Below are 57,671 nucleotides of genomic sequence, written 5' to 3' on the forward strand. Positions count from 1 at the left end.
GAAAGTGATGTAGAAAAAACAGAAGACCCCACCCCCCATAAACGGGAGAAGGCACGCAAAGAAGGACAGATTCCCCGTTCGAAAGAATTAACATCCGTGATGATGTTATTGGTGGGATGGGCACTTATGTTTTCATCCGGAAGCTACCTGGTAAGAGGTCTCTCACAATTGCTGTCTGAGGGACTGCGGTTTGATATCAGCGCAGCAATTGAAACTAACCGTATGTTTTATCAGATGGATAACCTGTTTGGTATGGCAATGAAAGCGGTGCTGCCTTTTATGCTCGGGCTGTATATTACCGGTATTGCTTCCCCGCTGCTGCTTGGCGGACTGAACTTAAGTGCCAAATCTATCAAGGTTGATTTAAAGCGTATCTCTCCCGTTGCGGGATTTAAGCGTCTGCTGTCAAAGCAGGTGCTTTCTGAATTATTAAAAGGTGTCCTGAAAGTCGCATTAGTCGGGTGTGCCGGTGCATTATTTTTCTATCTTAATAAATCATATTTTATTCAATTAGTTAACCAATCTGTTGTCGGGGCATTAAGTGATGCAATGATGCTGATACTTTACGCCCTGCTGACCGTGATTTTGTTTTTAATTCCTGTCGCCGGTTACGACGTTTTTTACCAGATTATGAGCAATCTGAAGAAACTCCGGATGAGCCGCCAGGAAATCAGGGATGAATTTAAACAGCAGGAAGGTGATCCGCAGGTTAAAGGACGTATCCGCCAGTTACAGCGCGCGGCGGCCCGCGGCAGGATGATGGCGGATGTTCCTGATGCAGACGTTATCGTCAATAACCCGACGCATTATTCCGTCGCGTTGTCGTACAAAGAAAACGGAATGTCTGCTCCGGTGGTTCTGGCAAAAGGTGCCGGTGAAGTTGCGCTGCGGATCCGTGAACTGGGAAAAGAGCACGGTATCCCATCGCTTGAGGCACCTTCGCTGGCGAGGGCGCTTTATCGCCATTGTGAGCCGGGAGAACAGATCCCGGTAACATTGTACAGCGCCGTCGCAGAAGTCCTTGCCTGGGTTTACGGTATCAGACGCTGGCGTAACAGCGGGGGTATTAAACCGAAATCACCCGATAATTTACCCGTTCCGCGGGATATGGATTTTCAAACCAGAGAGTAACAAGAAATGGCTAATCTCGCCGGTAAATTACGTTTACCGAATTTTAAACAGACACAATGGCAGATTCTTGCAGGCCCTGTACTGATCATCATGATCCTTGCAATGATGGTTCTGCCGTTGCCGCCGTTTATTCTGGATGCATTATTTACGTTCAATATCGTCCTTTCTCTGATGATTTTGATGGTGGCAATGTTTAACCAGAATACCCTGGAGTTTTCGGCATTCCCGACTATTTTACTGTTCTCCACCTTGCTGCGGCTGGCTCTGAATATTGCATCAACCCGTGTTGTTCTGATGGACGGGAACAATGGCCCGGCGGCGGCAGGGCATGTTATTGAAGCATTCGGTCATTTTCTGGTCGGCGGTAACTTTGCCATCGGTATCGTGGTTTTTGCCATTCTGATTATTATTAACTTTATGGTTATCACCAAAGGTGCGGGGCGTATTGCGGAAGTGGGAGCCCGTTTTGCCCTGGATGGTATGCCGGGTAAACAGATGGCGATCGATGCGGATTTAAATGCCGGTCTGATCGGCGAAGCTGAAGCCCGCAAACGCCGTAAAGATGTCACTCAGGAAGCCGATTTTTACGGTTCGATGGACGGTGCCAGTAAATTTGTGCGCGGTGATGCGATTGCCGGCCTGCTGATCATGGCAATTAACCTTATCGGCGGATTATTGATAGGGATGACCCAGCATAATATGTCATTCGCCCAGGCGGGTGAAACATATACCCTGCTGACTATCGGTGACGGCCTTGTTGCCCAGATCCCTGCCTTAATTATTTCCACCGCTGCCGGTGTTATCGTTACCCGTGTATCCACCGAGCAGGATGTCGGTGAGCAGATGGTCGGTCAGCTGTTAAGCAGCCCGCGGGTCATGGTGCTTTCCGCAGCGGTTATCGGCCTGCTGGGATTAATTCCGGGCATGCCGAATTTCATCTTCCTGGTATTTACGATCGCGTTGTTATCTCTGGCATGGTGGTTACGCGGCCGTGATGAAAAAAAGGAATCATCTGCCGGCGAAAATACAGATGAAGCCGTGAAAAAGCTGCAGCAGGAAGAAACACAGGCTTCCGAAGTGTCCTGGAATGATGTGCAGATGGAAGATGTGCTCAGACTGGAAGTAGGCTACCGCCTTATCCCGATGGTTGACAGTAATCAGGACGGCCAGTTACTGACACGTATCCGCGGGATCCGTAAAAAATTCGCTCAGGATATGGGATTCTTACTTCCTTCCGTGCATATCAGGGATAATCTTGATCTGGCACCGACCGTTTACCGGATCCTGCTCAAAGGTGTTGAAATCGGCCGCGGTGAGGTTCAGCCTGAGCGCTGGATGGCGATTAACCCCGGCTGCGCTGACGGGGAACTGTCAGGAATCATGTGCGAAGACCCGGCATTCGGTTTACCGGCATACTGGATTGAGGAAGTGTTGCGTGAAGAGGCGCAGACACTCAATTATACTGTGGTTGACCCGAGCTCTGTTATTGCCACACACCTGAACCATCTTATTGTCTTACATACTGATGAACTGTTCAGCCGTCAGGAAACGCAGATGCTTCTGGATCGCCTGACCAAAGAATCACCAAAACTGGTTGAGGATGTCATTCCGGGACTGGTTTCGATCACGCTTTTCCACAAAGTACTGCAAAACCTGTTATCTGAACGTGTCTCTATCCGCGATATGCGCACGATTATTGATACCCTTGCCGACAATTGCGGCACGATAACGGATCCGGATGACCTGACCTCTCAGGTTCGTATCAGCCTTGGCCGGGCGATCACCCAGCAATGGTTCCCGGGAAGTGAGGAATGCCAGGTTATCGGCCTGGATACCACGATTGAACGTCTGCTCATTCAGTCAATACAGAACGGCACATCGATTGAACCGGGTATCGCCGCAAACTTACTGTCGCAGACTGAACGGGCAATTACTCAGCAAACCGCGCTGGGCGTGACACCGGTATTATTAACCACGCCGCTGCTTCGCGTTATGCTGTCGCGCTTCCTGCGCCGGGCTTATCCTCAGTTGGTGGTGCTCTCCAATATGGAAATCAGTAATAACCGGACAGTGCGCATTACGGCCGTTATCGGCGGGGATAATGCCTCATGACCGGTAAAAAGATCCTTCTGCTGATTGTGGCGTTGTTTTGTCCGGATCTTCAGGCAAACACAACCGGATCATGGCAAAAAGAATCCGCAGGCGGCCTCCTTAGTGTGGGCCGCCAGTCAATGAGAGGCAATGTACTGGAGGCGCCGGCGTCTGTTCCGCTGCAGGCTACGGCTACCCGGATTTACTGGCAGGTTGCGTTATTGTCCCCGCCGCCGGCAGGGCTGAAGATTCAGCTTTGTTACTCAGGAGGGTGTGAAAAACTGTATGGTTTAAGCGGGCAGTTCACACCGAAATCCCGGTGGCCTGCGGATGAGTCATACTATTTTGTGTATAGTGTGAATGCTATTGGCCAGCTCCGTCCTCCTCTGAGAGTACTCCGGAACTCGCTGACCATGAACTATAAAGTGAACTGATATTAACAGGCAGACTGTATCTGAGCGGTAAGCCGGATGCGTTTAACGGTAATTTTGTTTTACTGAGATAAACTGATTACTGTAGAGCTGGCTGCATTTGTTGCCGTGATGAAGTCTTGACATATTCTCTTTGAGAAAAGAAAGGCGTTGTTTTAATTTATCGGTCATTTCTTTCTCATTATCCTGAATATCCTGCATAATTTTCAGCAGAGAGCGCTTTCCTTCGGAATCAAGTTCATCAATTTCCATGCCGAAGACATCATGAATCATAATCACATAACGTTCTGCCTGTTCAGCGAATTCATCCCAGCGTTCTTCCCGTGCCATTTCAAGCAGAGACAGGTTTTCTTTGTAGACATCCTGAAAACAGGCGGAAGTGGTTTTATTCATTGTTAACCTCTTGTATTTGGCGAAATTTCTTTCCATGTATCGGCCAGATTCATCAATATCTCATCCACATGGGTAAGTAAAGCCGGGTCATTTTTTAAATTTGCGTTAAGCAGCGTTCGTGACATGTATTCGTAAAGGCTCTCTAAATCAGCCGAAATAGTGGTGCCGATTTTGTGATCCAGGGATGCCCGTAAACCATTATCAAGGATATTGATGGCTTTCGAGATCATTTCACCACGCTTCGCGATATTGCCATTAGCAAAATAGATTTTTGCCCGCAAAATAGCATTATGAGCGCCGTCAAACAGCATAGTGATTAACTGGTGCGGTGTTGCACCAATCAGCTTGCTTTGTAAGTCGACCTGCGCATAAGAATTAGAGCTGTGAGGTGTATACATCATGTATTCCGTAGCAGAAAAAAGGACAGGAGATGTCTCCTGTCCGGAAAAAATATTAGTTATTTAATGTTGAAATGAGAGCGCCGAGCTGATTACTGGTGCTGTTGAGGCTGGCCATCGTGGTATCCAGAGTCTGGAACTGGATACGATAACGCTCAACCTGCGCATCAATCAGTTTCTGCGTTCTCTCAATCTGTTCTTTGACCTGCTCGACTTGTTTATTCAGGCTGTCAGTCGTGGCTTTGATTGATCCGTCAATCTTTTGGTCAGGATCACCATTATATTTGGTGATAATCCCGCCTAAGGTGCTGGCTAATCCCTCATTACCGTTTTTATCCATAAAAATATTGGCAACGGCATCCGGGTCATTTGCAATCGCGGCATCAAGCTTGTCTTCGCTCAGTGTCATGAGACCGGTTTTAGGGTCGATAGAGATACCGATATCCGCTAATGACCTGTACTCTGCACCATTTTCGCCGTAGACACCGTTAACTGCGGTACGGGTTTCATTGACCAGGCCGCGGAGCATGGAATCACCCATTAAGGCGCCATTTTCTGAGCTGGGTTTCTGGACGTCATTATTGGTTAATCCGGAGGAGTCACTCGGGACATATTTACTGGATGCGGTAGTCTGATTAATCAGCGCATTGTATTCAGTCACGAAATTCTGAATACTGGTTTTATACTGAGTCATATCCGGTGTCAGAGACAGCGTTTCTGCCTTCAGAGTCTTACCAGTGGGATCAGAGGGATCCTTTTCGGAGACTTCTTTCAGTTCGAGCGTCACACCGGTCAGGATATCGTCGATAGTGTTGCTTGAACGGGTATAATCACTGCCGTCAACCGTCAGTTTGGCATCCTTTGCATCCGCAACGGTGACCATTCCCGGCTTACCGTCCTCCAAATGCAGGATACCATCCAGTTGCGCATCACCCTCAACCCGGACACTCATTTTACCGTCAGTACCGGTCGTTTTAGACGTCAGTACTAACTGCGGGCCGTTATCAGTATTCTGTACACTTGCGTGAACATCACCATCTTCCTTGTTAATGGCTTTGGCAATCTGGTTCAGTGATGTTTCGTCATTCTTCAGCTCCACGCGCATTTCGGAGCCGTTTTCCTGCTCGATGATGACAGTCCGTGTACCACTGTTCTGATCTCCCAGCAGGGTATCGGCAGTCTGGCCAGGTTGCAGAGGTTCAGTTTTGGCTTTATGTGACGTTGCCAGCTGTGACACTGTCACGCTATGGCTGTCCGCGATTGCACCGGATGTTGCGGTTGCGGTAAACGCTTTGTTGCTGCTGACATTTACCGCGTGAAAGGCATCACCCTGCAGCGGTTTGATACTTTTATTCAGTGCATCCAGTGAGCTTGAAATCTGCCCCCAGGCAGAAATTTTCGACTCATAGCTGTTCTGCATATTGGTATAAGGCAGCAAACGCTTTTGCTCGTTGTATTTGAGCTGCTCGAGCATGTTTGCTGTATCCAGACCTGAACCAATTCCTAACGATGTTATTGAAGCCATATTATTATCCTGCCTGCGAATGAATGTTAATACTTATAATATCGGTATGAAAAAGACAGTTCTAAAGACACAGCCAATATATATTTGAATAAAATTAAACCTGTTCGCCAAATACATCAAACAAAATCAGTGATTATCAACCTGATAAAAGCCATCAAAAATGAAAGCATTTAAGGCAATGGCGGTATTTTTCTTTTTTATATCGTATTGATAGCGCGGAGTTCTGTTATGAATACCAGGTTTTATCCGGCAAAAAAATGTATCCGGCGCTATTTAGTTATTTTCCTCTGACACCGATATTTTAAATGTATCGCAACAACACGTACTTATTCATAATATTAGAGGACCTAATATGCCACAGATTATTAATACCAACGCCATGAGCCTGGTGGCTCAGAATAACCTGAACAAATCACAGGCTGCTCTGGGTACTGCTATCGAACGTCTTTCTTCCGGTCTGCGTATCAACAGCGCAAAAGACGATGCTGCAGGTCAGGCGATCAGTAACCGTTTCACCGCTAACATTAATGGTCTGACTCAGGCATCCCGTAACGCAAACGACGGTATCTCCCTGGCGCAGACTACTGAAGGCGCACTGAACGAAATCAACGATAACCTGCAGAACATCCGTCGTCTGAGCGTTCAGGCAGCTAACGGTACTAACTCCGAATCTGACCGTCAGTCTATCCAGGATGAAATCAACCAGCGTCTGGCTGAAATCAACCGTGTTTCTCAGCAGACTGAATTCAACGGCATCAAAGTACTGAGCGCAGATCAGACTCTGAGCATCCAGGTTGGTGCGAACGATGGCCAGACTATCGATATCAACTTAGGCAAGATCGACACCACAACACTGAACCTGGATGGCTTCAGCATTATGGATATGGTTCCTGCGTCTGAAGTTGTTCAGGGTATGCAGGTTGTCGGTGGTACTGACGGTGATACTAAATACAATTTAAGCACAACGGATGTTGCTGATCTCCAGACTGCGTTGTTTGGTGCAGATGGATCAGGCAAAATGTTTGCCTTTACTGATGATGATGGCAATACCGCGTTTTTAGGCCTGGATACAGATGGTAAGTGGACTGTTTCTACTGCTACAGTTACTCCGGCCCAAGCTGACGGTACGCCGGCTAAAATCGAATTTGAAGATGGCGCTGACGTTACTGTCGGTCCGGGTACAGCAGCCGGCGTAGCGGCAAAAAGCCTGGAAACTCTGCAGACCATGGATAAGGCATTAGCGGACGTTGATGCTATGCGTTCAGGTCTGGGTGCTTCCCAGAACCGCTTTAACTCTGTTATCAGCAACCTGGATAACACCGTTATCAACCTGTCTGAATCCCGTGCCCGTATCCTGGATGCAGACTTCGCGGTAGAAGTATCTAACATGAGCCGTGCGAACATCCTGCAGTCAGCAGGTACCACTGTTCTGGCACAGGCAAACCAGGTTCCGCAGAACGTCCTGACTCTGCTGCGTTAATCTGTCCTGATATCAATAAGCCCGGCATCGTATTATGCCGGGTTTTTTTTATACGTGATATCAATGATGGATAGTGCGCCCGTTCAGCGGTTGTACCGGACGATTATTGTCCCGGCCGAGTACTGTTCTGAACTGACTGATTTGTTCCGCAGAAGCGCTGACCGGCTTCTTCAGAACCAGCCACTGAACACCTTCAGAGCATGGTGGTGTGGTCAGTGAACCACTGAAACGGTAAACATCCTGTTTTCCCGGCAGCAATTTTTTAATATTGACCGGTGTATTCAGGACAGCAGTCTCCCCGGCCGCCGATGGCATGTGTTGCCATGCACGGGCTAATTGCGGATTACTTTTCCCTTCTTCAAACATCAGCCCCAGAACAGCAAGGGCACCGTCTTTATCCTGATAAACAAAGTGAGCTTCTAACGGAAACTGTTTACCGTTAATGGTGTTTTCGGCCGGTGCATGAAAATGAAATTGTTGTAGTGTGTAAATATCACTACCCAGTTTCAATAGATTTCCGCTATCTGTATTAATCTGAATAGTATGGCCGTTATTCATAATTTCCTGTTTTCCGGGAATAAAGGAAAATTCAGGTTTACCGGAAACCCTTTCCAGGGGGCCCTCTATATTGACTGGCGATTGGGCTTTGCCGGTTTCGCACAATAAAAACTCAGGGGAAAGTTTACCCCAGTTATCAGGATTGTCATGACCCTGATAACTCCAGTGCACATGATTTTCTGCGGCAATACATGAGAAACTCATAATGAGAAGGGACGTAGAAAGTATTTTTCTTTTCATCTTTAATATATACACATTGATGTAATAAACGATATTGAATAATACCGGCTAAAAGCAGCTGTTTCTACTGATATAAATTAGTTGGTGTTATTTATAATAATGTTTTTTGTTTTTCTGTTTTATATTTTAATTGTTACTGTTCTGATTGTGTGGCATTTTATATCTGTAACTGAGTAAGTTGTATTTTAATATTATCTTACGTGTCAGAATGTTTCGCCGATAAATATAACTATACTTTACGGTCACGTTGTTAAACAGTCGATTAATAGCGCGATAAGGCTTCATCATTGCTAATTTATTAATTTTCGGGTAAAGGGTTTGGTTATTAATTGACTGATAAATATTGATTTTATTTTTTGTTTGTATCGGCGGGCACTGTCCGTCACAAATAAATAACAATTTATTTTTCTGTTAAATCGGGAAGGTGATTTATGTTTGTTCATTGCTGAAAAATAAATATTCCGGGGGCAAAATGCTGAGCCGCTTTAAAATATCAACAAGCATGATGATTATCATTTGTTTGTTCTTTGCACTGCAGGTAACAACGGGTGCCTATCTTTTTAACTATGCGCTGACAGATAAAAAATTCAATGTTGAAATTGATAACGAAACCAAAAAAGCAATAGATTTGGATGAAACGCGAGTTTACTTACTGAAAGCCCGATTATCTATCAATATCGCATCCAGAGTTTTTGATAATGAAGATAAAAGTGAAGTTAATTCAAGATTGAGTGCAGCCGCTGAAGAGCTGAAAAAAGCCAAGTCTTTCTGGGATGCATTTGCTGCCCGGGGATCAGTCATTGATGGTAAGTATGATTTTGAAAAATTACAGGCCAGCTTTTATGCGTTTTACGATTTCAACGTGAAATCGTATGATTTGCTTAAAAATAACCAGGCCGATGAGTTCCTCAGAATGCCGATAAACGGCGCCATGCGCGAGTTTGAAAAACTCCACGGGGAGTATCAGGGTTTATACAATGATTATTATGAAAGCAATATAAAGGCATCATCTGAGAAGTATGTCAAAACGATATGGTTACTTGTGGCGATATTTGCGGTTCTGTTAGTGTGCATCGCGATTATCTGGTCGGGTATCCGTAATATTATTATTACACCACTGAATCGTATTGTTTCAGGTATTCAGTCTGTTGCCAAAGGTGACCTGGTCACGCCGGTGAATGTGACCGGCAGAAATGAAATGGGGATGCTGGGTGATGCATTGCGTCATATGCAGCATGAACTGGCGGTCACCGTTGGTGATGTCCGTGATGGTGCCAATGCCATTTACAGCGGCGCCAGTGAGATCTCGGCCGGTAATAACGACCTCTCTTCACGGACCGAACAACAGGCCGCCTCTCTTGAAGAAACCGCCGCCAGCATGGAAGAGCTGACCGCGACCGTGCGCCAGAATGCTGATAATGCCCGTCAGGCCAGTCATCTGGCATTAACCGCCTCCGAGACCGCAGAACGCGGCGGGAAAGTGGTGGATGATGTTGTGGAGACCATGCGCGGTATCGGCGACAGCTCGAAGAAAATTGCTGATATCATCAGTGTGATTGACGGTATCGCCTTCCAGACCAATATTCTGGCGCTGAATGCCGCCGTGGAAGCTGCCCGTGCCGGTGAGCAGGGCCGCGGGTTTGCGGTTGTCGCCGGTGAGGTGCGTAATCTGGCCCAGCGCAGTGCGCAGGCGGCCCGGGAAATCAAAACCCTGATCGGGGATTCAGTCGGCAGAGTCGATACCGGTGCGGTACTGGTTGAGCGGGCCGGTGAGACGATGAATGAAATTGTCAGCGCCGTCACGCGGGTCACCGATATTATGAGTGAGATAGCTTCCGCCTCGGATGAGCAAAGCCGCGGGATTGACCAGATTGGTGTGGCGGTGACAGAAATGGACAAAGTCACCCAGCAGAATGCTGCGTTAGTCGAGCAATCGGCAGCGGCAGCCGCATCACTTGCAGAGCAGGCGAGCAGACTGACGCAGTCTGTGGCCGTGTTCCATATCCGCGCCGGTGAACTCAGCAGCGGTGTTAAAACGAATAAAGCAGCACCGGCACAACAGCCGGTATCCAAAACATCTCCGGTTGATAGCGGGGATGACTGGGAAACCTTTTAATAATCCCGGTGCCCTGTCAGCCGGGGCACCAGTAAAAATAATTTTGACATCATAATTTTACCCCCTGTTTGCCCATCTGCGATGGGCTTTTTTTTTGATTAATAAAAAAGTCTGTTTGTGAGTGTTTTATTAAAAGATGAATTAATTACATCTTTACAGTTATTCCGGGAAGCGTTCAGGCTGAAAATCAATCCACTCAAATACTGTCATTTTCGTTATCTTTTTGCCGGATGGTGATCGTGCGGAAATAAATAACAACAATAACCCCTGATAGTTGCATATTACGGCAATCCCGGATTATCCCGGTGTCAGCGGATAAAAATATGATTATTTCGCTATTTGTTTATCTCCCTCTTTAGTTTTTTTTTCCGTATACCGATATTTTAAATGTATCGCAACAACACGTATTTATTCATAATATTAGAGGACCTAATATGCCACAGATTATTAATACCAACGCCATGAGTCTGGTTGCTCAGAATAACCTGAACAAATCACAGGCTGCTCTGGGTACTGCTATCGAACGTCTTTCTTCCGGTCTGCGTATCAACAGCGCAAAAGACGATGCTGCAGGTCAGGCAATCAGTAACCGTTTCACCGCTAACATTAATGGTCTGACTCAGGCATCCCGTAACGCAAACGACGGTATCTCCCTGGCGCAGACGACTGAAGGCGCACTGAACGAAATCAACGATAACCTGCAGAACATCCGTCGTCTGAGCGTTCAGGCAGCCAACGGTACTAACTCCGAATCTGACCGTCAGTCTATCCAGGACGAAATCAACCAGCGTCTGGCTGAAATCAACCGTGTTTCTCAGCAGACTGAATTCAACGGCATCAAAGTACTGAGCGCAGATCAGACTCTGAGTATCCAGGTTGGTGCGAACGATGGCCAGACTATCGATATCAACTTAGGCAAGATCGACACCACAACACTGAACCTGGATGGCTTCAGCATTATGGATATGGTTCCTGCGTCTGAAGTTGTTCAGGGTATGCAGGTTACCAGTGCGACTCCGGGTGCTGAAAAATACAATTTAAGCACAACGGATATTGCTGATCTCAAGGCTGAGCTGTTTGCTGATGCCGACAAGGCTGGCAAAATGTTTGCCTATTCTGATAAAGATGGCAATACTGCATTCTTAGGCTTAGATAAAGATGGTAACTGGACTGCTGCTACCGCCACAGTGGCAGCGGCTGATCCTGGTGGTACTCCGGCGACAACAGAACCTTCAATCAAATTTGAGGCAGTAGATGCTGCTGATTTTAAAGCTGACGCGGTAGCTCAGGCAGCTGCAAAAAGCCTGGAAACCCTGCAGACCATGGATGATGCATTAGCACAGGTTGATGCTATGCGTTCAGGTCTGGGTGCTTCCCAGAACCGCTTTAACTCTGTTATCAGCAACCTGGATAACACCGTTATCAACCTGTCTGAATCCCGTGCCCGTATCCTGGATGCAGACTTCGCGGTAGAAGTGTCTAACATGAGCCGTGCGAACATCCTGCAGTCAGCGGGTACCACTGTTCTGGCACAGGCAAACCAGGTTCCGCAGAACGTCCTGACTCTGCTGCGTTAATCTGTCCTGATATAAAAAAGCCCGGCATCGTATTATGCCGGGCTTTTTTGATCCTGCGAACCGGCTATCACACCATGAAGGGATAATTACGTGATACCGAAAGGCCGGTATTTTCTGAAGATAAAAAAGACCCAAAGGCATTCAGGCGGGATGGTGTTCCGGAAATGCACTTTGAGCCAAAATAACGAGGCGTTATTGAAAACGACCGGTGATTAATCAGCCAGCCAAATCAATTGTTTTATCAACCAGTTCAATTTCTTCGCTGTTCAGCAGTTTTTCGATATCCACCAAAATCAGCATCCGCTCATCGAGAGCGCCCAGGCCCAGCAGATATTCACTTGATAATGTGACAGTGAAATCCGGCGCCGGTTTGATTTGTTCTGTTGTCAGCGACAGCACATCAGAAACACCATCAACCACAATACCGACAACACGGGTGCCGAGATTCAGCACAATAACAACGGTATTTTCATTAAACTCAGCAGAAGGCAGCTGAAACTTCACACGCAAATCAACAATCGGGACAATTGCACCGCGCAGGTTTGTCACACCGGAGATAAAAGCCGGGGTATTGGCGATCCGGGTGACACGGTCATAGCCGCGGATTTCCTGGACCTTTAAAATTTCAATACCATACTCTTCTGAGCCCAACCGGAAGACCAGATATTCCTGGCCATGGTTGTCGCTTGTAATATCTTGTTCTGAATTAGAAAAGTTCATTTTTCTCGTTCTCAGTAAAAGGGTTGAAAAAAGTGCAGATCATTATTTATTTTTTGACAATCCTGTCAGAACGGCGACATCCAGAATCAGCGCGACACTTCCGTCACCCAGAATTGTCGCAGCAGAGATCCCCGGGATTTTGCGGTAATTTTTTTCCATATTCTTAACAACCACCTGATGCTGACCAATAAGCTGATCAACCAGCAGTGCATAGCGGTTTCCGGCGCTCTGAACAATGACGGCAATACTTTCATTGATATCATTCGGCTGTCCGGAGATATCAAATACTTTGTGCAGTTCAATAAGCGGCAGATACTCTTCACGGACCTGTAATACCCGCTCACCACCGGCCATGTTGTAGATTGCGGCTTCGCTGAGCAGTAATGATTCCATTACAGTATTGAGCGGCAGAACATAGATTTCGTCACCGGCACGAATCGACATACCGTCGAGAATAGCCAGTGTCAGCGGAAGAATAATACGGATCTTCGAGCCCTTGCCCTGTTCCGAGTGAATTTCAACATGTCCGCCCATATCATGGATATTACGGCGGACCACATCCATTCCCACGCCGCGTCCTGATACATCGGTGACCTTTTCGGCCGTGGAAAAACCGGCGGCAAAAATCAGCATCCAGACATCTTCATCCGGCATATTGTCACTGGTCTGCAAACCCTGGGCATGAGCACGGGCGAGAATTTTTTCACGGTTAAGGCCGGCACCGTCATCAATCACTTCAATGATAATATTACCGCCGTGATGTTCCGCAGACAGTGTCAGTCTTCCCTGTTCAGGTTTACCGCACGCACGGCGGACTTCCATCGGTTCAATACCGTGATCGAGACTGTTTCGTACCAGATGCGTCAGCGGGTCGATAATGCGCTCAATCAGGCTCTTATCCAGTTCGGCGGATCCCCCGATAAGCGTGAGCTCAACCTGTTTGTTTAATTTACCGGCCAAATCATGAACCAGACGCGGGAAGCGGCTGAAGACGTACTCCATCGGCATCATCCGCGTAGACATGACCGATTCCTGTAAGTCACGGGCATTACGCTCCAGCTGAGCAATACTTGAGATCAGCTCATCATGGACGGCGGGATCTAAATTTGCAGAGAGCTGGCTGAGCATTGACTGGGTAATAATCAGCTCACCGACAAGGTTGATGATTTGATCGACCTTATCGACAGCAACACGGATACTGCCGGATTCGGATGCGGGGGCCGGTGTCCGGTTCGGCTTCGGCCTTTCTTTTCGCGGCGCTGCTGCGGCGGCAGGTGCTGACACGGGGCCGGCTTCCGGGACCTCTGTTTTTGTCTCTTCCGGCGCTTTTTCAACTGCGTCTTCAGCGGCTTTTTCGTTATTTTTTATCACGATCTGCTCACTGTCGAGCAGGAAACATAATACCGCTTCAATATCCTGTACTGACTCATGTGTGGTCAGTTCCAGTGTTAAAATACTGTCGTTGTGTTGCGGGTTTTCCACTTTCCCCATCAACATCAGTTCATCCAGTAACAACTGGTATTCTGTTTCTTTTATATTACGCAGTTCGACGGATAACACTTTTCCGTCATTCCCGGCCTGTTTATTTTCAGCAGCAGCCGTTGTCTTTTCGCTCTCCGGAATGTCGTCAGCCGGTTCCGGGGCGGTGCCGGATGCAGGAGTCCCGGTCTGTTGTTTTGCATCTTCAGCCATCTGACGCAAAGCGGCACAAATATATTTGAAGCTTTCCTGGTCAGGTTCCTGTGAAGACTTATAAGCATTCAGTTGATCCTGCATAATATCCTTGCTCTCCAGAAATAAATCTATAATTCCGCTGGTCAGTGCCAGTTCACCGCACCGGGCATCATCCAGCAGGTTTTCCAGAATATGGGTTGTTTCCTGTAAAACGGTAAATCCGAACGTACCGGCTCCGCCTTTGATTGAATGTGCAGCCCGGAAGATAGCATTCAGGCTTTCAGTATCCGGAGAGGCATAATCCAGTTCTAAAAGATGCTTCTCCATATCTGCCAGAAGCTCATCAGCTTCTTCAAAAAATGTCTGATAAAAATCGCTGAAATCCATCTTATTTCCTGACATTAATAGATTAGTTAGAATCCGGGGTCGTGTTCTGAGCCGGTGCCGTTTCCGGTGCGGTTACTTGTTCCGGGGCCGGCTCAGAAACAGGAACGGAAACAGGAGCCGAAGGCGGCGCAGAAACTGACGCGGAAGGCACCGGGACAGGAACAGAAACAGGCGCAGGGACCGGAGCAGGCGCCGGTTCCGGCACAATATTTAACGGCGGTTGTACACGGTTAGCATTCTCATCGATGGCAACATGCCTGATAATGGAATCATCCAGCAGGATTTGATTCTCTTTACTCTTTGAGACAACAAGTATTGTCATACGACGGTCTAACGCTGAGTCAGGCTGAGTTTCATCCGTTCCCATATTGCTTGCCATGCCGATTACCTGCAGCACTTTATCTCTGTGCAGTCCTGAGTTCACCAGAACCTGGCGGGATTCATTGGCCCTGTCTGATGATAATTCCCAGTTACTGTATCCGACTTCACCATTGGCAAACGGAATGGAATCGGTATGACCGGTGAGTGTCAGACGGTTCGGAATATCATTGAATACCGGCGTCAGAGCCTGAAGGATATGCACCATATATTCCTCCGGCTTTTTGCTGCCCAGCTTAAACATCGGGCGATCCTGGCTGTCGATAATCTGAATTAATAAACCACTGTCTGTGAGGCGTAATAACAGGTTCGATTTAAACGCATTCAGACGGGGATCAACTTCAATTAACTCTTCTATTTTTTCCTGGAGATCACTTAAATCATCTTTGTCACGATTAATATCATGCTGAAATTCTTCACCATCCTGTTTCATCATATCGTCGCCGCCGCCGCCCGGAATAACGTTGCTGCTGAGGCTGTCTTTGTCGCCATTGGCGACGGCAATATTGACAGGGGTTTTAAAGTAATCTGCTATTTGTTTGCGTTGCTGCGGTGATGAATTGGATAACAGCCACATGACCAGAAAGAATGCCATCATGGCTGTCATAAAATCGGCATAGGCAATTTTCCATGAACCACCATGGTGCCCGCCACCGCTGTGACCTTTTGATTTTTTAACAACAACAATCTTAGCCGACTTTTTACTCATGACGGATTTTCCGTTGTGGATGTGGTACCGGCGGAAGGTTGTTTGGCCTGACGGACATGCTCTTCGAGCTCATCGAAGCTCGGGCGTTCTGTTGAGAACAGGGTTTTACGGCCAAATTCAACGGCTATCTGAGGTGCATAACCATGCAGGCTGGATAACAGCGTGACTTTGATGCATTGCAGCAGCTTTGTGTGTTCCGCACTTTTCTGGCGCAGCAGCGATGCGAGTGGTAAAACAAAGCCGTAAGCTAATAAAATACCGAGGAATGTTCCCACCATTGCGTGTGCAATCAGCTCACCCATTTCAACCGCAGGGCGGTCAGCGGCGGCCAGTGCGTTTACCACACCCATAACGGCGGCAACGATACCAAAAGCAGGGAGGGCATCCCCCATCACATTCAGCGTACTGGCTGATGCTTCATCTTCATGTTCACGGGTTTCGATTTCCTCATCCATTAATGATTCCATTTCGAATGCATTCATATTTCCGCTGATCATCAGACGCAGATAATCGACGAGGAAATTCATTAATACAGAGTCTTCCATAAGGCGGGGATAGGCGTTGAAGATAGGGCTGTTTTGCGGATCTTCGATATCATTTTCCAGTGCGACTAATCCGTTCTGACGGCTTTTCGTTAACAGAAGGAAAATCATGGCCATTAAATCCATGTACAGATCTTTGCTGTACTTAGATCCGCGGAGTAAGCGCGGAAATGACTGCAGTGTACTCTTAATAACTTTGCTGTTATTACCGACAACGAATGCACCGACACCGGCTCCGCCGATAATAAGAAGTTCTGTCGGCTGATAAAGAACACTCAGATTACCGCCGGATAGAACAAATCCACCAAACACAGTGGCAATAATGATGATGTATCCTAGAATAACAAGCACAGCGACTCCTTAATTACCTGAAAATAAGAGTATCTTTGTTTATAAAATAAAAAGAGACTAACGCATCAGCTTTCGGTGATGCGTTAGTCGTTATATAGCGTAATTTTTTAAATGTTTTCATTTGATGCGGAAACCGGGGCAGAAGATATACCTTTTACGTGACTTCTTTTTATTGCTCTGGATGGTGTAGAGCAAAGGCTGCAGGTAAATAATCTGTCACTCTGTTCTGTTGTGACGATAAATGAACCGCCGCAACTGCAACATTTTGTGTGCGTGATCATATTACATCCGATAAAACGGATTAATGTCCATGCACGGGTTAAACCAAGAACAGGTTTTTCATTTGTATCATCTGAGCATTGTTCCAGATAAAGCTTGTATGCTTTCAGTGTATTTTCAATCGCACTGCCGGCCCGGGATTTTTGCAGATATAAATAAATATTGTAGAACATGGAAGAATGAACATTATGCTCCCATGCCATAAACCAATCCGGTGAAAAAGGAAGTAATCCCCGCGGAGGTGAACACCCTTTAAGCTCTTTATACAGGCGTAATAAACGTCTGCGGCTCAGGCTGGTTTCAGTTTCTAATACCTGCATACGTGCGCCGAGAGAAATTAATTCTATCGCAATATTAACTTCTCTCATTTCATGTAAAATACTTTTATCTGACATAAGGTATTCCTTCCGTTTTATTGTACAGAAATATCTTGTTCTGACAGAGAATCAAGAAGCTCTGTCGATAAAATAATTCCGGTATGAATGCGCTGAAGTGCATCAATACGGGAATCCTTTGTCAGACAATCAATAACAGCATCGTTGTCTACACGTAACCGGCAAATTAACTGACCAATAGAAGAAAGCTTAATGAGTTGAGGCAGTGACAAATCTTTTATTATCACAATAGTATCTTCATCAAGACCAAGCTGAAAGCCGGCAGCTAATTTATCATCTCTGATAAGTCGCTGAGCCAGTAGTAAATAAGATAAGTTCATATCATGGATGTTCTGCAAATGTTCGTTATAACTCATAATTATGTCCAACTCTAAAGGTAATTAAATGTAGTAGAATAAATTATTAAATATGCCTGTGTGTGAATACACGCAAATAATACTGACCAGATAAGGCCTGATTAAGATTATTAGCGGGCATATGGTTATGCAAGCATTTATACGAACTTATCTACAATAAGAGATAATTACCTGGTTTGGTGCAGTTATAAACAAAACTTACGTACACCTATATTTTTTCTGCCGAAAATAAAAGCAGTAAAAACACAAACCCCTTAAGAATCAACATGTTAAAATTGTGCCCTTTAGGGTTAAAACTTATCTATAAAAAAGTTATAATATAAAAAACTACTTTTTAATTTACTGATGATTAATTATATGAAATTTTTTCCCAATTCTAAGCTAAAAATAATAAAATTACGCATCTGATGACAAATAAGCACGTAATCTCTTTATTGCCTGGCTGTGTAACTGACTGACCCTGACCTCGCTTATACCTAAAATCAGTGCTATTTCTTTCATGTTTAACTCTTGTTGATAGTATAGCGAAAGTAACAGCTGATCCCGTTCAGGAAGATTTTTTATACTATCGCTAATCTGGTTAGTTAAACTCTGGGCCATTAAGCTTTGAGCCGGATCTGTAAACTCCTGCTGAGAAGATATCTCATCAATACTGTCCGGATATTCCTCCTGTAATTCATCAAGAGAAAAAATCTGACTTGTATTACTGTCAATCAGCATCTGATGGTATTCATCTAATGAAATTCCCATCTCCTCTGCGATTTCACTTTCAGTCGCAGTTCGTCCCTGTTTTTGTTCCAGACGGGAAATAACTGACGATATTTCACGGTTGTTTGCCCGGACTCGTCTGGGAACCCAATCATTTTCCCGTAACTCATCAATCAGTGCCCAGCGAATACGATTGGCCAGGTATGTACTAAGTGCAATGCCTTTATTTTTATCGTATTGATCCAATGCATGCATAAAAGCTATTGATGCAGCCTGAATCAAATCGTCGAGCTCAATACTACCGGGAAGTTTGGCCTGTAATTTTAATGCCTCATAGCGGATTAAATACTGATATTTAGCCCACAATGCATCTTTATTGACAGTCCCTTCCGGTGTATAAATCCCATTCACAATAATCGGCTCAATCTATATTCAATGGGTCGTATTATTAATGATTTACACGAAATCACATAGCCGGATAAGCGATAACATTCTGACCTATTTTGGACTATGACAGCCTTAATCGTGGCTTCAGGTAAGTGCTATCGGGAAAAAAGAGTGAAATTTTTTCTGTTTTAAACAACAGTTCGGTATAACGTTATATGATAACAAGGTAATTATACGTAGGGTGATATGCCATTTTCTGGCTTACGTGAAGGGAAGGATAATATATTCAGGAATATAAATCGTTACATCTCCTGGTATTTTATTTTAACCGGAAAAAAACACTTACAATAAAATGAGTAAATATGAATAAGAATGACGCTCAGGTTACTGAATGTAAAAAGAGAGCGCAGCCAGCCGGACAAATATAACGTCCGGCTGTCCTGCATGGGTCTTTAATTTTTATTAACACACATCATAATTGGTGAGAATGGTGTACTTAATAACCATGAATTATTAATTTTCTTAATTTTTATTTTCCTGTTAGGAAGTGACAAATCAAATACGTTTGAATTGAAAAAATCATCTGATATTTTATCCGAGGCAAGATGATAGACCTCTGTGTTGTAGATTGATATAAATCCGTTATCTTCAATCGAGTAGTCAAACTCGATTTCTCTCAGAATCGCACTGCTGGTTTTATTTTGGTCAGTATCACCTTGTTTTTTCTCCAGTACTCCTGATATATAAAGTGAACCTGTATTGTTTTTTCTTAAATCTATGGTGATATTGCTTCTTATACTGATATTACCGGGAAGCAAGGGCGCTGAGTAATGTGACATACATGAAATACTTACTGACCTTTTAAAAAAATGAGAGTAATCAATAAAAATAAAGAGTATGGAACTTATCAAAGGTATAATACTTATAATAATAAGAAATATTGTATTTTTTTTATTGGTATTCATTGAAATATATGTCCTGGCAGGATGAGAATGTCTTCCCTTCAGGTGTTGATGTAATACATCTGCTTATAAAAACTTTCCCTGTATCATTGTAAAGCTTATTATCATCAGCCTGAAATATGAATGACGAGTTTTTTATGCATGGAATATGTTTATTTATTACCTGACTGGCAATTTTCATATTTGCTTCATTATATTCAGTAGAGTGCTTTTTGATAGTATAAACGTAGCAGCTATCAATGTTTCCCATTAAATATAATTGTTCTTTTTCAAAATAAAAATCATTATCAGTTCCACTGCGCTGCAAAAAAAATAAGATCAGGAATGTTGATAGTATTATCAGAACAACAATGGAAACATCTCTTATTTTATTTTTATTGGCCGCTAACAGGGAGGCGGGTGCGGGTTTATCTTTAGCCGTATCTGGCTTTGATGATGAACCCTGTTCAATTTCAACGATAGCAGATTCATGTATACGTAGTCCTACTTTTGGAATGGTGACAATGATATCACTATCAGCCCCCATATCCTGCAAAATTTTACGCAGCATCGATATATTTTGAGAGAGCGAATTATTTGATGCCTGAAGTCCGTTCTTATTCCAGATGTCATCTAATAAATCATTTCTTTTTACAATGGTTTTGCTGTTTTCAAGAAGGTAACTCAGTATTTTTGCTGGTATTATGGACAATCTTACCGATTTATCCGGGCTCAGTGAACTCCATATTTTCCCGTCATCATCCCGGAAGTTTATTACTTTATTAATTTTATATTCCATCTCACTGCCTTAAAATGAAAATATCTATTTTCAGCCATTACAATTTTACACGTACACTATGGTAACCTAATTACATGTAATTTATAAGGTTTTTATTTCACAGTGTCATCCGGAATGACTTTTACATAATAATAAGCCAGGGTCTGAATTTTTTCTCTGATGCTGTTGTAAAATGTAATAATGGTATGGGTTTTTTAACAATCTATGATGTCATTTTTATTAAGTATAACTACATCATTTTCATAAATGATTCTGATCTAAAGTAATTGATAATCATTTCTGATATTTCATTGTTATTTTTAACATCATTATTCTGGTTGGTGATAAGTGATTCTGTGAAGAAGTCATTTATATTGCAATTGAAAAGAAAGCTTAATTTGTGTATTGCATCAATACTGATTTGAGCTTTACCGCTTTCATAGGAGTGAATGGTGTTTTTTGATACATACAGCATATCAGCCAATTTTTTCGCTGACATGTTTCTGTGTACCCTCATTTCTTTTATCCTTCTTCCGACTCTTGAAGTAATATTTACCGACACCTGATTTATTACATTATTTTTATTCATGATATACAAACCGAATGGTGGTGATTTTCAAGTGTAATAATTTTATTAGTGTACGATAAAATTATTATGTTATCTCATCAGGGAGAGAGGCGTTGGTGACTGCATTCTATTTTCTTATTTGATTTCGGCAATTTTCTTTTTCAATGTATGAATTAAATTGCAATATGTTCATGAATCGCCATATACTCATATCAAAAGCAGTAGAAATAACTTCTAACTGGTCAATTGTCAGTTTTGTCTTTCCATTCTCGTAACGTGATATCTGTTGCTGACTTATTCCGACAATCTGAGCGAGTTGTTCACCGCTCATTTTTCTGGATGCTCTCAGTTTTCGTATCAGAAATCCGACTTCTTCATTTAATGAAAAAGTTGATTCGGTACGTTGTTTTTTTTGCCGGGGTGACATAGTTGTAACATCCTTATATAATAGGATTATTCTTAATATTAAAAGTAAGATGATTATTTTCAGTAAACCGTCATCTGTCATTTGAGGTTCACAAGAATAATTTTCACACAAAAAAACGAAGAAAATGGTTTTTTACTCCAAAATCACGTTTATGAGGAGTATTTTAGGTAAAAATAACTAAAGATCAACAGGGTATTGTTTTAGTGTTTATTTGTAAAACTGTAATAACATACTGATTTATATGATAATTCTATTTTTTGACGAGTGATGTTGTGAAGCTTTTCACTAAAATGCAACCGGATTATAGGGTTATGTCAATTTGATTATCATAATAAGTTAAAAATACATGTTTTCTAAGAATTTTCCCCAAAATGTATGTCTAATTGTAACTATAACTTACAGCTTGTAAATTTTGGTGGTTTTATATGTATAAGCTACTATTATTTAAGGAGTTATTTTTATGCTCTTAATCAAGTGTTTCACTTTATACGTATAAAATGTAAAGTTTTTTTTCTGAAATCATTTTTACCGGGCTGTCTGTTAGAATTATTGTTACATTTTCAGTCTGTAAAGCGATCCTTAATCAGGTAGCTTATTCTGTCAGCCCGCATATAACGGAAGGGTCACAAGCTGATGTTACCTAATATTTCTAATTCTCAGCTGCCGCTTTCAGGTGAGGAGCCGCTGAATGTGGTGTCAGACAAACAGCCATTGTCAGGAGAGCAACGTGCGGTTCTTGAAAGACTGATAACGCAGCTGGCATCGCTGACAAAACTCCGGCAGGCTGACTTATGGTCACAGATAAAGCAGGAAGCAGGGATCCGGAATAATGCGCCTTTATTGTCCCGGCATTTTGCTGAGGTTGAAAAAAATATCATTCAGAGACTCGGGGTTGCCGGCCGGGATCGCACTTCTTCTCTGCAATTAATACAATTAACCGAGCTGATGGGACAGGGGAAAAACAGTTCAGTTGTCAGAGATTTTATCCGGGCACAATACGGTCATACGGCACTCAGCCAGCTCAGCCGTGAGCAGATAAAAGACGTCCTGATGCTGTTACGGCAGACACCTGACAGCAGTTCTCTGATTAAAGGTAGCGCCGTCATAAATACCAGCCTGTATATACAGAAGGCCGAGCATCATTTTCTTAGTCAGTTAGTTTCTGCACTGGCTGATATAACAAAAAAACCGGAAGAACAAATCTGGCAGTCTTTACTGAAAATGTCAGGCAGTAAAAGCGCGGCGTTGATTCCATCCGTTCTGTTCACTCATTTGGTTGCTCTGCTTCAGGCCCGCACTGTTATGGCCGGACGGAGTAATATGACACTGGATACGATGCAGTCGGCGCTGAAACAAATACTGAAACCGGAAGAATTAATCATACTTAAAGAGTATGCTCAGGATTCCTATAAGATCCAGGTTCAGACTCCCCTGACAGCTGTGCAGGTACAGGAGCTGATCAATTATATTTTCCGGCGTCGTATTGAAAATAACGGTTATTTGCCGGAACCACAGAATATTCAGCCGATTTATAATCCGGCGGTGCCGGTGGCTGAATCATCAGAAGCCCCGCAATCCCTTTCCAAAATTATATTAATCACACTGCTGATCACATCAGTCATACTTTTATTTATTTTTTAATTGCAGTCTGACCCGCCCGGTTTTGTGGTTACAGGCAGTGATCTCCGTCACGCTTTTGTCACCGTATTCTCCGTATCGTTATTTAATCGCGTTAGTAGTACCTGTAAGACGTTTTCGTACCTTCCCATGCTTTCATATTACCTTCAGCAAAAAAAACGCACCTGATTCGTTGTGCGCTGTCTGTTTTTTGAACATCATCATGTATTTTTCATTATTGCGCTTTACTGTCATTTTCCGCAATGGCAGATCGCCGGCAGATTTATTGCCGGTTGGCAGTATGTTGTGCACTGACTGTGCAGTTCATACTATATATAGATAAGTACAGTCGCATTGCTGTAACATAAGCCTGCTTATTATTGCGGTTTTCCGGTATAAACACCATAATACCGAATTCTGCGGATCCTTTTTACCGTCTCAGCAGAGAAGCAGAGACGTGTTCCGGCTGTCGTTTCAGCGATGAAATGATGTTTTGACACCGGACGCTGTAATACACGCAGTTTATAAAAACGATGTATTATGATAATCATTGTTAATATCATTTCTGTTACCGGTGAAAAGAGACTGACAGCAATTTCACCGATCTTTTTTACTGTCTCAGCCGGAAAGCAGGAACGTATTCCGGGTATTGTTTCAGATATTTAATTATTTCTGACACCGGCCATCGTCACAGACTGCACGATGCAGTGCTGACGAATTATGATAGTTATCGTTAATACTCTCTTTGTTACCGGCAAAAAGGTACTGATACCAAACTGCGCAGATCTTTTCCTGCCGGCCCGGCAGAAAAACAGAGGCATGTTCCCGCCGTTGTTTCAGAGGTGAAATGATATTTTGACACTGATCACCGTAATACACTGCTCGATGTCGTACTGATGAATGACGATAATTATCGTTAATACCATCTCTGTTACTGGCAAAAAGGTACTGTTATGACAGACAACTTCCCTGAGCTGCCGGAGACCGGCAGGATATCCCTTCGCCGCCAGAGTTCCGGCCTGCTGACAACCGGTCATCTGGAACGGGCCCGTCAGCTGCGTACGCTGGCGATTGCCGCTGAACTTGATTGTCCGCGCTATTTGCTGGCACCGGAAATCAACCGCCTGCTGCAGTATGTTCCGGATCTGCACCAGCGTACCCTTATTGATACGCTGTGGAATACCGGCGGTCGTATTCATGAAATAATGGCTCTGACTAAAGGCGATTTTTATTTTGATACGGAAACGCCATTTGTTGTACTGAAAACACTGAAACAGCGTCAACCGGTGGATATCACGGTAAAGCATAAGCCGCAGGCGGTAAAAAAACGCGCTGTACCGTTATTTGATGCAGAGTATGTGAGGCTGATGAAAAGTTACTTTGCGACTATGCGCTATAAAAATCAGAATAAGATCTGGCCGGTTCGCAGTGACAATACAGTGCGTAACTGGTTGCGTGAAGCAGTACGTCTTGCGGCAGAGGATGGTTTTTCTTTAGTAACCGAATCCGTCACCTGTCACACACTTCGCCATAGTTTTGCCATGCATCTTATTTTTCACGGCGTGCCGGTAAAAGTAATTCAATCGTATCTCGGACATAAAAAATCAGCGTCAACTGACATTTACACCCGGATTTTCACTCTTGACGCTATGCTTCACTTTGATATTTCCTTCCGCTGATTGGTTCCTCTTTTTTGTCCCCGGCATTCGCCGGGGTATCGATTCCCGGGTTTTTTCTGATACGTCCTGTGTGATTTTCTTCATTCGCCGTCAAAAATATTTTTTTATTTGTATACACGGTTAATTTTATGTTGTCCATAGACCCGGCTTGTCTATTTTTGCGTATTCGTATTTTTATCTTTTTTTTGCTTACTCACGTCACATAAGCAGAAATAACAATGATCATTCCTGTTGCGTTAGTGTTTTTTTTTATGGAATACTAAAACTAACATTACATGAGCGTTTATTACTAGATCTACTAACTGGGGCGATTTCAGAATGAAAGCTATGTGAAATAATTAACAAAATCATTAGTTATCAAAGCAATAGAGTTGCCCTTTGCAATGGTGAAAGAATGCGGGTATAAAGTGTTTACAATGCTGATGATATGTAGGATTATTATATTCAGTTCAGAATTCTGCATGCGGGGAGTTTGGTGTGATGAATGAAAATAATCAGTTTAATAAAATAGCCGGCCGTTCAGTCCGGCTTCTGCAGTCATTAACCACCCAGGTTCAGACGCAGAAGGAAGAGCTCAATGAGACATCCTATTATCAGGTTTATTCAAAAGCGGCGGTGGCGAAACTCCCCCGGCTGACCCGTGCCGGCGTGGATTACGCCGTCAGCGAAATGGAAAGTCAGGGTTATGAATTTGAAAAGCGTGAGGCCGGCACTGCACAGAAATATGCGATGAGTATCCGGAATATCATTGATATTTACCATCACCGCAATGTGCCGAAATACCGCGACCGTTATAAGGAGGCCTTCACACTCTTTATCGGTAACCTGAAAGGCGGCGTGTCGAAAACCGTCAGCACGGTCTCGCTGGCTCACGGATTGCGCACACATCCGCACCTGATTTGTGAGGATCTGCGAATTCTGGTCATTGACCTGGATCCGCAGTCTTCTGCCACCATGTTTCTTGATCACAAGCAATCGGTGGGCTCAGTCGAAACCACGGCTGCCCAGGCCATGCTGCAGAATGTGACCCGCGAGGAACTGCTCAGTGATTTTATCCTGCCGTCGGTGGTTCAGGGTGTTGATGTGATCCCGGCCTCGATCGAAGATGCGTTTATTGCCTCCCAATGGGAAGTTCTGTGCGACGAGTACCTGCCGGGGCATAACATCTACACGGTGCTGCGGGAAAATATTATTAATAAACTGCGGCAGGACTATGATTTTATCTTTATTGACAGTGGTCCTCACCTGGATGCGTTTTTATCCAATGCGATTGCGGCGGTTGATATTCTGATGACACCGGTACCGCCGGCTCAGGTTGATTTCCACTCTACGCTGAAGTATCTGACGCGGCTGCCTGAACTTATCGGCATGATCGAATCGACAGGAGCACAGGTGAATCTCATCAGTAATATTGGTTTTATGTCCAAACTGGTCAACAAGACAGACCATAAATTGTGTCACAGTCTGGCCAAAGAGATCTTCGGCGGTGACATGCTCGATGTGGCTCTTCCGCGGCTGGACGGATTTGAGCGCTGCGGCGAGTCATTTGATACGGTGATCTCTGCAAACCCGGCCACGTATATCGGCAGTGCGGAAGCGCTGAAAAATGCCAAAGCCGCAGTAGAGGATTTTTCCAAAGCAGTGTTCGATCGTATTGAGTTCCTACGTCAGAATCGGGGTTACTATGCAAACTAAACGTAAAACAATCGGCAGGACACTGAGTGCGGTATCCCCGGTTTTCCCGGCGGCAGAAGCCGCTGAGTCCCGGAGGTTCATTCTCAAATCCGGTAAATCTGCACTTTTTCATCTGGTTCATATTCCGGCTGAGGAACTTGAAGAGCGCACATTTGTCCGCTTTTCGGTCAACGGCCGGGATCAGAGTGCGCTGACCCCGGAGTCACTGACGGATATCACGCGGACATTAAGTTTACAGCAGTTCTTCCCGGCCATCGGTTACCGCACGCATGGCAAGACAGAAATTCTGGATGGCTCAAGACGACGCGCAGCCGCCCTGTTGTGTCAGGTGGGGTTAAACGTTCTGGTAACGGATACCGAAATCAGCACTGACGATGCCCGGCAGCTGGCCGCTGATATCCAGACTGCGAAGGAGCATAACCTGCGGGAGATCGGGTTGCGTCTTATGCAACTGCGTGAAAAAGGGATGTCACAGAAGGAAATTGCGGCGTCAGAGCAGTTGTCTGCAGCAAAAGTGACGCGGGCAATCCAGGCGGCTTCGGTACCCGGCGACCTTATCGCACTTTTCCCGGTTCAGTCCGAGCTGGGCCATAATGATTACCGGTTGTTGCTGCTCATCGATAGTCTGATCAAATCTGAGGCGCTTTCCCGTAAAACGCTTCTGAAGGAGATGAACGATAAAGTCAATACGCTCATCAATAACGGACAGACCATCCCGGATGAACTGAAAAAAATTATTCTGTCTGAACTGAAGGTACTGACGGATAACCTGATGCGCAGAAACAAACCGGATGCGGCCGTGGTTGTTCCGCTCCGGACGTTTAATGACAAAAATACGTATGCGCGTAAACGGGCCAAAGACAGGGGATTCAGTTATGAATTTAACCGTGTGCCGAAAGCATTACAGGATGAACTTGATAAAGAGATACAGAAGGTGCTGACTCGCTATTATGCCGGGGATGCGGACAGCCATGAGATGAGAGCAGATGAACAGATAGCTGACTGATAACAGCAGCAAAACTGTCCCCTGAGAATAAAAAACCCCGACATCTTCTCTGACTTGGCGGTGAGGCAAGATATCAGGGCCTTCAATCAATCAATACTGTCAGGAATAATGTTAACTTCCTGACAGGGAGTATAGAGTTATGCAGAGCAAAATTCAACTCCTTCAGCACAACATAAGCGCAGGAGCATGTGTCTGACTCCCTGATACTTCACAAACAACAGGGGCATGAGGGTAAAGTTCACCGTCATTGTTTTCCTGTCTTTAAAGGTAAATTACCTAAGCTCCCGGCCGTCAGGCGTTTTGTCTCCGCACTGGCCAAGCATGACTGGAACTGTAATCAGCATATTTATCAGCTGCGCTGTGACCGTAATCAGCGTGTCTCCGTGCGTTCCGAGCGTCGCGAAACCTGGTATGTTCTGGCACTCGCTGTGATCGCCAATACGGACTACAACCCGATGAGCGAGAATGTATTTGAGGTGATGTGCTCAGTGGAAGCACTGGCTGAACAATGCGGTCAGCTTTACCAGTATGAAAACGGCCGCAAAAGTTATGACCCGGTGCTGCACGCACTGCATGACTGGGAGGCGGCAAAGCTGATCGTTATTCATCGTGATTTTGACTGTGAAACAAAACAGTACAAAGCAATGCGTATCTGGCTGCGGCCTGAGTTTTTTGAAGGGCTGGGTTTTGATCTGAGGACACTGCGCAATATCATCAGGAGCTTCAGGCGCTGGATGGAACGTAACGGATTGCGGGAGGACTATAAAAAACGCTATGCCCGGCATGTGTTACGTATGAATCGTTCCAATGTGGCATCACTGGATAACCACCACGCCCTGAAAAAAATGCTGAAAAAACTGCGCCGCCTGGTCATCGGTGACGATGAGGAGCTGGAAAACGAAAAGAATCATCAGGAAAAAGCACTGAAAGAGAAAAAAGCGCAGCTTGCAGCTTCCCGTCCGAAGAAAGAGACGCCGGGGGAAGCATGGCGCCTCTATGAACGCTGGAAGCAGATGAATCCTGTCGCGACAGTGCATGCGCTGGAAAAGCGGATTAAATCACAGTTCCCTGCGCTTAAGGGGGAGCTGCTGTATCAGTGTTACCTGGATAATCTCCCGGACGGTTAATGCTGTCTGCCTCTGAAATAACCGCCTCCCCGGCGGTTTTTGTGCTGGATTTTTACCGGAAATCCCCTGTTTTTATGCTTTTACCTGATATCTTTTGCCCGGAAAGGCGGTACTTGTACCTGTACCGGCCCCTATTTGGCGTGAAAACGTCCTGTTAACTTCGAACGGTATTAAAAATGAACAATTACCTTCGAACAGATCCCCTGCAATCCGGATAAATTCGTTCTTAGTTTCTGAACAAAACGTCCTTTTAAAAAAAGGAGATAGGGGCGCGTCTTTAAGCGCACCCCATCAGTAAAACAATATAATGCCTTCGCTTGCAGGGAACTCCGTTCCCGCCGCTCAGAAAAGAGATGCTTTACTTCCTGCACACTATTCCTCCTAATGCTGCGTTTACGCAGCATAACGCGCAGTACATCCGGGCAAGCCCGGCTAACTGCGGCCTCCGGCAGGAATAAAAAAGTAAAAAACGGTTTCAATATCCGATTTTTCCGGCAGGGCGGGGGAGGGTATGTGCGATATAACACTCTGCAACCGGCTCTGCCGGGCTTCGGCGGCTATCTGACCTCAGAGAGATTACCGGCAATTTTTGCCGCCTGACATGCGCTGGCGCGCATAAAAATGCGTTATGGTCAGGTGCTGCCGGCGGCTCTGACCACTATGGATAGATTTGAGTGTATCCTCTAAGGATCGGCAAGATAAAAAGACTTGTTAACAGGTCTTTTTTAACTTACTATAAAGACCTGTTAATAAGTCTCAGTGGTGAATATGATGCCTAATATCATTTTAAGTGATACCAGTGCCAGTGTCAGCGAACTGAAAAAAAACCCGATGGCTACAGTCAGTGCCGGTGATGGATTTCCGGTCGCTATACTTAACCGTAATCAGCCTGCTTTTTATTGTGTTCCGGCGGAGCTTTACGAAAAAATGCTTGATGCGCTTGATGACCAGGAACTGATTAAGTTAGTTACTGAACGCAGTAACCAAAAACTGCTGGATGTTGATCTGGATAGTTATTTATGAGTTATACCGTTAAGTTCAGGGAAGATGCGCTGAAAGAATGGAAAAAACTGGATAAAACGATACAACAGCAATTTGCCAGGAAACTGAAAAAATGTTGTGAAAATCCCCATATTCCTTCTGCAAAATTACGGGGAATAAAGGCGTGTTATAAGATAAAACTGCGCTCATCCGGCTTCCGTCTGGTTTACCAGGTCATCGATGACACACTTGTTATTGCTGTTGTGGCCGTCGGTAAGCGGGAGCGCAGTGATGTCTATAATCTGGCAAGCGAACGTATGCGATAATCATCAGCCGGACAGCGCTGTTATTTTTATTTCTGTCATCGTGTTATGAATTGCGCGGCTCCATCCACCGTATGGCGAAATATCCGTTGTTGATGCCCTCTGACCGCTGGACATCATGCAAAAACCACGCATAAAGTTCCGGTGTATCAGGACACTGTGCGGTCGGCATCGGTTTTCCGTCGTATCCTGCGGTCCCGTACGCTATAAATTTCTTCGCACGTGTTCTTGCCGGTATGACGAGGTTATCCCAGAATAGCTGCGGCGGGAGATGATATTTCTGGGTTAACAAAACATCTGCGGATTTTGATACCTCTGACAGCCAGCCCCAGTGTTTTTTCAGCAAATATACAGCACCATTGATATCGGACAGTTCCTGTTTGGCCTCTCGTGTATAACCCAGCCCCTGAAGCGAACCTGCGGATGTCAGTATGTCTGATTCCTTTTTTTCAAGCCTGCGGAGTTCACTTTTGTATTCATAGAACTGTTTTCCCAGCCACTCAAAGTACCCGTCAAGGTGCCGGTTCATGGCGTTGTAGCTGAGTTTTTCCATGCCGACTTTCATCTGATAATTCTCAACCCATTCTTTGACCGGTTTATCGTTCACTCTGTCATTCATATCAAAGTATGATGCAACTGTTGCCGATTTCTTTCTTAATGCTGTTAAACGAAGAAAAGGAACGTCAGCCTGCCTTGCTGCTTCATACATTTTTTGCAGTGAGACACGGGAGAGTTCGGCACTGGGTTTCTGCTCTCCGGGTTTCAGGCCGCCGCCGATGTCCTCACTGCACCCGGGCATCAGGATTTCCTGATGTTTTTCGTTGTTCCGGCCGGTCCGGTAAACACACTTCCACAGCCGCCGTTCATGGGCGGCAACCAGATGCAGGGAGCTGCTGACAGCCTCCGGTAACGGGGACATATGCTTAAGATAGTGGCGTCCGAAGCCTGACCCCACCATGCCCACGACTTTTGCGAACGGCCCGGGCAGCCACTCGATGGCAGCCGCTGCATAATCCAGACCGTTATCACTGCTCAGCAGCGAATCCCGCGAGCAGTCAAATAACCCGGCAAACGCAATCTTAACCGGAATATTGCGGTAAGTCGGTTCGCTGTCATCATTATTTTCGCAGATATCCCCGAGCAGGATATCCAGAAACTCGCGGGCCAGTGCCCCCCCAAGGTCAAATCCGAAAACTGAAACAGAAATCGAGGTCACCGGAACGGAGCCATTTTTTAAAACGTTTTCAAATGACTGCACAAAGCGCATTTTTGCGCTGTTGAGACGGGTATCCGCGCCGGTTAATTCGGTGTAAGCAATAAATTCCGAATCACGCAGCAAGGGGGTGGCTTCGATACCCGCTTTTTTCAGGCTGCTCACGGCGGAACTTTTCAGCTCTCCGATCACGCCTTTCGGGGTCAGCAGCGTATTTTTCGTCTGTGCCAGGATGTCTTTTCCGCTGACCCCGTTCACTGAGGACTGAAAGGCATCTTTGCCGATATCCCCGGGTTTGCTTTTCATTTCATCGCCGAAGGCACCGAGGGCGTTATTCATCACGCCCATGATTTTTTCGGTGGTTGATTCGTCAAAGGGGGTGCCTATACCGGATATGTAGTGTGCCCGATAATTTTCAGTACGTGTGTCATCAGATGGTATAGGGTATGCCAGATACAACCGGGCGATATTACTCAGCCGTCCCTGGTGTTAATCCTGTGCGGCGTTGCGCCCCACACCGTCAAAAAAGAAGCCGATGTGTAATGTCCGCTTATTATCCTGTGGTGTGTTATTGATATACTGCGGGGGGATGTGTTCCTGCCATGATGCGACGCTCTGCATTGCGGCGGACATACCGGAGGTGACGGCGGAAATCCCCTGTGAGATAACGGAGCCGAACCCCTGGGATTCGGCCGGTGAGGTCGCCGCAATCACGGTATTGGTGCCGTAAGGGCAGCCGCACTGCACGATTGAACCGTCAACAGCCTGTGGTTTGCGGTTATTCATCATCCGGCTGTCTCCGGTCGCTATCGTACCGGTCTGTTTGCACTGCGGGCAGGTGGTGGTGAGGTTGCCGACAATCACCGCAGGGGTGCCTTTGTATTTTATCATGCTCGACGATGCGATACAGGTGGCGCCTGTTGTGGTTTTGTCACCATCAATCGCCATGGCTTTGCCGAATATATTCGGCCGGTATCCTGACATGGGAAATCTCTCATTAGGTTATTTTACCTAAGAATGTTACCCGTAAGCTAAATTAATGGCAAAAAAAAACAATATTTCAATATGTTACAAATGAAAGTACTGTAAATCGGTAATGTCAGCCGCCAAATATTTTATCATCGTGCGGCTTCCTCCGTGTCCGGCAGCGGACGGTAGTGAGGGCTGTGGGGGGAATAGGGTGAGAATGCGTTATCACTCCATCCGAGGACGACTTTGTCGCCCGGTAAAAAATGGACATGCAGATCGTTCTCGCCCCGCTTTCTTTCCGGCATCGGGATCACCACCCGCCGCTGCTCGGGGCGCATACCGGCATCATACTGATCACCTGTAACATCTAACGTCCAGATCACCTCGGCGGTCTTTCCGGTAATGCGGCCGCAGCAGGTTGATTTACCGTCGTCACCGGCGTATTTATTGTCCGGGTTATATGCCCAGGCATTACCGCCGGCTACGCCGTTGACACTGAATCCCAGAACAGGCCGGTCCAGTTTACTGTGAATGATCAGCGTCACCCCGCCGGCGGGCGGCCCGAACGCAGCCATGGCGATGCTGCCCCAGCCCGGGGAGAGTAAGATCAGCCATACCAGCCAGGCTTTACGGGCGTAAAAACGGTTAAAGGCGTTATCAAAGCGGCGGAATTGTGATGACCAGTCCATCGTAAACTCTTTAGCGGGTATTATTTGCGGTGATTATAAATGCCATATCAGAAATTAAAATAAAAAATACCTGCGATGCCAACAACATTTATCACTGCACGGCTTCCTCTGTGTCAGGCAGCGGGCGGTAGTGAGGGCTGCGGGGGGAATAGGGTGAAAATGCGTTATCACTCCATCCGAGGACGACGTTGTCGCCCGGTAAAAAATGGACATGCAGATCGTTCTCGCCCCGCTTTCTTTCCGGCATCGGGATCACCACCCGCCGCTGCTCGGGGCGCATACCGGCATCATACTGATCACCTGTAACATCTAACGTCCAGATCACCTCGGCGGTCTTTCCGGTAATGCGGCCGCAGCAGGTTGTTGCTCCGTTTTCACCGGCGTATTTATTGTCCGGGTCATGTGCCCAGGAATTACCGCCGGCCACGCCGTTGACACTGAATCCCAGAACAGGCCGATCCAGTTTACTGTGAATGATCAGCGTCACCCCGCCGGCTGGCGGCCCGAACGCTGCCATGGCGACGCTGCCCAGGCCGGGGGCGAGTAAAATCAGCCATACCAGCCAGGCTTTACGGGCGTAAAAACGGTTAAAGGCGTTATCAAAGCGGCGGAATTGTGATGACCAGTCCATAGTAAACTCTTTAGCGGGTATTATTTGCGGTGATTATAAAGGCTGCATCTTAAATTCAGACAGAAAATATCTTAAGCCAGAGATCGGTGTCTGAAGGGCAATCGTACGAAAACGTATGAAGAACAGGCCGCGGCATTTTGTGGTATAACGCACAATATAAGCGAATAACTGTCAGGTTATTATACGATGCAGATATGCATATTGACGTTATTATAAATCATAGTTGTATTTTTTAACAAAATTCACTTTCTTCGTGTTTTCTCGGGTTTGATTTCCTGTTTTTTTGATTCTTATGGTTGCATAATACGAGTGATGAAGGTGAATACAAACATTATTTGTAATGGTGACCTTCGGTTGTATGACCATTACGCGGTAAACATAATTACAAATTTCAATAATAATTAAACTCAGGTCTGACGGTTATTTTTTATAACGCAGAGTAAGAGGTTTATGATATTTAATTATGATCCAATGCATTTTTTGACTATTTTTCAGTAAGTGCATTATGACAGAATGATGCTATTCCATCACCCGGCATCATATCTGCCAATTATATGATTGATAAAAGCGCTGCGTACAGAGGTCAACACAGAAGAATCGTGGCGATATAACAATCAAAGTATTAACTAACTATGTGATAAATAATATGAATGATATATCAGCCATCGTCGGTAAGAGAATAAAGGAAATAAGGCAGTATAATGGCATGAATATTAGTGACATTGCCGAAAAAACAGGATTATCTCATCAGCAGTTATCCCGTTATGAACGTGGTGTTAATAAAATATGTGCAGATACCCTGTATAAAATCAGCCTGGTTTTTGAATGCAGTGTTAATGATTTATTCTCTGATTTGCCTTTTCGTGAAGGAATATTAGAAAATAATCATTTTTATAATGATACATCAGCTATGATTGATGACTATTTTCATGGTGTAAAATCGGGAAGCCCACTCTGAATAAATGAATATCAATCAGGCTGTAATATAATATCTTAATTAGCTAGTCATAAAGTGGTTAATTGTAAAAATAAACACATTGTTGTTTTGTTTTTACTCAATTGACAGCTGAGATAACAGATTACTGAATTATTTTCATCATCAAAGTAATGTGTTTGTTTATATAAAACACGGATAAACCAGCCGGATCAGTCTTCCTGACGGGTAAATGAGCCACTTCTCATTTACCCGTTTTTTTATGTCATTTCTGTTTGTAACCGGACGCTTTAATTTTCTTTGAGGTTTTTGGGTAATATTTTGTTCATTTCTCTGCGCTGTGCCGTCGTTAATCCGTATCCTTCCGGCAGTTCTGCCGCTCTGTGTGACAGGGCGACAAGCCAGTCCCCTAACCAGATCGTATTACCGGAAACAGTATTGTCTGAAGAAAAGAAAGCAGTGTCACTGGTGACTGCGGATGAAGGCGTAAAAAGCGGCGCTCCCGGATTCATTTTACTCTGAGGACGTTCATCCGGATGGACAAAACTGTAGCCAAGCCAGGCGACAAACTCATTAAGTACCCGGGCCGCACAGCAAACGCCGGCAACGGCATTATTTTCCAATCCTTCCAGTGTCTGTGCCAGGTGATCCTGTAAATTTGCCTGATAACCGGCCTGAATCAAAATCTGGCAGAGCATGCTGAGCTCTTTGTCTGTCAGCCCGCTGCGTTTTCTCAGCGTTTTGCTGAAGCCTTTTTTCCGGATATGATTAACCCATAACTGCCAGGCCTTGGCCGCAAACCCGCCGGACTTATTTTTACCGGCTGCCGGTGCTTCATCCGGGAAATAAATGGTACCCGGAAACACGGATGATTCATCCTGTGATGACGTATAGGTTAATGCCCCCAGTAACGTTTCATCAATCATCAGGCCATCCAGTAATTCACCATGGCGATCTGAACGGGTTTGTAATGTCCGGATAAGTGCATGAATGTCATTTTCACTGAACGGTGTATTACGGAACAGAAAAGCCAGGTGTGAGCAAAGCTGTGATGCGTCATTTTCCTGTTGCAGCAGGATATCAGTATCATCACGCTGCTGATAAAAATCACTGAACGTGAAGAAAGGATCATCCGGAATAATCACGGTATCCCGGCGTGAAGAGCGGGCAACGGTCAGTGTGATTTCCCGGCTTATCTCAAACAGGCTCTGGCGTGATAATGGCACGACAGATAACGGAACGCCGTCAGCCAGCGGGCACAGCGGAATATCATCAAAACAGGCCGGATATTCTGCGGTGGTTAACGGATCTGACATCAGACCGGATGAAATAACGGTTCTTGACGGCGCAATAACCTGACGGGCATTTTTCACCGTATTTTTAGCCTGCAGATACCGGAGCCACTCAGTCGTGGCCGACAGATCGCCGCCCCAGAAAAGTGACAGTAAGTCGGTCAGATCATGTTTGCTGAGAAACGGAACGAGTTCACTTATCCGGAGTATCAGGGCGGCAGAAATCGGCAGAGATGCGGGCTGGCATTTTTCCCGGATACTGATAACGGATAAAAATTCAGCAGGATCGAGAATCTCCTGATCTTTTTGTAATTTACGCTCTTCCAGCGCCGTTATTTTATACCGGAGAGCCTCTTCCTGTATCGCGGCGGGATAACGGGTGATCAGCTGGCAGGCCTTCTCTGCAGGGCTCATCAGCAGGAATGTCAGTGTATAAGGGCCGTAACACTGTGGCTGTGAATCTGTAAACCTCACAGCCAGAGAGGTATTTCTGAGATTAGGCAATATATCTGCCTGATAATCCAGCGTTATATTATCAAGCATAATATTAATGCACTGATGATCATCTGCCACATGCGCAATCAGCTCATCAGAGAAAGGTACCGGTGTGGTGCTGTGAAGGATGTTATCCTGAGTAACCGGTACCGTTTCTGAATGACTGAGGCTCAGTTTGTATCGCAGTAAACGATCGATAAGGATATCGGCTTCATTATTCAGCCAGATATTATCCGGACGGAGAGTCTGTATCCGGTTAATTAATGTATTGAATTTAGTCATCATTATTGAAATAAGTTTCCGCTGTCGATCCAGTATTCCCGGTTGGCTGTATTACTGTCTGTCAGTGTATGCAGCGATAAACGTAAACATTCCGGTGTGATTGATTTTCCGCTCTGAAGTGTTGCGTCTTTCAGTGTAAATACGTCATGACCGGCTTCCCGTAACAAACGGACATGCAGAATTTCGCCCCCGGCAAGCTCCCTTGCCAGATTCGGATCTGAGATGGTCAGCTGATATAACGGTGTCGCAGGCCATTCAGGGTTATCTGCCTGCCGGAACCCCAGCCGGATATTTCCGCGGATCGGAATATCGATGACTTGCGGAAAACTGCCGTCATCGTTTTGCTGATAACAGATATTTTCGTTACTGAGTAAATTATTTTCATCGAGCACCCCCATATAGCGGAGAGTCGAATCTGATGTGATATTCCCGGGTGTGATATTGAATCCCGGAAGGCGGAGATCTGTCGCAAGATGAAAAATCGTGGCGCCGAGCAGAGCGGTAATTTTACCGTTTTCGCCGCCTTTTTTCGGGCAGAACGGAAAATCACTGTGCAAAGGATAATTCTGCATCATGATGATGCGTACCGACGGTACCGGCTGGCGGCGGCGGAAATACGTTTGTATTCCGGGGAGGCTGCCGGGTTGTCCTGAAATTAAAAGGACATCACAGCGGTAATATTCAATGATTTCACATAACGATTTCAGCACGCCGGTGAGAGAAAGCTGACCGGTTAATGCGGCATGATTGAGTGATTCAGGATCGCTGTACAGAGGAATATTCAGAACATTTAATGTCCCTCCGGATAACCTTACGGTCTCTTCAATATATGCCAGTACGTGTGGTGACGGTAATGTCTCCAGCAATTCACCGAATGTTGTATTAACGGTGCGGCCGTGTTCCCACGCATTCAGCAATGCATGGCCGAGCGGTATGATCAGCTGTAATGAGACCTGCTGGCGTAATGTGCCCTGATCATCAAATCGTCCCTGAGCCTGAAACAGCTGTTGCATGACACTCCTGCTGTTACTGACCCCGGCCTGTGTGATGGCTTTTTCAAATGCAGGCAGAATTTCGCGGCGGATAATATCAAGCAGAAGATCATCCCCGGCACATTTAAATCCCTCGCGGAACAGCAGCTGCGGTGTGATTTTTATGTTACTGCTTAACCGGGTGTCGAGGTCATAACGGGTTATCGCCAGATCCGTTGTTCCGCCGCCGATATCAATTGCAGCGATACGTAATGATTTGCCTTTGATTTCCCCGTTGTCATACCGGCGATCCGGGCGGCCGAGCAGTCCGAATAATTTATCAATTTTCCCGCCATAGCGGCGGCTTTCGTTATATATCCAGACTAACTGACTGCAGGACGCTTCATCCCAGTTAAATGAGAATGAGGGAACAGGATATAAACTCTTCGCTTTGTCTTCCTGCAGGGTGAATCCGGCATCCTGCGGATGCCATGACAGGCTTTTCCAGACCAGAGAGATGGCATCACTCATATACTTATGGAAATGCTTTTGTTCTTCATACGGCATTGCGGACGGCAGTGTCAGAATGATATGACGTAACTGTCTCGGGGCATTCCGGTGCCCTTTTTTCTGACGTGCCGCCACATTATTCATTTGCACTAATGCCTGTGAGATCAGCTCACTGAGCATTAATGTCATCAGAGATGCCCGGCTGTAACGCGGGGTAAATACCGGTAACCGTACCTCCGGCGTCAGGGTATGCAGGGGGATCCCTTCATCATTCATCAGCAGCATGGACGGCGCGGCAATAGCCGGCGCTTCTTTCCGGCGACCGCTGAAACGCCATGGCTGACTGACCGGCGCTGAATCCCATAAATAGCGGCGCGGACTCGAGATACCGCTGTATCCCTCACTGCCGGCGCGCTGATGCATTAACTGTTTTGCCTCATCCCCCAGACGGACAATCGATGGCCACTGAAATGCATTCTCACGACCACTTTCGAGAGAAAAATGCGATTTGCCAAACTGCGCTTCATTAAACTCAAGTCTGCTGGAAAAAAGTGTGTCACTGATAAGATACGGCTGACTGAGCGAGCGTAAACGCAGCTCTTCACACTGACGGAAACCATCATTTTCCTGTTGGTGATCTTCTGCCAGCATGCCGCAGGTATGGGTACTGCCGACATCCAGAATCAGATCAACCGGAATGGCCGGGGTATACAGTGTGCCGCTGCTTAAAAGAACATCAGGCAAAGCAAGGTGATCTGCCATCATGTGAAGAATGTTCAGATAATGAGCCTGATATTCAAATAATTTCAGTGCGGATGCAACTTCCTGTTCAGTACGATCTTCATGCTGCTGAACATAGCTCAGAAAGACTTCACGCAGCCAGCCGTCAATCCACGTATTATCAAGGAATGCGGCGATATCATCATTTTCCCGTACGAATGAAAAACGGATTCCGTTATCGATGTCAGACTGAACCGGGGCGAGAAGCGGGTCGGCATCATTTTCATGGAGTGTGCGGGTATCAAATGCAATGCTTATCCGGATGTTATTTCCGGCGGCGTCCGGCTCTTTAAGCCGGTTTATCTGAATGCGTGACCAGTTATCAGGACCTGATGCGGATGTATTCCCGGTCTTGCCTCTGAGCCAGGGAACAGGCAGCCACTGACCTTCTGATACCGAGAGTGAATCAGCCAGCAGAATGGCACTTTCCGGTCTGACACGCTCTGCCGTTTCGCCCTGTGATGACGGGATAGTAAATGTTCCGTCATTTTCATCGTGATGAAGATGCAGGAGCGGGCCGTTGGCGGTCTGCCGGACAAAATAGCCTTTTTTATCTGAGTTTTCCGGTAAATACAGGCCAAAATCGAGAAACTGGATGCCACTGTCGCGGATCAGCGTTACATCGGGTTTATAATGAATAAGGTCGGTTAACATCGGTATTATTTATCCATAATTTTTTTGAATGTAAGCTGAGATGACTCGTTATCGGACCATTTCGCCTGACAAATTGCGATGGAATCGGTGCCCTGCTTGCAACTGATATCCGGAATAGTTTGCTGGGAACCATCATTACACCGTGCCCGCAGTGTGCGGCTTTTTACGGAAAGTGTTCCGGAAGGCAGCAGACCGGCAGAAACAGGGGCCTGGCATGACTTATTTCCGTCATTAAGGTGTATATGACCTTTACCATTCATTATCTGCAGACGCACAGAAGGGTAAGCCTCCGGTTTCGCGGTTTCACCAAAGAAAACAGCCTGCCAGTTACCGTTCAGAAATTTAACCGAGCCGGCTCTGACTGAGTTGGGGAAAAGGATCAGGGTATCTTTATCCTGTACCGGTTCTGCCGGGAGGATCTCAGGTGCAGCCGGTTCAGGCGGTAATGCTTCCGGTTCCGGCGTTGCCGGAGCGGTCACAACGACCGGTTTTGCAGACGAAATGGTTTTCATCACGGTTGATAATGTACTTTTTACCACTTCAGAAAGGAGAGGCTGAGGCGCTTTTTCCGGTTGTTCTGTCTGCTGTTCCGGCTCTGCTGGGCGGAGTTCTGTCCCGCTGTTTTTATTCTCTGACGGTGTATAAAACAGCGGCAGCGATAATACGGCGGCTCCCGCGATAAGCAGGACGGCCAGCCCGGCATATTTAACAGGGAACCTGCGTTTTTTACGGGTTTCTGATTCTGCCGGTTTTACGGGCTCTTCATCCGGTACGTTACAGGTCTGCGACAAGCTGACAACGAGCGGAGGTGATTCTTCAGAATCCGGTTCACCGGGATGTTCGTCTGCGGCCTGCTCATCACTCAGTTCACTCTGCTCCGCCTGCACTGCTGACTGTATCAGCCGCTGCTGGCGCTCTTCCTCTTCCCGCAGAATAATATCGAGTATACGGGCATCCGAATGCAGAGGAAGTGAAGAAAATCCCCAGAATTCAATGACCGGTTTATCATCCAGTAACCAGATATGCTGTACACCCGGAAACTGCAGAACATGTTTGAGTAATGACGCAAAGAGTCTGAGGGAAATATTATCCGCGCTGCCGCAACGCAGCCGGAAAGCGTCCAGTTCAGCGTGGCGTTCCTGTAAATAGCTGATGAGGTGCAAACGCTGCGGATGGCTGATATGCGTCCATGATGTCAGTGTTCCGTGACGGGGGGCATACCAGTCAATACGGTCACTGTCACTGTGGCATTGCGGTATTGCCAGACAATTGGCTGCATCATGAAAGCCCTGTAAACGCAGGGCTTCACGTATTTGCAACGCGGAATCAAAGACTGTTTGGCCGTTTTCACCTAACGGCAAATAATCGCTGCGTTGGCCGCTGCGGAGAAAAGGTTTTACCACGTGATATTATTCCGTTATTGACGATAAAAAAGAAAACGCTGAGATGCGTTATTTTACCGTCTTTTATAGCGGAAATAAGACTATATGATAGTGCTAAAAGTGCACGAAATTGCCGTCACTAATCGTGATTGTAATTGGTATAAACAGGAAATTCGTTCATTGATAAAATTATCTGAACAAAAAATGTGATTTACCAGCCTCTGATTTTAATTAAATCAGATGGATATATTATACATTTGTCCTGTATTTTCCTGTTCTGTTTTTCCGCTGGATGCATACATCGCATTTTTTTTCTCAAGATCTTTCACCATTTTTTTAAACTCCTGCATTTTTTGCATATGGAGTTCTAATAAGGCATAGCTCTTTTGATTTAACTCATTCGCATTCTTTGTCTGAGATACGATGGATGACCAGAGATTAGATAACTTCGGTGAGTTACTGTAAGGCGCACTGAACTGACCTTGTTTCTCTAATTGTTTTCTCTGGTTATCATAAAAGTTGATAGCAGAAAGAATCCGGCTTTTATTATCAGAAATAGGCTGAAGTGCGACCGGATTTATTCTGAAGGAACTAAGCTGTTTAATTTCTTCTACCAGTAAACTGTCCATCTGGTTCAGCAGTTCCTGCAGTTTAAGTAATGTGTGCCGTAGTTTTTCCATAAAAATAAATTATCAATAAGTTTTAGAAAGATTAAAAATATCACCAACCAGTTGTTGTGCTATTTCATCAGTATCGATCAGGTATTTACCTTCGCTGATCTGCATTTTAATTTTATTTACATTTTCCAGATTAACGTCATGAGTGGTGTCAGTATTAATATTACTGATTCTTTTACTCAGAGTAACCTGTAACGAGGCGTCATTATTTTTATCAGATGCACTCTGTTCTGATACAGCGGCTTTGTTACGAGCTGACGGATCCTGCTGAGTCGCAGCAAGATGGTTAACTTGTTCCAGGCGTTCAACGGCAATTTTCATTTTCCACCCTAACGATTTCTTTAGTCGGTTACTTATTATATCGGCATGGCACAAAAAGAACTGAAGTCAGTTTTGCATATTTATTGTGACTTTTTTCTTTCCGGTGACTTTTCCGGTGAGAATCTGGCCTGAACGGGTACGGAAGCGTACAGTATCACCTAAAGCACCATTATCCATTGATTTTCCGACAGTTGTTACCTGAAATCCATTACCGGAAGCAACGACACTGATTTCATCTCCCGTCAGTACAGACCACGTTTTTCTCAGTGAACCGGCAGTAACCGGCTGTCCGGATTTGATTAAACGGGTTGGTATCTTATCTGTTATCTGCTGCGGATCAGTGATGATATCCGCAGGCAACCCGTCCAGGCTTCCTGTGCGGAGTTCCAGCTGTGCCGCGGTGATGGCTTCACCGGGTAACAATGCCTGTCCGGCAACCCAGTATGTTCCGGTGACTGACACATTGATCCGGATGTAATGATTTTTTTTCCCGCACCGGGCCAGTACGGTCCGGTTTCCGGTGACTTTGCTGTTTTGCCCGCTGAGTGAAAGAGCAGGGTTATCGCAGAGGCTCTCCAGCTGTTTTCCTGAAGAAAGAATTTTAATTCTGAGGTCATCATCCGGTACGGTGTTTTTCTGCAGTTCCCCGCCAATCAGTGTCTGAATGTTTTTTTCCAGTACCGCAGACGGCTCAGATGCCGGGAATGCAGGCAGGCTGAACGTAATCGTCAGTAAGAGAAAATAACGGATGAATCTAAAGTCCACACTGACCTCAATGAGTTAAATCAAACAATATACATATCCGGATATTGTATATTAAATATCTTATAACCATAGCGCGATAATAGCGTCATAACTGACAGCAATTAGCGTGTTTAATGTTTCGTAAATAGATTTACATACATTTTAAAAAGATAAAAGCTTTAGCTTTTGTCAGGTTTTCAAAGTTTAGATTTATCCTGTTCTCTCATAAAATGAGAATATAAATTGAACTGAAAAATATATTGTCCGGGTGTGATAATGCTAGATAAATTTGATAATGAATTACGTTTTCAGCATGAGGCGTTACAGCTGCTTTCACAGCGTCAGGATATTATTGCTGCGAATATAGCTAACGCAGATACGCCCGGATATCTTGCACGAGATATTGATTTTTCTCAACAACTGAAGGATGCGAATGATCGTCTCAGTGTGGGGAAAATGGGTAATGTTAAATTAGCAATGACATCCGGAAAACATATTCCGGGTGCATCTTCCGTACTGGAAAACAGCCAGTTACTTTACCGGGTGCCTGATCAGCCAAGTGCAGACGGTAATACCGTTGATATGGATCGTGAGCGTGTCAATTTCGCTGATAATACAGTGAAATATCAGACAAGTTTAACCATCCTCGGCTCACAATTAAAAGGCATGATGACTGTTATCAGCCAGGGTTAATTATATGTCATTGTTTAGTATTTTTGATATTTCCGGTTCCGCGATGTCGGCACAATCAAAGCGCCTGAATGTCAGTGCCAGCAATATGGCGAATGCCGATAGTGTTGCCGGACCGGATGGTCAGCCGTACCGGGCAAAGCAGGTTGTTTTTCAGGTAAATCCGTCCATCGGAACAGAGATCGGCGGCGTTCAGGTCTCCGATGTGATTGAAAGCGATGCGCCATTCCGCCTGATTTATGACCCGTCAAATCCGTTTGCAGATGACAGTGGTTATGTCCGTATGCCTAATGTTGATGTTGTGGGTGAAATGGTGAATACCCTTTCAGCTTCAAGCAGTTATCAGGCAAACGTTGAAGTTATGAATACGGCAAAAACACTCATGCTGAAAACATTGATGTTAGGCCAGTAAGGCCAGTAAGGAAATTGACATGTCTGTATCACCCGTAACACAAAATTCGACCACTGACGATTCTTACAGTGCAGTAAATCAGGTCAGTGCCGCTGATGACTTATTAAGCAACTTTATGACGCTTCTGGTTGCGCAAATGCAAAACCAGGATCCGACTAACCCGATGGATAACAACCAGCTGACATCTCAGCTGGCACAGTTCCAGACCGCCGCCGGTATCGAAAAACTGAATAGCACAGTCGCCATGAATACGGGTGTGGTGTTCAGTATGCATCAGAATAATGCGGTTAACTGGATAGGCCGTACTGTTCTCGTTGAGGGTGATACGGTGGTAACCATCACGGAAGACGAAAATCCGGAGCTGGCATTTTCTATCAACAGTGATGTTGAAAAAGTCAAAGTTACCTTCACCGATGATCAGGGCAATGTGTATGTTGGTGAAATTCAGGATGTGAAAAAAGGTATCAATACCTACACCATGGACGATGTGACCAACTTCCAGCCGGCAGAACCGGAAGGCGGACCGTTCACTGTCACGTATTCGGCGACAACGGCCGGCGGTGATGCACCGGATATCGTCGGATTAAAATCGGCTGAAGTGGAAAGCGTTGACATAAAAAGCGGTGTGGCTGTTTTACATCTCAATGGCTTAAACGGCACCGTTATGCTCGGTGAGATTTATCAGGTTCAGTAACGGCCGGACCGCAGTTATTAACCCCTCAGGAATATATTAAATATGAGTTTTTCACAAGGTCTCAGTGGATTAAATGCCGCGTCCCAGGCTCTGGATGTTGTTGGTAACAATATCGCCAACTCACAGACGGTTGGTTTTAAATCAGGTTCTATCGCGTTTGCGGATGTTTTCGCAGGCTCACAGATCGGTATGGGTGTTCAGGTTGCCGGTGTGAACCAGAATTTCAGTGATGGTGTGCTGGGAATGGGAAACAGCCAGCTGGATATGGGTATTCAGGGCGATGGCTTTTTCCGTCTGGTTGATGGCGGCGGTAAAGTGTTTTACAGCCGTAACGGCCAGTTCAAACAGAATGAAGATGGCTACATTATTAATAACCAGGGTATGTACCTGACCGGTTATCAGGCAACCGGTACGCCACCGACTATTGAGCAGGGCGCCGCTATTGAACCTATTCAGATCCCGAACGGCAATATGCCGCCGCGTGCGTCTGACGCCGGTAAAATGAACGGAAACCTCTCCTCCGGAACGGAAGCTATCGACGAGACAACGAACCCGTTTGATCCTGAAAATGGCAGCAGTTACAACTCTGTCAGCCAGGTCGATGCGTATGACAGTCTGGGGAATAAACATACGATTAACGTTTATTACGTTAAGACCGGTGATAACGAGTGGAAAGCCTATTCTATGGATACCACATCACCGACAACTAACCCTGCCTGGCAGGAAACAACCCTTGAATTCGATACATCAGGCCAGTTAAAGGATCCGGTCAAACTGGGTGTCAAAGGTGATCCGTACAATGGTGCGGAGGCACTGGATTTTGAGCTGGATCTGACCGGTATGACCCAGCAGGCATCGGACACCTCAATGAAAAGCCCGAGCACGACAGGTTATGCGCCGGGTGAGATGAACGGCTTTATCATCGGTGATAACGGTGAAGTGATTGCCTCATACAGCAACGGACAGCGTCAGACCGTGGGACAGATTCTGCTGAGCAACTTTACCAACCCGGGCGGACTGACGCCGGAAGGTAATAACTGCTGGAGCGAAACACCGGCATCCGGTCAGCCGACAACCGGCATTTCAGGCACCGGAAATCTGGGTAAGCTCTACGGGCAACGCCTTGAGGCATCCAATGTCGATCTCAGCCAGGAAATGGTCAACATGATTGTTTTCCAGCGTAACTACCAGTCTAACTCCCAGACTATCCGGACGCAGTCTGAGCTGTTACAGACACTGGTCAACATAAGCTGACTATGGATAACGTCATTTATACAGCACTGGGCGGCGCGAATGCCGCCCTTAATCGTCAGGCTGTTACCAGTAATAACCTTGCTAACGCATCAACAACCGGTTTCCGGGAACAGATTTCTGCCTATCGTGCAGTTCCTGTTATCGGCCCGACGGTTGAAACGCGGACACTGGTTGTTGAATCAACCCCCGGATCCAGTTCGGCAATGGGGCCTGTCAATATGACCGGGCGCGCACTGGATGTTGCACTGCCTCAGGATATCTGGCTGGCGGTTGAACTGCCGGACGGCGGGGAAGGATATACCCGCAACGGGAATATTGAAATTGACAGTGAAGGGCAATTACTGGTGCGCGGACGTCCCCTGATGGGAGACGGCGGTCCTCTGACTGTTCCGCCGCAATCAACACTGACTATCGGTTCTGACGGTACCATCACTGCACAGGGTGCAGGGGATGAACCGTCCGCACTGGCTCAGGTCGGACGAATCAAGCTGGTCAATGCCCCTGTGCAGACACTGGTCAGAGGCGATGACGGCCTGTTCCGCTCAGGAATTGCGGATGCACCTCCGTTACCGGCTGACCAGGAAGCACAGCTGATGCCGGAAATGCTCGAGGGAAGTAACGTCAGCCCGGTTAAATCGATGGTCGATATGATTGCCACGGCCAGAAGTTTCGATATGCACATGAAAGTGATCACCAGTGCTGACAGTAATGCCAAAAGTGCTAACCAGCTGTTAAGTGCCGGCTAGTCACAGGAAGAGGAAGCAGGAATATGATTCGTTCTTTATGGATAGCAAAAACTGGTTTGGAAGCGCAGCAAACGAACATGGATGTTATCTCCAATAACCTGGCAAACGTCAGTACCAACGGATTTAAACGTCAGCGCGCGGTATTTGAAGATTTACTGTATCAGACACTGCGTCAGCCGGGGGCTCAGTCTTCGGAGCAGACAACGATCCCGTCCGGCCTGCAGATTGGTACCGGTGTTCGTCCGGTTGCCACGGAGCGTCTGCATACCCAGGGCAGCCTGGTGCAGACCAATAATCCGCTGGATCTGGCGATTGAAGGAAAAGGATTCTTTCAGGTGCTGTTGCCGGACGGAACAACGGCGTATACCCGTGACGGTTCTTTCCAGCCGGATCAGAATGGTCAGTTAGTGACGTCGAATGGTTATCCTGTTCAGCCGGCCATCATGATCCCGCAGGATGTGAAACAACTGACGGTCGGTAATGACGGTACCGTCAGTATCACGGTTAACGGACAAACCGGCTCACAGCAAATCGGACAGTTAACGCTGGCTACGTTTATTAATGATACCGGCCTGGAAAGCATGGGCGGTAACCTCTATCTCGAAACTCAGTCTTCCGGCGCACCGAATGAGTCCACACCGGGCTTAAACGGGGCTGGTATGCTGAAACAACGTTATGTGGAAACCTCCAATGTCAATGTTGCTGAAGAACTTGTGAGCATGATTCAGACGCAACGCGCTTATGAAATAAACAGTAAAGCTGTTTCCACTTCGGATCAGATGCTGCAACGTCTGGCACAGCTTTGATTTCAGTGACGGGTCATGTCAATGGCCCGTCACTGTCTTTCTTATAGTGAAAAATATGACAACTACTTTGTTTTTCGCCCGGCTGGACAGGCAGATAAAAAACGTGATGAATAAGTCGCTTTCCCGCCGCATCCTCCCGCTGACATTACCACTGTTGCTGACTGCCTGTGTGCAGTTTCCGCACACACCTCTGGTGACCGGAACGACGACAGCCACACCGCAGCAGGCTTCACCTGTCGCAGCCAACGGTTCTATTTTCCAGACAGGGCAGATGATGAATTATGGTTATCAGCCGATGTTTGAAGATCGCCGCCCGCGTAACATCGGGGATACGCTGACTATCCTGTTGCAGGAAAATGTCAGTGCCAGCAAAAGTTCTTCTGCCGGTGCTTCCCGTGACGGTTCAACGGGGCTGTCTTTTGATGCGACGCCTCATATGCTGCAGGGTGTTTTTGGTGGCGACCGTGCGAACACGGCCATCAGCGGAGACAGTAATTTCGCCGGAAAAGGTGGTGCAGCAGCGAAAAATACCTTCAGCGGTACGATTACAGTAACGGTCCGGCAGGTGCTGGATAACGGTAACCTGAGTGTGGTGGGTGAAAAACAGATAGCCATCAATCAGGGTACTGAGTTTATTCGTTTTTCCGGTGTGGTTAACCCCCGTACTATCAGCGGCAGTAACACTGTGGTGTCAACACAGGTCTCTGATGCACGTATTGAATACGTGGGTAACGGCTACATCAACGAAGCGCAGCAAATGGGATGGCTGCAGCGTTTATTCCTCAATATTTCTCCATTCTGATTAAGTGAATCATGAAAAATATATTTTTAAGGTATTGGATGGGAATGTTGTGCGTATTAAGTACGCTGACTTTTTCACACTCCGTTTATGCCGAGCGAATCCGTGATTTAACGACGATCGAAGGTGTCCGGAGCAACTCGCTGATGGGATACGGACTGGTCGTCGGGCTCGATGGTACCGGTGACCAGACGATGCAGACGCCTTTTACGACGCAGAGTCTGAATAACATGTTATCCCAGCTGGGGATCACGGTTCCGCCGGGGACCAATATGCAGCTTAAAAATGTGGCTGCGGTGATGGTAACGGCGGACTTACCGCCGTTTGCCCGTCCCGGGGAAAAGATAGACGTGGTGGTTTCCTCGATGGGGAACGCCAAGAGCTTACGCGGCGGAACGCTGTTAATGACCCCGTTAAAAGGGGCGGATAATCAGGTGTATGCCCTTGCCCAGGGAAACCTGCTGATGTCCGGTGCGTCGGCACAGGGCGGCGGTTCGCGTGTTCAGGTTAATCAGCTTAACGGTGCCCGTATCAGTGATGGTGCGACCGTCGAACGTGAAGTGCCGATGGATTTTGCCAATCAGCGGGTACTTAAGTTACAGCTGAATCAGGAAAACTTTACCGTTGCACAGGCAATCAGTGATGTGATTAACCGCCGGTACAGCGCGGCGGCGACACCGGAAAATGCCCGGAGTATTTTACTGCATGCGCCGATGGACAGCGCTGCCCGGGTTCGTTTCCTTGCGGAAATTCAGAACCTGCCGGTGAGAGTGGATGCCGGGGATGCATTGGTTATCGTGAATTCACGTACCGGCTCAGTTGTCATGAACAGACACGTCACGCTGGAATCCTGTGCGGTGGCGCAGGGCGATCTCTCTGTTGAGGTATCGAGAACGAATCAGGTCAGTCAGCCGGATACACCGTTTGGCGGCGGACAGACTGTCGTAACACAGGAAACACAGGTTTCACTGACGGATAAAGGCGGCGCCCTTCACCGGATCAATACCAGTGCTGATTTGAATAATGTGATCCGGACGCTTAACAGCCTGGGAGCCACACCGAATGATCTGATGTCTATCCTGCAATCAATGAAAAGTGCAGGGTGTCTGCGGGCACGACTGGAGATAAACTGATGAATGAGTTACTGAACCGGGACGCTGTATTTGATTTACGTTCTCTGGATACATTAAAAGCCTCGGTCAAAAGTGACTCTTCAGAGGGTGTCAGGGCTGTTGCTAATCAGATGGAAGGGCTGTTTGTCCAGATGATGCTGAAAAGTATGCGGGATGCCTCGTTCAAAGGCGGACTTCTGGATAGCCCTCAGTCCAATATGTTTACATCGATGTACGATCAGCAAATCTCCCAGGAAATTGCCGCGACCGGCAAACTGGGACTTGCTGACCTGATTGTGTCGCAACTTACCGGTGAGAAGGTCAGCAGTGAACAGCTGACCGGCGGCAACCATGTTGAGCTGCCCGGCCGCCTGTCACGGACAGTCGGAAATGCACTGATGGCCGGTGCTGAACAGGTTCTTCCTCAGGCTAAAGCAGCAATGGCGCGGTTATCGGAAGGGAGCCCGGCAGGCAGCTTTATTTCCAGAATGCTGGCACCGGCGATTGAAGCGGAAAGAAAAAGCGGCATCCATCACCAGTTGATTATTGCCCAGGCTGCGCTGGAATCCGGGTGGGGCGGAAAAGAGATTGTGACCAAAGACGGAAAACCGAGTCATAATTTATTTGGTATCAAAGCGACCCCGAACTGGAAAGGTGAAAGAACAGAAATCACCACGACAGAATATATCGGTGGTGTAAAACAGAAAGTAAAAGCCGAGTTCAGGGTATATCCGTCTTATGCTGCGGCGTTATCTGATTATACGTCTTTATTGAGTAAAAATCCGCGTTATAAACATGTGGTCAGTGCCCCATCACCTGAAATAGCGGCAAAAGCGTTGCAGTCGGGCGGATATGCAACGGACCCGCATTACTCCGGCAAGCTGATTAATATTATTCAGCAGGTTAAAAACAGTACTGGTCACGCTATCAGTGCCTATAAAAATGATGCTTTTGAATTATTTTAATCCGGAAAGGTTTAGTCATTTTTTAATTCGCCGATATTTTTAATATCAGACTAAATAAATTTGTCATAAGCAGGTGAATAATGAATCTCATGTTCCTGGCCCGCAGCGGGCTGAGCTCTGCACAAGCGGGGTTAAGTATAGTTGGTAATAACCTTAATAATGCTTTGACACCGGGATATAGCCGTCAGACGCTGCTTCTGGGCGAGGCCGGCGGTAAAGCGACGAGCTATGGCTTTTTCGGGTACGGTGTTCAGATTGATGGTGTACAGCGTGCCTATGACGGATTCATTAATAATCAGGTGCGGAACTCAAACTCTGAATATTCCGCACTCGGATCCCGTTATCAAAATGTCAGCCAGATAGATGATATGTTCGGAGATACCAGTAACAATATCTCTAACGCATTCGGCGGTATTTTTGAAGCGATGCAAAAGATGAGCAGCAACCCTTCCGGCATTGCTGAACGTCAGGAAACGTATGCTCAGTTTAATTCCATCAGTTATAAATTCCGCAATGACAGTAAGACACTGGATGGACTGGAAAAGAGTACAAATACTCAGATTAGCCAATCAGTAGATGATATTAACAGTTGTGCCCAGCAACTCGCGAACATCAATAGCGAAATTGATAAAATATATGCTCAGACAGGTACATTACCGGCGGATTTATTAGATCAGCGGGATCTGTTACTGGATAAACTGAGTGGCCAGGTTGATATCAGGGTTAATGAAAATCTTGAGACAGGACGGGTTGACGTTACGCTGGCCAATGGTCTGACATTAGTTAATGGTGATAAAGCCTACGCACTGGAAGCCAGACCATCACCATCGAATCCGAATATTACAGAAGTTGCCTATATTGATGCATCAGGAAATGCATTGTTACTGGACGAACAGAAATTCACCGGCGGTAAGCTTGGCGGATTATTTGAGTTCCGTAATAACGATTTGGTGACTGCCCGTAATGAACTGAACCAGCTGGCATTGCAGATGGCAAATGAGTTCAATACGGTGAATGCTCAGGGTTATGACGCAGACGGTAATCCGGGCGGAGATATTTTTAATATTCCTGACCCTGTTGCGCTGGCTAACCGGAATAATCAGAGTGATACAACGTTAGATATTACTTACACCGATATCAGTGAAGTTAATGCGATTGAATACAGCCTGACCTTTGACGGCACGGACTGGCAGGTTAAAACCAGTGACGGCCGTACCATTACGCCTGATACGGGGCCGAATGGTGAACTGTTATTTGATGGTGTGTCGGTAACACCGAATGGCACTCCGGTTGAAGGCGACAGCTTTATCATGAACCCGGTTTCCGGTGTGGCTGGCGGCATAACGGTTGCACTGGCCGATGGCTTTGGTATCGCAGCATCAAGTTCACCGGATACGAGTGAAACCAGCAATAACGAAAACCTGCTGTTGTTACTGGAAGTAAAAGACAAAAAAATGATCGGTAATTCCACGTTTACAGAAGCGTATGCCGGTATGGTGAGTTCTGTAGGCAGTACGGTCAGCGGGTTAAAAGGTGATCTGACAACAACGAATAAAGCCCTGGAACAATGGGTATTCCAGAAGCAAGCTGTTTCGGGTGTTGATATGAACGAAGAGTTCATCAACTTAGCGATGTTCACCCAGTATTACCAGGCAAATGCCCAGGTTCTGCAAACGGCAGTGACTATTTTTGATACGATTTTGAGCATTCGCTAATCAGCAGATATAACAAGAGGTTTAATTATGCGTTTTAGTACCAGTTATATGTATCAGCGTAATGTTGACAGTATGTCTAATGCGACGGTGAACTTTAATAACGTTTATACGCGCTTGTCTGCAGGACAAACTCTGCTGAAACCGTCTGATGACCCGGCAGCGGCATCTCAGGCGATTATCTATAAAAATGCATTATCTGATATAAATCAGTATGATACTGCAAGAATGTTTGCACAGGATGCATTAAGTTATGAAGATAATGCGCTGAACTCTATCACAAATCTTCTGACCAAAAACCTGACAGAAAAAATTGTTCAGGCAGGTAACGATACCTATTCAGATGCAGATCGTGAGGCATTAGCCGTCGAGCTGGAAGGTATCCGCGATAACCTGCTCGATTTGGGGAACAGCAAGAACAGTAATGGCCGCTATATTTTTGGCGGATATAATTCTGATTCTCCGCCATTTTTACCGGATGGTACTTATGTCGGCGGTGATAAAGCGATTACCCAGAAGGTCGGTGACAGCGCAGAAATGCAGATTGGTCATACCGGCAGCGATGTCTTTATGAGCGGAACCAGTGATGATCTGTTTGTTGCGCTGGATAACGCGATAACAGCATTAAGACAACCTGTTGAAACGGATGCGGATCGTGAGGCATTACGTGATGTGCTTGATAACACGAACCGCTCAATCAATAAATGCATTGATAACCTGGGTAAGGTGCAGGCTCAGGTTGGTACTAATTTACAACAACTGGAACAGATGGGATTCGGTTCTGATGTAAATAAAATTTCAGTTGAAAGCCGTTATGAGCAAACGATCGGTGCGGATTCTGAGGCATTTATATCTCTGACAACTCAGGCGGCAATGGCTGATTTCGCACTTCAGGCATCAATGTTAGTTTTTCAGTCCATGAAGAATACGTCATTATTTAATATGATGTGATAGTGATCTTTTTCATATAATTTGCCAGTATATATGCAAAGGGCGGAATAGATATTCCGCCCTTTTTTTTCCGCGATTAAGATTTTATAGTATTCTTTTCATCGTATTCTTCCGATTGCCCGATAAACGAACCACCTTTACGGATAGCCAGGTTAGATACACGGCAAATTCCTTTTAATTCTCCATGTTCGAGAATATCTAATTGTTTGGCATTACAGGAACCGACAAGAGATCCGTCAATTAATACGGTTTCAGCAAAGACATCACCCTCAACTAACCCGGAACGCATAATACTGACAGTACCTGAGGTTGATTTGATCTGTCCCTTTACTTTTCCGCATATTTGCAGATCACCGTTAAACTCAATATCACCGGTTAAACTTGTTTTTTTACTTATAACAGTAACTTGTCGTTCTTCCTGTGCTTTTTGCTTTTCTTCCTGCATCAGAGCTGCGTCACCGGACTGATGATTGATATTATCTGTACTATCATTGATTGCACTGGATTTTTTTTGCAGATCATTTTTTTCTTGAGGTTTCACATTTTTTTTATTCTTGAACATGTTTTTTTTCCGGTTATATATAATGATTATTACAGACAAAATTACAGTGCAAATTAAAAGCACAGGCCATAAGGTATTTTTTGTTACCGCAGAGTACAGGAAGTAAAGCCAGAGAATCCAAACAGAGGTAAGACAAACGTTTTTCATAAAATACTGACCACTATCATTGATGATCCACCATTATTGTTTTCTGGTGTCATGCGTTTCCGATGGTTTATTTTTTGATATTGATATATCTATATCGGAAACACCTTCAATACCAATGCTTATAGATAATCTGTTTTCATTTACAGATATTTTTGTTTTGGCATTGTTCCCGACATAGTTATGTATAATTTCCTGCATTTCTGTCATCATTTCTTTTAGATCATCTTTGTAACTCATGCCAATATCCTCCTCTGCAATATTTATATTATAAACATCGGTGGAGTATTAACCAACCAAATAACGACATGCTAGTTTAATATAAACAAGCATTTTTGAGCGTTTATAAGCGATTAGGATTTTACTGTGATGTAATATACTACGGTTAAGAAAAATCTTATCAGTGATTTGATTTTATAAAATAATTTTATTGATAATAATTTAATATCAATAGTGAAATTACTTCATTCCGTTATTTTAAATATATTTTTTTGTGTGATTCCCGATAGTGTCAGTGTGGTGATGATCATGACAAGATGCTATCTATTTGAATCACCTGAACTTATATGTCCTGAGTTTCCTATCTCTTAATAAGATGACGGTTTTGATAGTAATAGTAAGGTTGGTGATCAACAAGAATAACCATCCTTATATTATGGTTATGAGGCGACAGTTTCATGATTTATTTGGTTGTTCCCTGGTTTTATAATTAATTATATTTCTGTATTTTTTGTTTAATTGCGGTAATTAAAATTATATTTATGATTTTATATATTTAAAAAGTTTGGCTGTAAAATAATGCATAATGGATGGCTGCTTTATTTTAAAATAAAAATTTTAATTGTTTAATTACTATAGAGGTAAAGGGTAAAAATGTTAAGTAGAATAAGGATTCTGACAAGCATATTGCTTGTTTTGGGTATTTTTTGTATGTTGCAATTAGTCTCCGGTGGATTTTTCTTACAGACTGTAAAGAATGATAATGAAAAATTCACCATGATTAATAACTTAAAAGCGCGTTCAGATGCCCTTGGTGATGTCTGGATTGATTTATTAAAATCCAGAATGGAACTGAGCCGGGCATCATCACGGCTGCTGCGTAATAATGATAAAATAACACCGGAATCGCTGGAGTTTATCAGTTCTGCTGAGAAATCAATGGCAGATGCTGAAAAACAGTGGGCGCTGTTTAAATCACTACCGACAACACTGGAAAATGATAATTCAAAATATCTTGAAGAAGAATATAATAAATACCTTGGCGCTCAGCGTAGTTTAGTGAATTTTTTACGTTCTGAAAAAATAGATGAATATATTGCTCAGCCGACGCAGGATTTCCAGGATGCGTTTGAAAAACAATATAGTGATTATATGCAGTTAAACAGTGTTCTTTATAATAAAGTCGTTGAAGAGAATACAATAGAATATAACCGTTCTATATGGATACTTCTGGCCATCATCATCAGTGTATTTATTATTATCAGCTTAGTATGGTTAGGTATCCGCCGGATACTGATTTCACCATTAAACCGTATTGTTGAAAGTATTCAGTATATTGCCAAAGGCGATCTGGTCAGAACGATTGATGTTACCGGGAAGAATGAAATCGGGCAATTAGGTGATGCATTACGTCATATGCAGGTTGAACTTGCAAATACGGTCAGTGATGTCCGTGATGGTGCTAATGCGATTTACAACGGTGCCAGTGAAATCTCTGCCGGTAATAACGACCTGTCGGCCCGTACTGAACAGCAGGCGGCATCCCTTGAGGAAACTGCGGCCAGTATGGAAGAATTAACGGCAACGGTACGTCAGAATGCGGAAAATGCCCGTCAGGCCAGTAACCTGGCTCAGACGGCCTCTGATACCGCTCAGCGCGGTGGCAAGGTTGTGGACGATGTGGTCGATACGATGCGTGATATCGGCGGCAGCTCACAAAAAATTGCTGATATCATCAGCGTGATCGATGGTATCGCGTTCCAGACCAACATTCTGGCACTGAATGCGGCGGTGGAAGCCGCCCGTGCCGGCGAGCAGGGCCGCGGATTTGCTGTCGTGGCCGGTGAGGTGCGTAACCTGGCCCAGCGCAGTGCGCAGGCAGCCCGTGAGATCAAGAGCCTGATTGAGGATTCTGTCAGTAAAGTCGATGCCGGATCCGTTCTGGTTGAACGCGCCGGTGAAACCATGGGTGAAATCGTCAGTGCTGTCACCAGAGTGACCGATATTATGGGCGAGATTGCTTCAGCGTCTGATGAGCAGAGCCGTGGTATTGATCAGGTTGGCGTGGCGGTTGTTGAGATGGACAGAGTGACTCAGCAGAATGCGGCGTTGGTAGAGCAATCCGCAGCGGCTGCCGGATCACTTGAAGAGCAGGCGAGCCGGTTAACTCAGGCGGTAGCGGTGTTTAACATTCAGGCATCTGCTCTGAATCTCCGGAATCACAGCAGTAAAAATATACCGGTGCCGTCACCTGCAGTGAAGAAGAAAACAGACAGCTCAGACGATGACTGGGAAACATTTTAATGACCCTGCAATGCCTGATTTAATGGCATGAATAACGTCTGAGTGTTACCGGATTAGGTATAAGGATCAGATCCTGATACCTGTCCGGTAACGTTTAACCCGCTATATCAGATAACGTCCTGACGGATGTTCCTCAGAACGCTTCCCACTCTTCCTCGTATTTTTCTTTGCCACCCGCCGGCATGGCATGATGCGGCGTTACCTGCGTATTCGTGACAAAAGAGGCGGCCTTTGTTTTTTGTACCGGGCTTTGCAGGGCATTCCGGATATTGAAGATGGCGACCGCATCAGTCAGTCTGCCGGCCTGGTCTTCCAGTGCAGCGGCAGCGGAAGCGGATTCCTGTACCAGTGCCGCATTCTGCTGGGTAACAGTATCCATTTCTGATACCGCCCGGCCGACCTGGTCAATACCACGGCTTTGTTCTTCCGATGCAGAGGCAATTTCGCCCATAATATCGGTAACCCGGGTAACGGCGCTGACAACTTCAGTCATGGTTTCACCGGCACTTTCCGCCTGTTTTGACCCCACATCCACACGGCTGACAGAATCTTCAATCAGATTTTTGATCTCACGGGCTGCCTGTGCACTGCGCTGGGCCAGATTACGCACCTCACCGGCCACGACAGCAAATCCGCGGCCCTGCTCGCCGGCACGGGCGGCTTCCACGGCCGCATTCAGTGCCAGAATGTTGGTCTGGAAGGCAATGCCGTCGATCACACTGATAATATCTGAAATTTTCTGTGAACTGCCTGAAATATCCCGCATGGTCTGCACAACGCTGTCGACCACCAGGCTGCCTTTGCGGGCCGTGTCTGACGCATTCTGTGATAAGTGGCTGGCCTGAAGGGCATTCTCTGCGTTTTGTTTTACCGTGGATGTCAGTTCTTCCATACTGGCTGCGGTTTCTTCCAGTGCAGAAGCCTGCTGTTCAGTACGGGAGGAGAGATCATTGTTTCCTGTGGCGATTTCGCTGATACCGGTATAAATCGCATCGGTTCCGGAACGGACATTATCGACAATATCAGCCAGTGAGTTTTGCATATTATCTAATGCGTCTGTCAGCAGATATATTTCATTGAATCCGGACTTATCAATGTTATTTGTCAGGTTTCCGTTTGAAATGTCATGTATATAATTTATCGCCCGGTCAAGTGGTGATGTTAAAAGTTTTTTAAAACCAAATAAAATAGCTAATATTATTAATAAAAAGATAAATATTAAGGATATTATAATAAATGATATTTTTTTGATAAATTCATCAACGGAATCATTCATTTCTGATACGATTAAATCGACGTTACTGAGATATTTTGAATAAATTATATCAAAAGCTTCACGCTGAGGTGTTATATCATAGTTGTGAAATTCCTCCATAGAGTTGTTTTTTAATATATTCAGCATTTTTTCAATGCTCAGATGATATGCATTATAATTTTTTGATAACTCACTCAGCAGTTCAGGATTGACCCGGCTTGGAATAGCGTCAGCAGTATCCCACTCTTCTTTGGATTTTTTCAGTGCGGCCATGGCGGTGTTTAAAATCGCTTCGCCCTGCGCAATCCGGTTGTTATCAAACCTGGCGGCTGCACGGGATGCATCAAGCCTTGCCTGCTGTAGATTCGCTGCGGAATCATTAACCAGATCAATTCGTTGTTTTATCAAAATAACAGCAGAAAAATCATTTCCTATATTGACTATGGATGTGTAAAAAAAAGTGCCGGTTATTAACTGCGATATCATTAATATCAAAACAAAACATAATAAAAATCGTGATGTTTTTATTCTTTT

At 45.6% G+C, this 57,671-nt stretch carries 53 protein-coding genes and 2 pseudogenes (1 of these 55 running past the window's edge); 27 read left to right on the plus strand and 28 right to left on the minus strand.

Annotated elements, in window-relative coordinates; translation table 11 throughout:
- The 3 genes from flhB to U868_RS0104610 all read left to right on the plus strand — a co-directional run.
- The coding region (flhB, locus tag U868_RS0104600; RefSeq protein ID WP_025152262.1) for a flagellar biosynthesis protein FlhB at positions 1 to 1,131 on the plus strand (1,131 nt) is incomplete at its 5' end.
- A 6-nt stretch (positions 1,132 to 1,137) separates the two neighbouring features.
- Positions 1,138 to 3,243, plus strand: a complete 2,106-nt coding sequence (gene flhA / locus U868_RS0104605) for a flagellar biosynthesis protein FlhA (protein ID WP_025152263.1) — start codon at positions 1,138 to 1,140, stop codon at positions 3,241 to 3,243.
- Positions 3,240 to 3,656, plus strand: coding sequence for a flagellar protein FlhE (locus tag U868_RS0104610; RefSeq protein WP_025152264.1), 417 nt, complete (start codon positions 3,240 to 3,242; stop codon positions 3,654 to 3,656). Before flhA ends, U868_RS0104610 begins: the two co-directional genes overlap by 4 nt.
- Positions 3,657 to 3,698: 42 nt before the next feature.
- Here the strand turns inward: U868_RS0104610 and U868_RS0104615 are convergent, their stop codons facing one another.
- The 3 genes from U868_RS0104615 to fliD are packed head-to-tail and all read right to left on the minus strand — an operon-like array spanning position 3,699 to position 5,969.
- A complete protein-coding gene (locus U868_RS0104615; RefSeq protein ID WP_025152265.1) occupies positions 3,699 to 4,046 on the minus strand; it encodes a flagellar protein FliT in 348 nt (115 codons plus the stop codon).
- A 2-nt stretch (positions 4,047 to 4,048) separates the two neighbouring features.
- Positions 4,049 to 4,444, minus strand: a complete 396-nt coding sequence (fliS, locus tag U868_RS0104620; RefSeq protein WP_025152266.1) for a flagellar export chaperone FliS — start codon at positions 4,442 to 4,444, stop codon at positions 4,049 to 4,051.
- Between the two features lie 55 nt (positions 4,445 to 4,499).
- Positions 4,500 to 5,969, minus strand: coding sequence for a flagellar filament capping protein FliD (fliD, locus tag U868_RS0104625; protein ID WP_025152267.1), 1,470 nt, complete (start codon positions 5,967 to 5,969; stop codon positions 4,500 to 4,502).
- Positions 5,970 to 6,321: 352 nt separating this feature from the next.
- Here fliD and U868_RS0104630 point away from each other — a divergent pair, with 352 nt between their 5' ends.
- Positions 6,322 to 7,449, plus strand: a complete 1,128-nt coding sequence (locus U868_RS0104630) for a FliC/FljB family flagellin (protein WP_025152268.1) — start codon at positions 6,322 to 6,324, stop codon at positions 7,447 to 7,449.
- Positions 7,450 to 7,509: 60 nt separating this feature from the next.
- On the opposite strand, the gene U868_RS0104635 is transcribed toward U868_RS0104630, so the two are convergent.
- Positions 7,510 to 8,247, minus strand: a complete 738-nt coding sequence (locus tag U868_RS0104635) for a carbonic anhydrase (protein WP_025152269.1) — start codon at positions 8,245 to 8,247, stop codon at positions 7,510 to 7,512.
- A gap of 472 nt (positions 8,248 to 8,719) precedes the next feature.
- Between U868_RS0104635 and U868_RS26300 the strand changes: the two are divergent.
- From U868_RS26300 to U868_RS0104645, 3 genes and pseudogenes are all read left to right on the plus strand, one after another.
- A pseudogene (locus tag U868_RS26300) lies at positions 8,720 to 9,208 on the plus strand (Tar ligand binding domain-containing protein); the annotation flags it as partial.
- A gap of 186 nt (positions 9,209 to 9,394) precedes the next feature.
- A pseudogene (locus U868_RS26305) lies at positions 9,395 to 10,363 on the plus strand (methyl-accepting chemotaxis protein); the annotation flags it as partial.
- 434 nt (positions 10,364 to 10,797) lie between these two features.
- A complete protein-coding gene (locus tag U868_RS0104645; RefSeq protein WP_025152271.1) occupies positions 10,798 to 11,940 on the plus strand; it encodes a FliC/FljB family flagellin in 1,143 nt (380 codons plus the stop codon).
- A gap of 216 nt (positions 11,941 to 12,156) precedes the next feature.
- On the opposite strand, the gene cheW is transcribed toward U868_RS0104645, so the two are convergent.
- From cheW to U868_RS23410, 11 genes are all read right to left on the minus strand, one after another.
- Positions 12,157 to 12,660, minus strand: a complete 504-nt coding sequence (cheW, locus tag U868_RS0104650; RefSeq protein ID WP_025152272.1) for a chemotaxis protein CheW — start codon at positions 12,658 to 12,660, stop codon at positions 12,157 to 12,159.
- Positions 12,661 to 12,702: 42 nt separating this feature from the next.
- Positions 12,703 to 14,721 (minus strand): chemotaxis protein CheA, encoded by a 2,019-nt coding sequence (gene cheA, locus U868_RS0104655; RefSeq protein ID WP_025152273.1) that lies wholly within the window; start codon positions 14,719 to 14,721, stop codon positions 12,703 to 12,705.
- Between the two features lie 22 nt (positions 14,722 to 14,743).
- Entirely contained in the window at positions 14,744 to 15,808 is a 1,065-nt protein-coding gene (gene motB / locus U868_RS0104660) for a flagellar motor protein MotB (RefSeq protein WP_025152274.1), read from the minus strand.
- Complete coding sequence (gene motA, locus U868_RS0104665) at positions 15,805 to 16,701, minus strand: flagellar motor stator protein MotA (protein ID WP_025152275.1); 897 nt, start codon at positions 16,699 to 16,701, stop codon at positions 15,805 to 15,807. The genes motB and motA overlap by 4 nt, the downstream gene beginning before the upstream one ends.
- A 107-nt stretch (positions 16,702 to 16,808) precedes the next feature.
- On the minus strand, positions 16,809 to 17,375 hold the full coding sequence (gene flhC / locus U868_RS0104670; RefSeq protein ID WP_025152276.1) for a flagellar transcriptional regulator FlhC: 567 nt from the start codon (positions 17,373 to 17,375) through the stop codon (positions 16,809 to 16,811).
- 17 nt (positions 17,376 to 17,392) lie between these two features.
- Positions 17,393 to 17,734 (minus strand): flagellar transcriptional regulator FlhD, encoded by a 342-nt coding sequence (flhD, locus tag U868_RS0104675; protein WP_025152277.1) that lies wholly within the window; start codon positions 17,732 to 17,734, stop codon positions 17,393 to 17,395.
- A 393-nt stretch (positions 17,735 to 18,127) separates the two neighbouring features.
- The gene (locus tag U868_RS0104680) at positions 18,128 to 18,850 is read right to left on the minus strand and encodes an RNA polymerase sigma factor FliA (protein WP_025152278.1); all 723 of its coding nucleotides are present in this window, start codon (positions 18,848 to 18,850) and stop codon (positions 18,128 to 18,130) included.
- Positions 18,851 to 19,278: 428 nt separating this feature from the next.
- A complete protein-coding gene (locus U868_RS0104685) occupies positions 19,279 to 19,791 on the minus strand; it encodes a hypothetical protein (RefSeq protein WP_025152279.1) in 513 nt (170 codons plus the stop codon).
- Complete coding sequence (locus U868_RS24010; protein WP_025152280.1) at positions 19,778 to 20,566, minus strand: winged helix-turn-helix domain-containing protein; 789 nt, start codon at positions 20,564 to 20,566, stop codon at positions 19,778 to 19,780. The genes U868_RS0104685 and U868_RS24010 overlap by 14 nt, the downstream gene beginning before the upstream one ends.
- A 229-nt stretch (positions 20,567 to 20,795) precedes the next feature.
- Positions 20,796 to 21,134, minus strand: a complete 339-nt coding sequence (locus U868_RS26310) for a helix-turn-helix domain-containing protein (protein WP_025152281.1) — start codon at positions 21,132 to 21,134, stop codon at positions 20,796 to 20,798.
- Between the two features lie 106 nt (positions 21,135 to 21,240).
- Positions 21,241 to 21,540, minus strand: coding sequence for a helix-turn-helix domain-containing protein (locus tag U868_RS23410; protein WP_025152282.1), 300 nt, complete (start codon positions 21,538 to 21,540; stop codon positions 21,241 to 21,243).
- A 633-nt stretch (positions 21,541 to 22,173) separates the two neighbouring features.
- On the opposite strand from U868_RS23410, the gene flk reads away from it, so the two are divergent.
- From flk to U868_RS0104755, 7 genes are all read left to right on the plus strand, one after another.
- The gene (flk, locus tag U868_RS0104705) at positions 22,174 to 23,181 is read left to right on the plus strand and encodes a hypothetical protein (protein ID WP_025152283.1); all 1,008 of its coding nucleotides are present in this window, start codon (positions 22,174 to 22,176) and stop codon (positions 23,179 to 23,181) included.
- Between the two features lie 929 nt (positions 23,182 to 24,110).
- Positions 24,111 to 24,836, plus strand: coding sequence for a tyrosine-type recombinase/integrase (locus U868_RS0104725; RefSeq protein WP_051583017.1), 726 nt, complete (start codon positions 24,111 to 24,113; stop codon positions 24,834 to 24,836).
- A 480-nt stretch (positions 24,837 to 25,316) separates the two neighbouring features.
- The gene (locus tag U868_RS0104730) at positions 25,317 to 26,531 is read left to right on the plus strand and encodes an AAA family ATPase (RefSeq protein WP_240182658.1); all 1,215 of its coding nucleotides are present in this window, start codon (positions 25,317 to 25,319) and stop codon (positions 26,529 to 26,531) included.
- Complete coding sequence (locus tag U868_RS0104735) at positions 26,521 to 27,537, plus strand: ParB family protein (RefSeq protein WP_025152287.1); 1,017 nt, start codon at positions 26,521 to 26,523, stop codon at positions 27,535 to 27,537. Before U868_RS0104730 ends, U868_RS0104735 begins: the two co-directional genes overlap by 11 nt.
- 188 nt (positions 27,538 to 27,725) lie before the next feature.
- Positions 27,726 to 28,664, plus strand: coding sequence for a hypothetical protein (locus U868_RS0104740; RefSeq protein WP_025152288.1), 939 nt, complete (start codon positions 27,726 to 27,728; stop codon positions 28,662 to 28,664).
- 771 nt (positions 28,665 to 29,435) lie between these two features.
- Positions 29,436 to 29,687 carry a type II toxin-antitoxin system Phd/YefM family antitoxin gene (locus tag U868_RS0104750; RefSeq protein ID WP_025152290.1) on the plus strand — a complete coding sequence of 84 codons (252 nt, stop codon included), beginning with the start codon at positions 29,436 to 29,438 and terminating at the stop codon, positions 29,685 to 29,687.
- Positions 29,684 to 29,971 (plus strand): type II toxin-antitoxin system RelE family toxin, encoded by a 288-nt coding sequence (locus U868_RS0104755; protein ID WP_025152291.1) that lies wholly within the window; start codon positions 29,684 to 29,686, stop codon positions 29,969 to 29,971. Before U868_RS0104750 ends, U868_RS0104755 begins: the two co-directional genes overlap by 4 nt.
- A gap of 43 nt (positions 29,972 to 30,014) precedes the next feature.
- Here the strand turns inward: U868_RS0104755 and U868_RS23415 are convergent, their stop codons facing one another.
- From U868_RS23415 to U868_RS0104775, 4 genes are all read right to left on the minus strand, one after another.
- Positions 30,015 to 31,529, minus strand: coding sequence for a phospholipase effector Tle1 domain-containing protein (locus U868_RS23415; RefSeq protein WP_051583018.1), 1,515 nt, complete (start codon positions 31,527 to 31,529; stop codon positions 30,015 to 30,017).
- Positions 31,530 to 31,670: 141 nt separating this feature from the next.
- A complete protein-coding gene (locus U868_RS25250) occupies positions 31,671 to 32,165 on the minus strand; it encodes a PAAR domain-containing protein (RefSeq protein ID WP_071997693.1) in 495 nt (164 codons plus the stop codon).
- Positions 32,166 to 32,299: 134 nt separating this feature from the next.
- Positions 32,300 to 32,839, minus strand: coding sequence for a DUF3304 domain-containing protein (locus tag U868_RS0104770; RefSeq protein ID WP_025152292.1), 540 nt, complete (start codon positions 32,837 to 32,839; stop codon positions 32,300 to 32,302).
- Between the two features lie 91 nt (positions 32,840 to 32,930).
- Complete coding sequence (locus U868_RS0104775; RefSeq protein ID WP_025152293.1) at positions 32,931 to 33,470, minus strand: DUF3304 domain-containing protein; 540 nt, start codon at positions 33,468 to 33,470, stop codon at positions 32,931 to 32,933.
- A 646-nt stretch (positions 33,471 to 34,116) separates the two neighbouring features.
- Between U868_RS0104775 and U868_RS24015 the strand changes: the two genes are divergently transcribed.
- Positions 34,117 to 34,428 carry a helix-turn-helix domain-containing protein gene (locus U868_RS24015; RefSeq protein ID WP_025152294.1) on the plus strand — a complete coding sequence of 104 codons (312 nt, stop codon included), beginning with the start codon at positions 34,117 to 34,119 and terminating at the stop codon, positions 34,426 to 34,428.
- A gap of 266 nt (positions 34,429 to 34,694) precedes the next feature.
- Here the strand turns inward: U868_RS24015 and U868_RS0104785 are convergent, their stop codons facing one another.
- The 6 genes from U868_RS0104785 to flgA all read right to left on the minus strand — a co-directional run bounded on the left by U868_RS0104785 (position 34,695) and on the right by flgA (position 42,533).
- Positions 34,695 to 36,476, minus strand: a complete 1,782-nt coding sequence (locus tag U868_RS0104785; RefSeq protein WP_025152295.1) for a virulence factor SrfC family protein — start codon at positions 36,474 to 36,476, stop codon at positions 34,695 to 34,697.
- Positions 36,476 to 39,388, minus strand: a complete 2,913-nt coding sequence (locus U868_RS0104790) for a virulence factor SrfB (protein WP_025152296.1) — start codon at positions 39,386 to 39,388, stop codon at positions 36,476 to 36,478. Before U868_RS0104790 ends, U868_RS0104785 begins: the two co-directional genes overlap by 1 nt.
- A gap of 5 nt (positions 39,389 to 39,393) precedes the next feature.
- On the minus strand, positions 39,394 to 40,791 hold the full coding sequence (locus tag U868_RS0104795; protein WP_025152297.1) for an SrfA family protein: 1,398 nt from the start codon (positions 40,789 to 40,791) through the stop codon (positions 39,394 to 39,396).
- A 215-nt stretch (positions 40,792 to 41,006) separates the two neighbouring features.
- Positions 41,007 to 41,450 carry a flagella synthesis protein FlgN gene (locus U868_RS0104800; RefSeq protein ID WP_029990686.1) on the minus strand — a complete coding sequence of 148 codons (444 nt, stop codon included), beginning with the start codon at positions 41,448 to 41,450 and terminating at the stop codon, positions 41,007 to 41,009.
- 12 nt (positions 41,451 to 41,462) lie between these two features.
- Positions 41,463 to 41,768, minus strand: a complete 306-nt coding sequence (gene flgM, locus U868_RS0104805; protein WP_025152299.1) for a flagellar biosynthesis anti-sigma factor FlgM — start codon at positions 41,766 to 41,768, stop codon at positions 41,463 to 41,465.
- A 66-nt stretch (positions 41,769 to 41,834) separates the two neighbouring features.
- The gene (gene flgA, locus U868_RS0104810) at positions 41,835 to 42,533 is read right to left on the minus strand and encodes a flagellar basal body P-ring formation chaperone FlgA (protein WP_025152300.1); all 699 of its coding nucleotides are present in this window, start codon (positions 42,531 to 42,533) and stop codon (positions 41,835 to 41,837) included.
- Between the two features lie 255 nt (positions 42,534 to 42,788).
- Here flgA and flgB point away from each other — a divergent pair, with 255 nt between their 5' ends.
- The 11 genes from flgB (at position 42,789) to flgL (ending at position 52,653) form a co-directional block, all read left to right on the plus strand.
- Positions 42,789 to 43,205 carry a flagellar basal body rod protein FlgB gene (flgB, locus tag U868_RS0104815; RefSeq protein WP_025152301.1) on the plus strand — a complete coding sequence of 139 codons (417 nt, stop codon included), beginning with the start codon at positions 42,789 to 42,791 and terminating at the stop codon, positions 43,203 to 43,205.
- A gap of 4 nt (positions 43,206 to 43,209) precedes the next feature.
- Positions 43,210 to 43,614 carry a flagellar basal body rod protein FlgC gene (flgC, locus tag U868_RS0104820; RefSeq protein WP_025152302.1) on the plus strand — a complete coding sequence of 135 codons (405 nt, stop codon included), beginning with the start codon at positions 43,210 to 43,212 and terminating at the stop codon, positions 43,612 to 43,614.
- Positions 43,615 to 43,633: 19 nt separating this feature from the next.
- Positions 43,634 to 44,308, plus strand: coding sequence for a flagellar hook assembly protein FlgD (locus U868_RS0104825; RefSeq protein WP_025152303.1), 675 nt, complete (start codon positions 43,634 to 43,636; stop codon positions 44,306 to 44,308).
- Between the two features lie 42 nt (positions 44,309 to 44,350).
- Positions 44,351 to 45,562, plus strand: coding sequence for a flagellar hook protein FlgE (gene flgE, locus U868_RS0104830; protein ID WP_025152304.1), 1,212 nt, complete (start codon positions 44,351 to 44,353; stop codon positions 45,560 to 45,562).
- A 2-nt stretch (positions 45,563 to 45,564) separates the two neighbouring features.
- A complete protein-coding gene (locus tag U868_RS0104835; RefSeq protein ID WP_025152305.1) occupies positions 45,565 to 46,308 on the plus strand; it encodes a flagellar basal body rod protein FlgF in 744 nt (247 codons plus the stop codon).
- A 23-nt stretch (positions 46,309 to 46,331) separates the two neighbouring features.
- Positions 46,332 to 47,114 (plus strand): flagellar basal-body rod protein FlgG, encoded by a 783-nt coding sequence (gene flgG / locus U868_RS0104840; protein WP_025152306.1) that lies wholly within the window; start codon positions 46,332 to 46,334, stop codon positions 47,112 to 47,114.
- A gap of 106 nt (positions 47,115 to 47,220) precedes the next feature.
- A complete protein-coding gene (locus U868_RS0104850; RefSeq protein WP_025152307.1) occupies positions 47,221 to 47,916 on the plus strand; it encodes a flagellar basal body L-ring protein FlgH in 696 nt (231 codons plus the stop codon).
- A 38-nt stretch (positions 47,917 to 47,954) separates the two neighbouring features.
- Positions 47,955 to 49,046 carry a flagellar basal body P-ring protein FlgI gene (locus U868_RS0104855; RefSeq protein WP_051583020.1) on the plus strand — a complete coding sequence of 364 codons (1,092 nt, stop codon included), beginning with the start codon at positions 47,955 to 47,957 and terminating at the stop codon, positions 49,044 to 49,046.
- Entirely contained in the window at positions 49,046 to 49,990 is a 945-nt protein-coding gene (gene flgJ / locus U868_RS0104860) for a flagellar assembly peptidoglycan hydrolase FlgJ (RefSeq protein WP_025152309.1), read from the plus strand. The genes U868_RS0104855 and flgJ overlap by 1 nt, the downstream gene beginning before the upstream one ends.
- Positions 49,991 to 50,070: 80 nt before the next feature.
- Positions 50,071 to 51,705 (plus strand): flagellar hook-associated protein FlgK, encoded by a 1,635-nt coding sequence (gene flgK / locus U868_RS0104865; RefSeq protein ID WP_025152310.1) that lies wholly within the window; start codon positions 50,071 to 50,073, stop codon positions 51,703 to 51,705.
- Between the two features lie 27 nt (positions 51,706 to 51,732).
- Entirely contained in the window at positions 51,733 to 52,653 is a 921-nt protein-coding gene (flgL, locus tag U868_RS0104870) for a flagellar hook-associated protein FlgL (RefSeq protein ID WP_025152311.1), read from the plus strand.
- A gap of 76 nt (positions 52,654 to 52,729) precedes the next feature.
- Here flgL and U868_RS0104875 read toward each other — a convergent pair whose 3' ends face one another.
- Positions 52,730 to 53,215 carry a bactofilin family protein gene (locus tag U868_RS0104875; protein ID WP_025152312.1) on the minus strand — a complete coding sequence of 162 codons (486 nt, stop codon included), beginning with the start codon at positions 53,213 to 53,215 and terminating at the stop codon, positions 52,730 to 52,732.
- Positions 53,216 to 53,395: 180 nt separating this feature from the next.
- Positions 53,396 to 53,599 (minus strand): hypothetical protein, encoded by a 204-nt coding sequence (locus U868_RS0104880; RefSeq protein ID WP_025152313.1) that lies wholly within the window; start codon positions 53,597 to 53,599, stop codon positions 53,396 to 53,398.
- Between the two features lie 633 nt (positions 53,600 to 54,232).
- On the opposite strand from U868_RS0104880, the gene U868_RS0104885 reads away from it, so the two are divergent.
- Complete coding sequence (locus tag U868_RS0104885) at positions 54,233 to 55,882, plus strand: methyl-accepting chemotaxis protein (protein ID WP_025152314.1); 1,650 nt, start codon at positions 54,233 to 54,235, stop codon at positions 55,880 to 55,882.
- 133 nt (positions 55,883 to 56,015) lie between these two features.
- Here the strand turns inward: U868_RS0104885 and U868_RS26240 are convergent, their stop codons facing one another.
- Positions 56,016 to 57,671, minus strand: partial view of a methyl-accepting chemotaxis protein gene (locus U868_RS26240; protein ID WP_025152315.1) — the 3' portion only. It continues 6 nt past the right edge of the window; the window shows 1,656 of its 1,662 coding nt (coding positions 7-1,662); its start codon lies beyond the right edge, outside the window; the stop codon is at positions 56,016 to 56,018.

The organism is Morganella morganii H1r (assembly GCF_000633515.1).
Lineage (GTDB): Bacteria > Pseudomonadota > Gammaproteobacteria > Enterobacterales > Enterobacteriaceae > Morganella > Morganella morganii_B.

What these genes read in the sequence shown, in the direction of transcription:
- U868_RS23415 (WP_051583018.1), bottom strand. Translation starts at nt 31,529, where the DNA reads ATGGGCGTGATGAATAACGCCCTCGGTGCCTTCGGCGATGAAATGAAA.
- fliS (WP_025152266.1), bottom strand. Translation starts at nt 4,444, where the DNA reads ATGTATACACCTCACAGCTCTAATTCTTATGCGCAGGTCGACTTACAA.
- U868_RS0104850 (WP_025152307.1), top strand. Translation starts at nt 47,221, where the DNA reads ATGAATAAGTCGCTTTCCCGCCGCATCCTCCCGCTGACATTACCACTG.
- U868_RS24015 (WP_025152294.1), top strand. Translation starts at nt 34,117, where the DNA reads ATGAATGATATATCAGCCATCGTCGGTAAGAGAATAAAGGAAATAAGG.
- U868_RS25250 (WP_071997693.1), bottom strand. Translation starts at nt 32,165, where the DNA reads ATGTCAGGATACCGGCCGAATATATTCGGCAAAGCCATGGCGATTGAT.
- U868_RS0104770 (WP_025152292.1), bottom strand. Translation starts at nt 32,839, where the DNA reads ATGGACTGGTCATCACAATTCCGCCGCTTTGATAACGCCTTTAACCGT.
- U868_RS0104725 (WP_051583017.1), top strand. Translation starts at nt 24,111, where the DNA reads ATGACAGACAACTTCCCTGAGCTGCCGGAGACCGGCAGGATATCCCTT.
- flgB (WP_025152301.1), top strand. Translation starts at nt 42,789, where the DNA reads ATGCTAGATAAATTTGATAATGAATTACGTTTTCAGCATGAGGCGTTA.
- U868_RS0104685 (WP_025152279.1), bottom strand. Translation starts at nt 19,791, where the DNA reads ATGAATACCAATAAAAAAAATACAATATTTCTTATTATTATAAGTATT.
- U868_RS0104755 (WP_025152291.1), top strand. Translation starts at nt 29,684, where the DNA reads ATGAGTTATACCGTTAAGTTCAGGGAAGATGCGCTGAAAGAATGGAAA.
- flgL (WP_025152311.1), top strand. Translation starts at nt 51,733, where the DNA reads ATGCGTTTTAGTACCAGTTATATGTATCAGCGTAATGTTGACAGTATG.
- U868_RS0104885 (WP_025152314.1), top strand. Translation starts at nt 54,233, where the DNA reads ATGTTAAGTAGAATAAGGATTCTGACAAGCATATTGCTTGTTTTGGGT.
- U868_RS0104615 (WP_025152265.1), bottom strand. Translation starts at nt 4,046, where the DNA reads ATGAATAAAACCACTTCCGCCTGTTTTCAGGATGTCTACAAAGAAAAC.
- U868_RS0104610 (WP_025152264.1), top strand. Translation starts at nt 3,240, where the DNA reads ATGACCGGTAAAAAGATCCTTCTGCTGATTGTGGCGTTGTTTTGTCCG.
- U868_RS0104785 (WP_025152295.1), bottom strand. Translation starts at nt 36,476, where the DNA reads ATGATGACTAAATTCAATACATTAATTAACCGGATACAGACTCTCCGT.
- flhA (WP_025152263.1), top strand. Translation starts at nt 1,138, where the DNA reads ATGGCTAATCTCGCCGGTAAATTACGTTTACCGAATTTTAAACAGACA.
- flgE (WP_025152304.1), top strand. Translation starts at nt 44,351, where the DNA reads ATGAGTTTTTCACAAGGTCTCAGTGGATTAAATGCCGCGTCCCAGGCT.
- U868_RS0104730 (WP_240182658.1), top strand. Translation starts at nt 25,317, where the DNA reads ATGAATGAAAATAATCAGTTTAATAAAATAGCCGGCCGTTCAGTCCGG.
- U868_RS0104750 (WP_025152290.1), top strand. Translation starts at nt 29,436, where the DNA reads ATGCCTAATATCATTTTAAGTGATACCAGTGCCAGTGTCAGCGAACTG.
- U868_RS0104800 (WP_029990686.1), bottom strand. Translation starts at nt 41,450, where the DNA reads ATGGAAAAACTACGGCACACATTACTTAAACTGCAGGAACTGCTGAAC.
- cheW (WP_025152272.1), bottom strand. Translation starts at nt 12,660, where the DNA reads ATGAACTTTTCTAATTCAGAACAAGATATTACAAGCGACAACCATGGC.
- flgC (WP_025152302.1), top strand. Translation starts at nt 43,210, where the DNA reads ATGTCATTGTTTAGTATTTTTGATATTTCCGGTTCCGCGATGTCGGCA.
- U868_RS24010 (WP_025152280.1), bottom strand. Translation starts at nt 20,566, where the DNA reads ATGGAATATAAAATTAATAAAGTAATAAACTTCCGGGATGATGACGGG.
- U868_RS0104880 (WP_025152313.1), bottom strand. Translation starts at nt 53,599, where the DNA reads ATGAGTTACAAAGATGATCTAAAAGAAATGATGACAGAAATGCAGGAA.
- flgM (WP_025152299.1), bottom strand. Translation starts at nt 41,768, where the DNA reads ATGAAAATTGCCGTTGAACGCCTGGAACAAGTTAACCATCTTGCTGCG.
- U868_RS0104790 (WP_025152296.1), bottom strand. Translation starts at nt 39,388, where the DNA reads ATGTTAACCGACCTTATTCATTATAAACCCGATGTAACGCTGATCCGC.
- U868_RS0104775 (WP_025152293.1), bottom strand. Translation starts at nt 33,470, where the DNA reads ATGGACTGGTCATCACAATTCCGCCGCTTTGATAACGCCTTTAACCGT.
- flgG (WP_025152306.1), top strand. Translation starts at nt 46,332, where the DNA reads ATGATTCGTTCTTTATGGATAGCAAAAACTGGTTTGGAAGCGCAGCAA.
- U868_RS0104855 (WP_051583020.1), top strand. Translation starts at nt 47,955, where the DNA reads ATGGGAATGTTGTGCGTATTAAGTACGCTGACTTTTTCACACTCCGTT.
- U868_RS23410 (WP_025152282.1), bottom strand. Translation starts at nt 21,540, where the DNA reads ATGTCACCCCGGCAAAAAAAACAACGTACCGAATCAACTTTTTCATTA.
- U868_RS0104875 (WP_025152312.1), bottom strand. Translation starts at nt 53,215, where the DNA reads ATGTTCAAGAATAAAAAAAATGTGAAACCTCAAGAAAAAAATGATCTG.
- flgK (WP_025152310.1), top strand. Translation starts at nt 50,071, where the DNA reads ATGAATCTCATGTTCCTGGCCCGCAGCGGGCTGAGCTCTGCACAAGCG.
- U868_RS0104630 (WP_025152268.1), top strand. Translation starts at nt 6,322, where the DNA reads ATGCCACAGATTATTAATACCAACGCCATGAGCCTGGTGGCTCAGAAT.
- flk (WP_025152283.1), top strand. Translation starts at nt 22,174, where the DNA reads ATGTTACCTAATATTTCTAATTCTCAGCTGCCGCTTTCAGGTGAGGAG.
- flhC (WP_025152276.1), bottom strand. Translation starts at nt 17,375, where the DNA reads ATGTCAGATAAAAGTATTTTACATGAAATGAGAGAAGTTAATATTGCG.
- U868_RS0104635 (WP_025152269.1), bottom strand. Translation starts at nt 8,247, where the DNA reads ATGAAAAGAAAAATACTTTCTACGTCCCTTCTCATTATGAGTTTCTCA.
- motB (WP_025152274.1), bottom strand. Translation starts at nt 15,808, where the DNA reads ATGAGTAAAAAGTCGGCTAAGATTGTTGTTGTTAAAAAATCAAAAGGT.
- flgJ (WP_025152309.1), top strand. Translation starts at nt 49,046, where the DNA reads ATGAATGAGTTACTGAACCGGGACGCTGTATTTGATTTACGTTCTCTG.
- U868_RS0104735 (WP_025152287.1), top strand. Translation starts at nt 26,521, where the DNA reads ATGCAAACTAAACGTAAAACAATCGGCAGGACACTGAGTGCGGTATCC.
- cheA (WP_025152273.1), bottom strand. Translation starts at nt 14,721, where the DNA reads ATGGATTTCAGCGATTTTTATCAGACATTTTTTGAAGAAGCTGATGAG.
- fliD (WP_025152267.1), bottom strand. Translation starts at nt 5,969, where the DNA reads ATGGCTTCAATAACATCGTTAGGAATTGGTTCAGGTCTGGATACAGCA.
- U868_RS0104645 (WP_025152271.1), top strand. Translation starts at nt 10,798, where the DNA reads ATGCCACAGATTATTAATACCAACGCCATGAGTCTGGTTGCTCAGAAT.
- U868_RS0104825 (WP_025152303.1), top strand. Translation starts at nt 43,634, where the DNA reads ATGTCTGTATCACCCGTAACACAAAATTCGACCACTGACGATTCTTAC.
- U868_RS0104835 (WP_025152305.1), top strand. Translation starts at nt 45,565, where the DNA reads ATGGATAACGTCATTTATACAGCACTGGGCGGCGCGAATGCCGCCCTT.
- U868_RS26310 (WP_025152281.1), bottom strand. Translation starts at nt 21,134, where the DNA reads ATGAATAAAAATAATGTAATAAATCAGGTGTCGGTAAATATTACTTCA.